This window comes from Enterobacter sp. UPMP2061 (assembly GCF_053709615.1).
In genome coordinates this window covers 112,796-153,813 of the sequence record NZ_JBSKJP010000010.1, presented here as the reverse complement: position 1 = coordinate 153,813, position 41,018 = coordinate 112,796, and the positions used below count along the sequence as shown (strand labels likewise).

General features: G+C 56.1%; 32 protein-coding genes (1 of these 32 cut by a window edge). 21 read left to right on the top strand and 11 right to left on the bottom strand.

Translation table 11 applies throughout. The features are described from left to right. Window positions 1-2: 2 nt before the first annotated feature. The 4 genes from ACWKXX_RS17855 to ACWKXX_RS17840 are packed head-to-tail and all read right to left on the bottom strand — an operon-like array spanning window position 3 to window position 4,228. The gene (locus ACWKXX_RS17855) at window positions 3-1,289 is read right to left on the bottom strand and encodes an ABC transporter substrate-binding protein (RefSeq protein ID WP_017382862.1); all 1,287 of its coding nucleotides are present in this window, start codon (window positions 1,287-1,289) and stop codon (window positions 3-5) included. Window positions 1,290-1,302: 13 nt separating this feature from the next. Continuing rightward, entirely contained in the window at window positions 1,303-2,430 is a 1,128-nt protein-coding gene (locus tag ACWKXX_RS17850) for an ABC transporter ATP-binding protein (protein ID WP_023295369.1), read from the bottom strand. Window positions 2,431-2,442: 12 nt separating this feature from the next. Beyond that, window positions 2,443-3,345 carry a carbohydrate ABC transporter permease gene (locus ACWKXX_RS17845; RefSeq protein WP_017692724.1) on the bottom strand — a complete coding sequence of 301 codons (903 nt, stop codon included), beginning with the start codon at window positions 3,343-3,345 and terminating at the stop codon, window positions 2,443-2,445. Next, window positions 3,338-4,228: a carbohydrate ABC transporter permease gene (locus ACWKXX_RS17840; RefSeq protein ID WP_023304356.1), complete on the bottom strand. Its 891-nt coding sequence runs from the start codon at window positions 4,226-4,228 to the stop codon at window positions 3,338-3,340. The genes ACWKXX_RS17845 and ACWKXX_RS17840 overlap by 8 nt, the downstream gene beginning before the upstream one ends. 544 nt (window positions 4,229-4,772) lie before the next feature. On the opposite strand from ACWKXX_RS17840, the gene wzz(fepE) reads away from it, so the two are divergent. After that, the gene (wzz(fepE), locus tag ACWKXX_RS17835) at window positions 4,773-5,909 is read left to right on the top strand and encodes an LPS O-antigen length regulator Wzz(fepE) (protein WP_017382859.1); all 1,137 of its coding nucleotides are present in this window, start codon (window positions 4,773-4,775) and stop codon (window positions 5,907-5,909) included. Between the two features lie 33 nt (window positions 5,910-5,942). Here the strand turns inward: wzz(fepE) and ACWKXX_RS17830 are convergent, their stop codons facing one another. Beyond that, a complete protein-coding gene (locus ACWKXX_RS17830; RefSeq protein WP_015571763.1) occupies window positions 5,943-6,266 on the bottom strand; it encodes a cupin domain-containing protein in 324 nt (107 codons plus the stop codon). A 135-nt stretch (window positions 6,267-6,401) separates the two neighbouring features. On the opposite strand from ACWKXX_RS17830, the gene ACWKXX_RS17825 reads away from it, so the two are divergent. After that, window positions 6,402-7,094, top strand: a complete 693-nt coding sequence (locus ACWKXX_RS17825) for an aspartate/glutamate racemase (RefSeq protein WP_017382858.1) — start codon at window positions 6,402-6,404, stop codon at window positions 7,092-7,094. On the opposite strand, the gene ACWKXX_RS17820 is transcribed toward ACWKXX_RS17825, so the two are convergent. After that, entirely contained in the window at window positions 7,089-8,015 is a 927-nt protein-coding gene (locus tag ACWKXX_RS17820) for a LysR family transcriptional regulator (RefSeq protein WP_017692726.1), read from the bottom strand. The two genes, ACWKXX_RS17825 and ACWKXX_RS17820, sit on opposite strands and share 6 nt — an antisense overlap. A 120-nt stretch (window positions 8,016-8,135) precedes the next feature. Between ACWKXX_RS17820 and lysA the strand changes: the two genes are divergently transcribed. Further along, a complete protein-coding gene (lysA, locus tag ACWKXX_RS17815) occupies window positions 8,136-9,398 on the top strand; it encodes a diaminopimelate decarboxylase (RefSeq protein ID WP_017692727.1) in 1,263 nt (420 codons plus the stop codon). Here the strand turns inward: lysA and ACWKXX_RS17810 are convergent. Beyond that, window positions 9,368-10,405 (bottom strand): LacI family DNA-binding transcriptional regulator, encoded by a 1,038-nt coding sequence (locus ACWKXX_RS17810; RefSeq protein ID WP_017692728.1) that lies wholly within the window; start codon window positions 10,403-10,405, stop codon window positions 9,368-9,370. The two genes, lysA and ACWKXX_RS17810, sit on opposite strands and share 31 nt — an antisense overlap. 299 nt (window positions 10,406-10,704) lie before the next feature. On the opposite strand from ACWKXX_RS17810, the gene ACWKXX_RS17805 reads away from it, so the two are divergent. The 4 genes from ACWKXX_RS17805 to ACWKXX_RS17790 all read left to right on the top strand — a co-directional run bounded on the left by ACWKXX_RS17805 (window position 10,705) and on the right by ACWKXX_RS17790 (window position 14,790). After that, window positions 10,705-12,030, top strand: coding sequence for a PTS sugar transporter subunit IIC (locus ACWKXX_RS17805; protein WP_023304355.1), 1,326 nt, complete (start codon window positions 10,705-10,707; stop codon window positions 12,028-12,030). A gap of 7 nt (window positions 12,031-12,037) precedes the next feature. Beyond that, complete coding sequence (locus tag ACWKXX_RS17800; RefSeq protein WP_284329617.1) at window positions 12,038-13,465, top strand: glycoside hydrolase family 1 protein; 1,428 nt, start codon at window positions 12,038-12,040, stop codon at window positions 13,463-13,465. Between the two features lie 78 nt (window positions 13,466-13,543). Then, window positions 13,544-14,317 (top strand): GntR family transcriptional regulator, encoded by a 774-nt coding sequence (locus tag ACWKXX_RS17795; protein WP_003862809.1) that lies wholly within the window; start codon window positions 13,544-13,546, stop codon window positions 14,315-14,317. After that, window positions 14,314-14,790 carry a GNAT family N-acetyltransferase gene (locus ACWKXX_RS17790; protein ID WP_017382852.1) on the top strand — a complete coding sequence of 159 codons (477 nt, stop codon included), beginning with the start codon at window positions 14,314-14,316 and terminating at the stop codon, window positions 14,788-14,790. The genes ACWKXX_RS17795 and ACWKXX_RS17790 overlap by 4 nt, the downstream gene beginning before the upstream one ends. Here ACWKXX_RS17790 and galR read toward each other — a convergent pair. Then, window positions 14,745-15,767, bottom strand: a complete 1,023-nt coding sequence (galR, locus tag ACWKXX_RS17785; protein WP_003862806.1) for an HTH-type transcriptional regulator GalR — start codon at window positions 15,765-15,767, stop codon at window positions 14,745-14,747. The two genes, ACWKXX_RS17790 and galR, sit on opposite strands and share 46 nt — an antisense overlap. Before the next feature lie 617 nt (window positions 15,768-16,384). On the opposite strand from galR, the gene aas reads away from it, so the two are divergent. Both aas and lplT read left to right on the top strand, forming a co-directional pair. Then, window positions 16,385-18,544, top strand: coding sequence for a bifunctional acyl-ACP--phospholipid O-acyltransferase/long-chain-fatty-acid--ACP ligase (aas, locus tag ACWKXX_RS17780; RefSeq protein WP_023304352.1), 2,160 nt, complete (start codon window positions 16,385-16,387; stop codon window positions 18,542-18,544). After that, complete coding sequence (lplT, locus tag ACWKXX_RS17775) at window positions 18,537-19,730, top strand: lysophospholipid transporter LplT (RefSeq protein ID WP_261666038.1); 1,194 nt, start codon at window positions 18,537-18,539, stop codon at window positions 19,728-19,730. Before aas ends, lplT begins: the two co-directional genes overlap by 8 nt. Window positions 19,731-19,823: 93 nt before the next feature. Here the strand turns inward: lplT and ACWKXX_RS17770 are convergent, their stop codons facing one another. The 3 genes from ACWKXX_RS17770 to mutH form a co-directional block, all read right to left on the bottom strand. Next, window positions 19,824-20,864, bottom strand: coding sequence for an NADP(H)-dependent aldo-keto reductase (locus ACWKXX_RS17770; protein ID WP_015571754.1), 1,041 nt, complete (start codon window positions 20,862-20,864; stop codon window positions 19,824-19,826). A gap of 132 nt (window positions 20,865-20,996) precedes the next feature. Next, window positions 20,997-21,215 carry a YgdI/YgdR family lipoprotein gene (locus ACWKXX_RS17765; RefSeq protein ID WP_003862794.1) on the bottom strand — a complete coding sequence of 73 codons (219 nt, stop codon included), beginning with the start codon at window positions 21,213-21,215 and terminating at the stop codon, window positions 20,997-20,999. A 128-nt stretch (window positions 21,216-21,343) separates the two neighbouring features. Further along, a complete protein-coding gene (gene mutH / locus ACWKXX_RS17760; protein WP_017692735.1) occupies window positions 21,344-22,036 on the bottom strand; it encodes a DNA mismatch repair endonuclease MutH in 693 nt (230 codons plus the stop codon). 683 nt (window positions 22,037-22,719) lie between these two features. On the opposite strand from mutH, the gene rppH reads away from it, so the two are divergent. The 12 genes from rppH to recD all read left to right on the top strand — a co-directional run. After that, window positions 22,720-23,250 carry an RNA pyrophosphohydrolase gene (gene rppH, locus ACWKXX_RS17755; RefSeq protein WP_003862791.1) on the top strand — a complete coding sequence of 177 codons (531 nt, stop codon included), beginning with the start codon at window positions 22,720-22,722 and terminating at the stop codon, window positions 23,248-23,250. A gap of 12 nt (window positions 23,251-23,262) precedes the next feature. Further along, entirely contained in the window at window positions 23,263-25,509 is a 2,247-nt protein-coding gene (gene ptsP / locus ACWKXX_RS17750) for a phosphoenolpyruvate--protein phosphotransferase (protein WP_015571752.1), read from the top strand. A 228-nt stretch (window positions 25,510-25,737) separates the two neighbouring features. Beyond that, on the top strand, window positions 25,738-26,613 hold the full coding sequence (gene lgt / locus ACWKXX_RS17745; RefSeq protein WP_003862787.1) for a prolipoprotein diacylglyceryl transferase: 876 nt from the start codon (window positions 25,738-25,740) through the stop codon (window positions 26,611-26,613). A gap of 6 nt (window positions 26,614-26,619) precedes the next feature. Next, a complete protein-coding gene (thyA, locus tag ACWKXX_RS17740; RefSeq protein WP_015571751.1) occupies window positions 26,620-27,414 on the top strand; it encodes a thymidylate synthase in 795 nt (264 codons plus the stop codon). Between the two features lie 184 nt (window positions 27,415-27,598). Next, window positions 27,599-28,063: a prepilin peptidase-dependent protein gene (locus ACWKXX_RS17735; protein WP_017382848.1), complete on the top strand. Its 465-nt coding sequence runs from the start codon at window positions 27,599-27,601 to the stop codon at window positions 28,061-28,063. After that, the gene (locus tag ACWKXX_RS17730; protein WP_017382847.1) at window positions 28,054-28,614 is read left to right on the top strand and encodes a prepilin peptidase-dependent protein; all 561 of its coding nucleotides are present in this window, start codon (window positions 28,054-28,056) and stop codon (window positions 28,612-28,614) included. The genes ACWKXX_RS17735 and ACWKXX_RS17730 overlap by 10 nt, the downstream gene beginning before the upstream one ends. Next, window positions 28,611-29,009 carry a DUF2509 family protein gene (locus ACWKXX_RS17725; RefSeq protein ID WP_017382846.1) on the top strand — a complete coding sequence of 133 codons (399 nt, stop codon included), beginning with the start codon at window positions 28,611-28,613 and terminating at the stop codon, window positions 29,007-29,009. Before ACWKXX_RS17730 ends, ACWKXX_RS17725 begins: the two co-directional genes overlap by 4 nt. Next, the gene (locus ACWKXX_RS17720; RefSeq protein ID WP_023295356.1) at window positions 28,994-29,317 is read left to right on the top strand and encodes a prepilin-type N-terminal cleavage/methylation domain-containing protein; all 324 of its coding nucleotides are present in this window, start codon (window positions 28,994-28,996) and stop codon (window positions 29,315-29,317) included. Before ACWKXX_RS17725 ends, ACWKXX_RS17720 begins: the two co-directional genes overlap by 16 nt. A 12-nt stretch (window positions 29,318-29,329) precedes the next feature. Then, a complete protein-coding gene (gene recC, locus ACWKXX_RS17715; protein ID WP_261666039.1) occupies window positions 29,330-32,704 on the top strand; it encodes an exodeoxyribonuclease V subunit gamma in 3,375 nt (1,124 codons plus the stop codon). A 139-nt stretch (window positions 32,705-32,843) separates the two neighbouring features. Then, entirely contained in the window at window positions 32,844-35,726 is a 2,883-nt protein-coding gene (ptrA, locus tag ACWKXX_RS17710; protein WP_261666040.1) for a pitrilysin, read from the top strand. Then, on the top strand, window positions 35,723-39,265 hold the full coding sequence (recB, locus tag ACWKXX_RS17705; RefSeq protein WP_284329616.1) for an exodeoxyribonuclease V subunit beta: 3,543 nt from the start codon (window positions 35,723-35,725) through the stop codon (window positions 39,263-39,265). Before ptrA ends, recB begins: the two co-directional genes overlap by 4 nt. After that, window positions 39,262-41,018, top strand: partial view of an exodeoxyribonuclease V subunit alpha gene (gene recD, locus ACWKXX_RS17700; RefSeq protein WP_261666041.1) — the 5' portion only. 64 nt of this gene lie beyond the right edge of the window; 1,757 of the gene's 1,821 nt are visible here — the first part of the coding sequence; the start codon lies at window positions 39,262-39,264; its stop codon lies off the right edge, out of view. The genes recB and recD overlap by 4 nt, the downstream gene beginning before the upstream one ends.

Below are 41,018 nucleotides of genomic sequence, written 5' to 3'. Positions count from 1 at the left end.
GTTTACCGCATCGCACGTCTCAAAATACGCTCCGCCTGACGCTGGAAGTCAGCGGCCGTCTCTTCCACGGTTTTCTGCCCGTAGTCGATATACTGCAAAGAGGTACCGAACTGCGCCACAATCTGTGGGTCGTCAAAGTATGGCGAGACGGTGAGTTTCGCCGGCAGCGACTGCGCCAGGCGCAGGCCCGCCACGGATGGATCGTCCTCTTTAATGGTGCCGTCTTCGGTCAGATACTGCACCGCCACTTTGCTCAACGGCACGCCGCGCTCAAGACCCAGCGTATCGACCCCTTCTTTGCTGTTGAGCAGGAAGTTAATCAGCTTCGCTGCCGCTTCCGGGTTTTTGGTTGTCTTACCAATCGACAGCATCTGCGCCGGTTTGAAGAACAGACCCGCGTCGGTGGCTCCCGGCAGCATTGGGTAGCTGCCCAGCTCCAGTTTCGCCGGTGGCTTCAGGTTGTCGGAATATTTGTTGATGGTGGAGTTCCACATGTAGGTGCCGCCCCATTCACCCTGGATCCACGGCTTCATCTCATACATGTTGCTCTTACCGAACGAGGCATAGTATTTGGTGTCCGGCATGACGTGGCTGTCGATCAGCTTTTTGTAGGTCTGGAAAAACTCCACCCACTGTTCCTTTGTGTAGCTGAACTTTTTGGTTTTCTCATCCACCGCAGGAATGTTGTACTTCTGGATCATGTACGAATTCAGCAGCGCCAGCGTATCCTGGTGCTCCAGGATCACCGGATAGTATTGCTTGCCGAGCTTGCTCTCGAAGGTTTTACCGGCCGCCATCAGCTCGTCCCAGGTTTTCGGGTACGCAATACCCGCTTTTTTCCAGGTTTCGTCATTGAAGTAGAACACGCGCGCCGTCACCGAGATCGGAATGCCGTTCAGCTTGCCGTCCACGGTGGTGGTTTGCAGCTCTTTGGGATCGAACTGCGACAGGTCGATCACGTCCTTCATCTTGTTCAGATCGTAGAAGCCGTCACCGGTTTTGGAGAAGATCGGCAGCCAGTTCCAGTTGGTCTGCATCACGTCCGGCTCGGTGCCGCCCGCAATCTGGGTGGTCAGACGGGAGAGGTGACCGTCCCAGCCGGTGTATTCCGCTTTTACGTTGATGTCCGGGTTCTGCTTATGGAACTCTTCCAGCGCTTTCAGAGTGACCTGGTGACGGCCATTGCCGCCCCACCAGGACATCCGTAAATCCACATTCTGCGCCATCGATGGCAAAGCGGTAAGGCCCAGGGTCGCGGAGATTGCTGCGCTTAAAAGCACTTTTTTCATTTTTATCACTCCATCAGAGAGAGAGGTTCTGTTCAGTTTTTGCGTCAAAAATATGACACTTGTTCATCTCAAACGTGAAATACACCTTACGATGAAGCCCTTTATCAATCATTGGCTTAGCTTCATCGGACGGGATTCGGGCGGTCAGTTCGTAGTCCGCGACCTTCAGGTACACAAAGAATTCGTGGCCCATGTTCTCCACGCGCACCATCTCCCCGCTACAGCCGCCATTCGGGAAGGGCTCATCAGAGAGCGACACAAATTCCGGGCGCACGCCGTAGAAGATCTCCTGACCCGCGTAAGCCGCGACTTTCTCCTGCTTCTCCGCGTTCAGCGGCATGGTTTCATCGCCAATGGCGATGTGCAGCTGGCCCGCTTTTTCGACCAGCACGCTTTTGCGTATATTCATCTCCGGCGCGCCGATAAAGCCCGCCACGAACATGTTCTTCGGCTTGTGGTAGAGGTTGTCCGGCGTGTCCACCTGCATGATATGGCCGAGCTTCATCACGCAGATGCGGTCGCCCATGGTCATCGCTTCGGTCTGGTCGTGGGTCACGTAAACGGTGGTCGCCGGTTTTCCTGACTTCTTCAACTGCTTGTGCAGGTCAGAAATACGGATACGCATCGAAGCGCGCAGTTTGGCGTCGAGGTTTGAAAGCGGCTCATCGAACAGGAACACATCCGGTTTTTTCACAATCGCACGGCCTACCGCCACGCGCTGCGCCTGGCCGCCGGAAAGCTGGCGCGGCAGGCGGTCGAGCAGCTCTTCCAGCTCAAGAATTTTGGCGGCTTCATTCACCTGAGACTCAATCTGATCTTTCGGCAGTTTGCTCAGCTTGAGACCAAAGGCCAGATTCTCGCGCACCGTCATGTGCGGATAGAGGGCGTAGTTCTGGAACACCATTGCAATACCGCGCTCCTTCGGCGCGAGGTTGTTCACGATCTTGTCGCCGATGCGCACCTCGCCGCCGCTGATGGTTTCCAGCCCCGCCAGCATGCGCAGGGTCGTGGATTTGGCGCAGCCGGATGGGCCGACGATCACCATGAATTCCCCTTCAGCAATTTTAAGATCGATAGCGTGTACCGCTTTAAAGCCGTTGGAGTAGACCTTTTCCAGCTTGTTGAAAATAACTTCAGCCATGGTATTTCCCTCTTAACCTTTAATTCCGCTGCTGGTGACGCCCTGTACGAAGTAGCGCTGTGCCAGGAAGAAGACAATGATGGATGGCAGAATGGAGATGCTCGCCATTGCCAGAATTTCGTTCCACGGCGCGCCTTCGGTGACGTCGATGGACATTTTCAGCGCCAGTGCGATGGGGTATTTATCCACGCTGTAGACGTAAATCAGCGGCCCGATAAAGTCGTTCATGGACCACATGAACTGGAACAGGGCGACGGAGATAATGGCCGGTTTCAGGATCGGTACCACCACGTACCACAGCACCTGGAAGGAGTTACAGCCGTCAATCTGCGCCGCCTCTTCCATGTCACGCGGGACGCCGCGCAGGAACTGGATCAGCATGAAGACGAAGAACCCCTGAGTGGCGAAGGCCAGCGGCAGGTACAGCGGCATATAGCTGTTGAGCATGCCCATTTCACGGAACATGAGGTACTGCGGGATCAGCAGCACGGTGCTGGGCAGCAGCATGGTGGTGATGAGCGTGGCGAACCAGAACTTCTTCCACGGGATCTCGAAGCGGGCAAAGCCGTACGCCACGATGGTGGAGGAGATAATGGTCAGGATCACTTTCGGGATCACATACTTAAAGGTATTCAGCATGTAATGGCCGAAGTTGTACTCGGTCCCGGTTTTCCAGCCGTTCACGAAACCATCCCAGGTGGCGTGGGCTGGCCACAGGCTCAGTGTGGTGAAGATCTCGTGGTTCGGTTTGAACGACGCGGAGAACATCCACACCAGCGGGTAAAGCATCAGCAGGCCGACAACCAGCAGGATCACATAGCGAACGGAGGCGTTGATTTTCTCTCTGCGCAGCGTGCGGGCCACTTCGCGTTCGGCGACGCTTCTTGCCGTGGAGAGTTGTTGAATATCAGCCATTTTTGCCTCCTTTATCGGCGGAGTAGAACACCCAGTATTTCGACGACTTAAAGGCGATACCGGCGAAGACGGCCACCACCAGGAACAGGATCCACGCCAGCGCCGCGCCATAGCCCATATCGAAATACTTGAACGCGGTGTCGTAGATGTAGAGCGAGAACAGATAGGTCGAATAGGTTGGCCCGCCGCCGGTAATGACGTACGGCCCGGTAAATTCCTGGAACGCCTGCGTGGTCTGCATGATGAAGTTGAAGAAGATCACCGGCGTAATCAGCGGCACGGTCACCTTCATGAACATCTGCCATTTCGATGCGCCATCGATCATTGCCGCTTCATACTGGGACTGCGGTACGTTTTGCAGCGCGGCCAGGAAGATGACCATCGCGGAACCGAACTGCCAGACGCGCAGCAGGGTAACGGACATCAGCGCCAGCGACGGCTCGCCCAGCCAGTTCACCGGATCAAAGCCAAATACACCGATAAAGCTGTTCAGCAGACCATCAATGGCAAATAAGGCGCGCCACAGTACGGCAATGGCGACGGAGCTGCCGAGGATCGACGGAATATAGTAGGCCGTTCGGAAAAAGCCGATGCCGCGTAATTTAAAGTTCAGGACAAAGGCAATTCCTAATGCAAAGGCGAGCTTTAACGGGATGGTTAAAAATACATAGGCAAAGGTCACGCCCATGGATTTCCAGAAGAGCGTGTCTTCGGTAAACATGTAGCGATAGTTTTCGATGCCGTTAAACACCGGCGGACTCATCAAATCGTAATCCGTAAAGCTGAGGAAAAACGATGAGACGAAGGGGAATGCCGTAAAGATTATCAGCCCGATGATATAGGGTGATATCCATGCGAGCCCCAGCAGCTTGTTTTCATTCATACATACCTACCTGGCAATCAATGGTTTAATACGAAATCTGCTTTGTTACATTTTCCCGGGCCTGCGATGCGCGGCATGGGAGCTGAAATTCAGGGTGCAACGTCTGGCAACGGCAAAACCTACGTTTGTTTTTTAACGCTTTTTTGTCTTTCTTCATGCTGTAAGCGCTTCTGGTTTCAAAAGAGCTGAACCGGTGTTCTTGGATACTAAAACATCGTTTTATTTTATATTATTGCGATTTATTTCTGCGTCATTCGCTTAATGGTGGAAATGTGATCGGCGTCGAAACGCTGTTTCAATATAGTGAGGGAGGTGGCATTTTTGACTTTCCATGGACGTTCGCCGCGGCCCATGAGGAAGAGATAATGAAGCAAAAGGGGAGCAGGAATAACAATAGTCACGCAGCGTGGCTAACTACCAGATCTGATAGCAGGTCTACAGATGTACCAATTCGTCATTCAGATAATTCTTACATTCTTGTATGATTTGTTACACCGGAACCAGTCAGGCAGAATTTCACTGCATCCTTAAAAGAAGAACAGTTATGTCAGCGATGGATTTCAAAAAACATACGGATCTCAATTTTCCTCACTATGCTCCCCCGGCGGTCAGCGCTAAAGAAATAGATCTTCTGGGTCTGCTGGACGTCCTGCTGGCAGCAAAAAAACGCATCATCACCATTGTCTTTGCATTTGCACTGGTCGGCCTGGCAATCGCTTTTCTGATACCGCAAAAATGGACCAGTAAAGCGGTCATTACGCCCGCGGAACAGACGCAGTGGAGTTCGCTGCGCCAGATGATGGTGGCGCTCCAGGTGCTTGATGTCGACGTGAAAATTACCCGTGCGGATGTGTTTAATCTGTTTATCAAAAAGTTTCAGTCCCAGTCTCTGCTTGAAGAGTACATGAAGAGCTCACCTTACGTGATGGCTCAGCTCGATGGCGCTCAGGTTGACCCGCTGGAGCTGCACCGCGCGGTGGTCAATATTGCCGAAAAGATGAAGGCTGTTGATAACACGCAGGAAAAAAACGCTGATAAAGCACCGTACCTCTCCTGGACGTTAAGCTTCACTGCCCCAACGGCAGAGGACGCGCAGAAAGTGTTGAATGGTTACATTCAGTACATCTCCCGCATCGTCGAGCAGGAGACCATGCAAAACATTCGCGATCAGCTGATCCTGAGAACCAAAACGGTTCAGCAGCAGCTGGAGCTGGATCGGGTCCGTCTGACAAATATCCATAATACCAACCTGCAACGCCTGAACTACTCGCTGGAAGTGGCGAACGCGGCAGGGATCAAAAAGCCGGTCTACAGCAATGGACAGGCGGTGAAAGACGATCCGGATTATTCCGTCGCCCTCGGTGCGGACGGGATTGCGCAGAAATTGCAGATTGAAAAAAATCTGAAGGATGTTTCTGAGCTGAACGCCGATTTCCAGAACCGCGAATACTATCTGGCACAGCTGCAAAAACTTTCCTTCGAAGATGTGAGCCTGGAGCCGTTCAAATACCAGCTTTCACCTTCTATGCCGGTGAAAAAAGATGGCCCGGGCAAAGCCCTGATCGTGCTGCTGGCGTGTATTCTGGGTGGACTGTTCGCCTGTGGCAGCGTGCTGCTGCGCGAGGCAATGAGCACCCGCAACCCGCTGCCGGAACAACTTCCTGAGCCGGTTACGGAATAACTTCAAAAAAGGCGCTCAACTGAGCGCCTTTTTTTATTTCAGGAAATCTTCGCGAACCGGCGTAAAGGTATCCAGCAGGGTGCCGGGTTTCAGGCAAACGCAGCCGTGCATCACGTGCGGCGCTTTATAAAGGGTGTCGCCCGCCATCACCACATGCTTCTCCTCGCCGATGGTGAACTCAAACTCCCCCGAGAGAACGTAGGTGAGCTGCTCATGCGGGTGGTTATGCATCGGGCCAATCGCGCCTTGCTCGAAATTCACTTCCACCGCCATCATCCTGCCGTCGTGCGCCAGAATACGACGCGTCACGCCGTTGCCCAGATCCTCAAGCGTGGTCTCTTTATGGAAAATAAACATATTTTCGCCCTGTTATGTAATGAAACATTGTTTCAATTAATTTATCTCACCCGCGGCGAAAAGGAAACGTTTAGCCAAATAACTGGAAAGGCGATCACAAGTTTGCTTCACTGGGTGAAACGCACAGGAGGAAAGATGAAAACGATCGGTCTGTTAGGGGGCATGAGCTGGGAATCAACGATCCCGTACTACCGCCTGATTAATGAAGGTGTCAAACAGCGTCTGGGCGGTCTGCATTCGGCCAGCCTGCTGCTGCACAGCGTGGATTTCCATGAAATAGAAGCCTGCCAGTCGAGCGGGGAGTGGGACAAAGCCGGGCAGATGCTGGCGGACGCCGCGCTCGGGCTGGAGCGTGCGGGCGCGCAGGGTATTCTGCTGTGTACCAACACCATGCATAAGGTGGCGTCGCACATTGAAGACCGCTGTTCGCTGCCGTTCTTACATATCGCGGATGCCACCGGGCGTGCCATACGTGCCGCCGGCATGACGCGCGTGGCGCTGCTGGGGACGCGCTACACCATGGAGCAGGATTTTTACCGCGGGCGGCTGAACAGCCAGTTCGGGATTGAAAGCCTGATCCCCGAAGAGGCCGACCGGGCGCGCATTAACCAGATTATTTTTGATGAGCTGTGTCTGGGCACCTTCAGCGAAACGTCGCGCGCATGGTATGTCAGCGTGATTGAGAAACTGGCGCAGCAGGGGGCGGAAGGGGTCATCTTCGGCTGTACCGAAATTGGCCTGCTGGTGCCGGCAGACCAAAGCCCGATACCGGTCTTCGATACCGCCGCCATCCATGCCGCCGATGCGGTGGAGTTTATGCTGTCATAGTGGTTTTTGCAGGTCAGGTAAGCGAAGCGCCACCTGACGCGCGTGCGCAATCAGGTGTTCACTAAACGCATCAACCAGCGCTGAGGCGGGCCGATGCAGCGGGCGGATCAGGCTCACGGTAAAGGGAACGGAAACGCTAAAACGGCGCAGAACCACGCCGCTGCTGGCGTAGTCCATGGCCGTGAGCGGGTTCACCACCGAAATACCCACGCCCGCGCGCACCATCGCGCAAATTGACGCCGCACTGTGCGTTTCCATTACCATCCGCCGCTTCACCTGATGTTCGGCAAACAGGCCATCCAGAAGCTGCCGGTAGCTGTCGGTCTGCGACAGGCTGATATAGTTCTCACCGTGAAAATCCGCCGGCGTCAGCTCCGCTTTGTGGGCAAGCGGGTGGCTGGCAGGTAGCACGCAGACCTCATCCAGCGACAGCAGCTCCGTGCGTTCCGTTCCCGCTGGCGTGACGAGGGTTTCGGTCAGACCCAGATCGTGGCGCTGGGCCGAAAGCCACTCCTCCAGCAGCGGCGACTCCTGCGGCACGATGGTCAGGCTGACCTCCGGATAGCGGGCCAGAAACGGCTGTAACAGTACCGGCAGGAATGACTGGGAAAAGACCGGCAGGCAGACGATGGACAGCTCGCCCTGGCGGAACTCCCTCAGGCTCTCTGCCGCGCTCACGATCCTGTCCAGCCCGTACCAGGAGCGCTGAACCTCCTCAAACAGACGTAAACCCTGCACCGTTGGATGCAGCCTGCCGCGGGTGCGTTCAAACAGCTTCAGCCCCAGCACTTTCTCAAAACGCGCCAGCTCGCGGCTGACCGTCGGCTGCGAAGTGTGCAGCATGTGCGCGGCTTCAGTGAGATTGCCGGTGGTCATTACCGCATGAAAAATCTCGATATGGCGTAGGTTAACGGCGGGCATAGGGCACCTGATGGCTGAGCGTAGTCCATATCATTTTTGCATAGACTCAAGATAAAACGATATTTTTTATTCTCTTCAGGCTATGGCGTAATGATAAAAAACAGATTTCCGGAGACGACCATGCCACGCCCACTCAACCAGACTGAGACCGATTTAAACGCCGATAACCTGCTGCGCCTGCCTGCCGAATTCGGCTGCCCGGTGTGGGTCTACGATGCGCAGATTGTCCGCGAGAAGATCGCCGCGCTGCATCAGTTTGATGTGGTGCGTTTTGCGCAGAAGGCCTGCTCCAATATTCATATTCTGCGCCTGATGCGCGAGCAGGGCGTGAAGGTTGACTCCGTATCGCTGGGTGAAATCGAACGTGCGCTGGCGGCCGGGTTTGATCCGAAAGCCGACAGCGACGCGATCGTCTTCACCGCTGACCTGATTGACGACGCCACGCTGGCGCGCGTGCACGAGCTGCAAATCCCGGTCAATGCCGGTTCGGTGGATATGCTGGAACAGCTTGGGCAGGTCTCTCCTGGCCATCGCGTCTGGCTGCGCATCAACCCGGGCTTTGGTCACGGTCACAGTCAGAAAACCAACACCGGGGGCGAAAACAGCAAGCACGGGATCTGGTATGCCGATATGCCTGCGGCGCTGGAGGTTTTACAACGCTACAACCTCAAGCTGGTGGGCATTCACATGCATATCGGGTCCGGCGTGGATTACGGCCATCTTGAGCAGGTCTGTGGCGCCATGGTGCGTCAGGTTATCGATTTTGGTCAGGATCTGGAGGCGATCTCCGCCGGGGGAGGGCTTTCGATTCCTTACCGCGAAGGGGAAGAGGCGATCGACACGGATCACTATTACGGCCTGTGGAGCGCCGCGCGTGACAGCATCGCCGCCCATCTGGGCCATGCGGTGAAGCTGGAGATTGAGCCGGGTCGTTTCCTGGTCGCCGAAGCTGGCGTGCTGGTGGCGCAGGTGCGGAGCGTGAAGGAGATGGGAAGCCGTCACTTTGTGCTGATTGATGCTGGCTTCAACGACCTGATGCGCCCGTCCATGTACGGCAGTTATCATCACATCACCGCGCTTGCCGCCGATGGCCGCGATCTGGTCAACGCCCCGCGCATCGAGACCGTTGTTGCCGGCCCGCTGTGTGAATCCGGTGACGTCTTTACTCAGCAGGAAGGCGGGAAAGTCGAAACCCGTTCGCTGCCAGAGGTAAAACCGGGAGATTATCTGGTGCTGCATGATACTGGCGCGTACGGGGCGTCTATGTCGTCCAACTACAATAGCCGCCCGCTGCTGCCGGAAGTGCTGTTTGATAACGGCGTGGCGCGGCTGATTCGCCGTCGCCAGACCATTCAGGAGCTGCTGGCGTTAGAGCTGGTCTGATTAAACCAGGGCCCTGTTGTCACCGAATCGCGTAACACCAGGGTGCCGGTGAACGGCGGGATCGCTTCAACCGGCTGGTTTTTTGCCAGCCGGATCGCCTGATCGATCGCCGTGATGATCATGTTGTCGATCGGCAGATACACCGACGACAGGGCAGGCTCCAGCCACTTTGCGCTGGGGGCATCGTCAAAACCAAACAGCGAAATATCCTGCGGGATCTTCAGCCCGGCCTGGTGTAATGCTTTGGAGGCACCCAGGGCCATATCATCGTTACAGGCAAACAGGGCGCTGAACGATGTCTTTTCCGCAATCAGCTCCTTGCACAGCTCGTAACCCCGCGTCATGCCTGCATCGCCGTATTTAATCCGCCGCTCGTCGAGACGAATACCGTGCTTCTCCAGCGCCTTACGGTAGCCCATCAGTCGCGCTTTACCCGTTGGCGTGTGGATCGGGACGGTGATACAGGCGATCTCCCGGTGGCCCTGGCTTATCAGGTAATCCACCGCTTTGAAGGCCGCGTCCTGCTGTTCAAAGAAGACGCAGCGATCCGCCGCCTGGCTCACTTCACGGTTAATGATCACCAGCGGCGTCTGCACGCTGTTGATCAGCTTCAGGATCGTCTTTTCGCTCATGTAACGCGTATACAGCACGATGGCGTCGCACTTGCGGTCGGCGAGCATCTGCACCGCCTGTTCTTCCTGTTCAGGGGCGTCGTGACCGTCGGTAACAATCAGCTGTTTTCCGTGCTTTTCGGTCTGCCGTGACGCCTGCTGTAGCAAACGACCAAAGTAAAAACCGTCGAACGTCGAGACGACCAGACCAATGCTGTTGCTGGTCTGGTTAGCCAGCGAACGCGCGAGAAAGTTCGGACGATAGCCCAGCTCCTCCATCGCGCGAAATACCTGCTGACGCGTGCTCTCTTTAACCTGACCTGTGCCGTTCAGCACGCGCGAAACGGTGGCCTTCGACACGCCCGCACGCAGTGAGACATCCAGCATTGTTGCCATTCGAAATTCCTGTTTCCACGTAATGGTTTGCAGTTTAACACAGACCATCCGGCGCATAAGCGACGTGGGAAGGGCAAAACCCCATAACGATCACGCTTTTCGGTAACGATCCTCGCCCGCGGGATAAATGCCTGTCATTGGCATGCCAAAATGGTGATAAATCGCAATCTGGAATACCTCTTACCTCATTGAGAGCTTAATCACAGAACAAAGCGCCTGTGGACGCTATTTTTGGCATACCAATAGTATCCGGCTGTCCATCTTATTCAATAAAAGCCCTTTTACTGAGGTATTACCCTATGGCATTTCAGGAAAAACTGATCGACGCTCTGGGCAGTTTTGCCACCACCTTCAACAGCTATCGCTATATCCAGGCGATTAAGTCTGCGTTTATTACCTTAATGCCGGTCATCATTGTGGGGGCGTTCTCGGTACTGATCTCCAATATGGTGCTGGATCCGAAAAACGGCCTGGCGAGCTTTCAGTCGCTGTCGTTTCTGGCGGCGTTAAAGCCGATCACCAGCGCGCTGAACTATGCCACGCTCAACTTTCTTAACATCGGCGCGGTGTTTTTAATCGGCATTGAACTGGGGCGTATTAACGGCATTAAGTCTCTGTTCCCCGGCCTGCTGGCGGTGATCTGCTTTATCTGCGTAACGCCGACGACGGTGGAAATGCTGGTGGACGGCGAGATGCACGTGGTGAAAGACGTGCTGCTGCGCCAGTTCTCGGATACCCGCAGCCTGTTCCTCGGCATGTTTATCGCCATCCTGTCAGTGGAGATTTACTGCTGGCTGGAAAACCGTAAGGGGCTGAAAATCAGGATGCCGGACACGGTGCCGCCGAACGTCGCCGCGTCGTTCTCTGCGCTGATCCCGGCCATTATCACCACCACCGCCATCGCCACCTTTGGCTTCGTGTTTCATCAGATTACCGGTATGTATCTCTACGACGCGGTTTACCAGGTGGTGCAACAGCCGCTGGAGCGGGTGGTGCAAAGCCTGCCGGGGATCCTGCTGCTGATGTTTGTCGCCCAGCTGTTCTGGGTGATTGGTATCCACGGCAACCAGATGATCAAGCCGATCCGCGAGCCGCTGCTGCTGGGGGCAATCACCGTTAACATGAGCGCGTTCGAGCAGGGCAAAGAGGTGCCAAACATCATCACCATGCCGTTCTGGGACGTCTATATGAGCATCGGCGGCTCCGGCCTGACCATCGGCCTGCTGATAGCCGTCATGATTGCCACCAAACGTAAAGAGATGAAGGAGATCGCCAAGCTCTCCATCGGCCCGGGTATTTTTAACATCAACGAGCCGGTGATCTTCGGGATGCCAGTCATGCTCAACCCGATCCTGGCTATCCCGTTCATCATCACGCCGCTGGTGACGGGCTCGATTGGCTACTTTGCCACCGTGACCGGATTTGCCGGGAAAGCCGTGGTGATGGTGCCCTGGACCACGCCGCCGCTGATCAACGCCTGGCTGTCAACCGCGGGCTCCATGGGGGCGGTGATCACCCAGTTTATCTGCATCGTGACCGCGGTGATTATCTATCTGCCGTTTGTGAAAATTGCCTCACGCCGCGCAGATCAGGCCGCACTGCAACAAGCCACCGATAACGCATGAGGACAGGATGAGCATAAAACAGATAACCATACCGCCAGATTTTATGCTGGGCGCGGCGGCATCGGCCTGGCAGACCGAGGGCTGGAGCGGCAAAAAGCCGGGGCAGGATTCGTGGATCGATCTCTGGTACAAGAACGATCGTCACGTCTGGCACAACGGCTACGGCCCGGCGGTGGCAACCGACTTTATCAATCGCTTTCGCGAAGACGTGGCGCTGATGAAGCTGGCGGGACTGACGCACTATCGCACCTCGATCAACTGGTCGCGCTTTTTGACCGACTATGAAAACGCCACCGTAGATGAAGAGTACGCCGCCTATTACGACGCGCTGTTCGATGAAATGCACCGTCAGGGCATTGAGCCGATGATCTGCCTGGAACACTACGAATTGCCGGGCGTGCTGCTGGAGACCTACGGCGGCTGGGCGTCGAAGCACGTCGTCGAGCTGTTCGTTCGCTATGCGGAAAAGGTGTTTGAGCGCTTTCACGGCAAAGTCACCCGCTGGTTTACCTTCAACGAGCCGATTGTGGTCCAGACGCGCGTCTACCTCGACGCGCTGCGCTGGCCCTATGAGCAGAACACCAGCACCTGGATGCAGTGGAACCACCATAAGGTGCTGGCGACGGCGAAAGTGGTGAAGCTGTTTCGCGAGAAAGGGTATGACGGCTCGGTGGGCTGTATTCTTAACCCGGAAGTGACCTATCCGCGCTCGCGCGCGCCGCATGACGTGCGGGCGGCAGAGATGTACGATCTGTTCTATAACCGCGTCTTTCTCGACCCGCTGGTGCACGGGCGCTATCCGCAGGCGCTTTTTACCCTGCTGGCGCAGCATCAGGTGCAGTGGGAATACACGGCTGACGAGCTGGCGCTGATTGCCGACAACACCGTCGACGAGCTGGGCATTAACCTCTATTACCCGCATCGCGTCAAAGCCCCGTCCCGCGCCTGGCACCTGGAGACGCCGTTCCACCCGGCGTACTACTACGAGCCGTTCGAGCTGCCGGGGCGGAGGATGAACACCTCCCGCGGCTGGGAGATCTTCCCGCGCATTATTTACGATATGGCGATGCGGATTAAAAACGAGTATCGCAACATTGACTGGTTTGTGGCGGAAAGCGGGATGGGCGTGGAGAACGAAGCGGAGTTTCGCAATCGCGACGGCATTATCGATGACGCATACCGCATCGCGTTTATCAGCGAACATCTTTATTACACGCTGCTGGCGCGGGAGGCGGGGGCTAACTGCCACGGCTATATGCTGTGGGCCTTCACCGACAACGTCTCCCCGATGAACGCGTTTAAAAACCGCTACGGGCTTATTGAGATCGACCTTGAAAACCATCGCGCACGGCGGGCAAAGAAATCGGCATCCTGGTTTCGCCAGCTGCGCGATGAGCGTGTGATGACGCTCAGGGTTGACGATGAATGGAAGTAAGCCTTCTGGTAAAATAGCGCACAAACTGGCCGGGAGGACGTCCGGCCCGCGCATTAACTGAAAAACACAGGTGAAAACGTGGATAAGGCTGTCATCCTGCCGGAAAAAAAACAGTACCAGGAGATTGGCGAGGATTTACGGGCGCAGATTATCCAGGGGCATTATCCCGTGGGATCGCGTCTGCCGCCGGAGCGCAACATCGCCGAGACGTATGGCGTGAGCCGCACTATCGTGCGCGAGGCGCTGCTGATGCTTGAGCTACAGGGGACGGTGGATATTCGCCAGGGGTCTGGCGTGTACGTGATGCGCATTCCGGAGGAGCATGAAAACGAGGAAGAACGTTTTCTGAACAGTGACGTGGGTCCGTTTGAAATTCTCCAGGCGCGTCAGCTGCTTGAAAGCAACATTGCCGCCTTTGCCGCAAAAATGGCGACGCGGGCGGATATCGACAACCTGCGCCGCATCATCGAGCAGGAGCAACGGGCTATTGCCGCCGACGATCGCAGCCAGGACAACAACAAAATGTTCCACCTGGTACTGGCGGGGGCCACACAAAACCAGATGCTGCTGGCGACCGTTGAAAGCGTCTGGCATCACATGGACAGCAGCCCACTGTGGCAGCAATTCAACGGCCACATCGCCAGCCGCGCATGGCGGCTGAAATGGCTCGGCGACAGGCAAACCATTCTCGCTGCGCTCCGCCGCCGCGACGTGATGGGGGCGTGGCAGGCGATGTTCCAGCATCTTGAAAACGTCAAAAAGAGCCTGCTTGAGCTGTCAGACGAAGACGCGCCCGATTTTGACGGCTATCTCTTTGAATCGGTCCCCCTTTTCCAGGGGAAACTGGTGTGAATATACTGCCGCTTCACGCTGCGCCGCAGTTTACACAGCGGGTGATCGACTGGATCTGGAACGCGTTTGGTGAAGGTATGCCGCGTGCCTTTTTCCAGAGCATTGTTGAGCACAGCCTGACGCCGGGCGAGTTACCGCTCACCTTTATTGCCGTTGAGGATGACCAGCTGCTGGGCACCGTTGGGTTGTGGCGTTGCGATTTAATTTCCCGGCAGGATCTCCACCCCTGGCTGGCTGCGCTGTATGTCGATGAAGCCGCCCGGGGAAACGGGCTGGCGGGAAAACTTCAGCAGCATGTTATCGGCTACGCGCGACGCGCCGGGTATCACGAGCTTCATCTCTGGTCTGCCTGCCGCGACTTCTACGAACGTTACGGCTGGCACTACATCGGCGATGCGCTGGAATACCCGGATAAAACCGTCCATCTCTATCGCTGTTCGCTCACGGCTTCCGCGGGCGATACCACCGAGTGACGGCGCACTAAGGTTGGGCTGAACAGGTGGGTAATTTCCGGTGGCGGGCGATGCTCGGCCAGCGCTAACGCCAGTTCTGCCGCCTGCGTTGCCATGGTCACAATCGGGTAGCGCACGGTGGTCAGGCGAGGGCGCACGTAGCGCGACACCAGCACATCATCAAAGCCAATCAGCGAAATTTCTGCCGGGACGTCAATCCCGTTATCATTCAGCACGCCCATTGCGCCGGCGGCCATGGAGTCGTTATAGCTGGCCACGGCGGTGAAATTCCGCCCGCGGCCCAGCAGCTCCGTCATCGCCTGCTCGCCGCCACTCTCATCCGGTTCTCCGTACGCCACAAGACGATCGTTGCACGGCAGACCGGCTTCGCGCAGCGCGTCGTAATAGCCCTGAAGGCGATCTTCCGCATCGGAAATTGGGTGGTTGGAGCACAGATAACCAATTCGGGTATGGCCCTGCTGGATCAGATGACGGGTTGCGAGCCATGCGCCGTAACGGTCGTCGAGCGCCACGCAGCGGGTTTCAAAACCGGGAATAATGCGGTTGATAATCACCATCCCCGGCATCTGTTTCATCAGATGGATCAGCTCGGCGTCGGGGATCATTTTTGCATGGACCACCAGCGCCGCACAGCGATGACGGATCAGCTGCTCAATGGCCTGGCGCTCTTTCTGTTCATTGTGGTAGCCATTACCAATCAGCAGGAAATTTCCGGTGTGATAAGAAACTTGTTCTACGGCTTTGACCATTGCACCGAAAAACGGATCGGATACATCCCCGACCACCAGCCCGATGGTTTCTGTCGACTGCTGGGCAAGGGCGCGCGCGTTGGCGTTAGGGTGATAATTCAGGTTTTCCATGGCGTCCTGCACGGCCTGGCGCGATGCATCACTCGCTTTAGGGGAGTTGTTGATCACGCGGGAGACGGTCGCGACGGAAACACCGGCCAGACGAGCCACATCCTTAATTGTCGCCATTCAATACCTTCTTATAGGGGTAAGCGTTTACACACTAACTAGTGTTGCGGAAAAGCGGCGCGCATTCAAGGGGAGCGGGTAAGCGTCCTCTGCAAACGTGAAGCAGAACATCCCTCGCGGTGTAATCGTTACACGGCCAGTCATGTCTGAATAATGTCAATCTGAACCTTTAGTTACACTTTGCCTCAGGCTGTTGCGATTGTCCGTTAGCAACGATGCGTAGTGAATTGCTAGAGTCGAGATCCCAGAGGTATTGATAGGTGGAATCAACTTCGGTTGATTAACACGATTTACACCAACCTGCGTTTTACGCAGGTTTTTTTTTGCCTGTAAGTTCAACCTGTAACAGCAAAAGAGAATATTCACACCTGGTTGCACTTCGGCTCATTCCCTTGCGTTTTCCCGCTGGCGAAGCCTGTCGCCGGAGGCCACAATCAAGATCCCAGAGGTATTGATTGGTGAGAATTCCTGGTACGTTTTCGTACTCTTCTCTTGCACCAACCTGCGCGGATGCGCAGGTTTTTTTTCGCCTCTGTTTTTGCTATCGCTCCCTCACTACTTCTCGTGTAATCTGCCACCATTTATACCTTTCACACTGGCTGGCAAAGGGAGTTGAAATGCTTTTTGGGTTCTTCCGCACACTGTTTCGTGTCCTGTTTCGCATCCGCGTGACTGGCGATACGCAGGCACTCTATGGCGAGCGTGTGCTTATCACACCGAATCACGTCTCTTTTCTTGATGGCGTATTGCTGGCGCTGTTTTTGCCCGTGCGGCCCGTCTTCGCGGTTTACAGCTCCATCAGTGAAAAATGGTACATGCGCTGGCTCAAACCGCTGATTGATTTTGTCCCGCTCGACCCAACTAAACCGATGATGATTAAACATCTGGTGCGTCTGGTTGGGCAGGGGCGCCCGGTGGTTATCTTCCCGGAAGGGCGTATTTCAGTGACGGGCTCCCTGATGAAAATTTACGACGGGGCCGGTTTTGTCGCGGCGAAGTCTCAGGCCACCGTCGTGCCGCTACGCATCGACGGGGCTGAGCTGACCTTTTTCAGCCGTCTGAAAGGGCTGGTGAAGCAGCGTCTGTTCCCGAAAATTACGCTGCATATATTACCGCCGACGTCACTGCCGATGCCCGAGGCGCCGCGCGCGCGCGACCGCCGTAAAATCGCCGGGGAAATGCTGCACCAGATTATGATGGAAGCGCGCATGGCCGTTCGCCCGCGCGAAACGCTGTATGAATCGTTGCTGTCGGCGCAGTATCGCTACGGTGCGAAGAAAAACTGCATCGAAGACATCAACTTTACGCCGGATACCTACCGTAAACTGTTGACCAAAACGCTGTTTGTCGGGCGTATCCTGGAGAAGTACAGCAAACAGGGCGAAAAGATCGGCCTGATGCTGCCAAATGCGGGTATCAGCGCGGCGGTGATCTTTGGTGCCGTCTCCCGGGGCCGCATTCCGGCGATGATGAACTACACGGCGGGCGTGAAAGGGCTCTCCAGCGCGATTACCGCGGCGCAAATCAACACCGTCTTTACCTCCCGCCAGTTCCTGGATAAAGGCAAGCTGTGGCACCTGCCGGAACAGCTGACGCAGGTGCGCTGGGTGTTCCTGGAAGATCTGAAAGCAGACGTCACGACCGCCGACAAGCTGTGGATTTTCGCACACCTGCTGATGCCGCGTCTGGCGCAGGTTAAGCAGCAGCCGGAAGATGATGCCATTATCCTCTTTACCTCTGGCTCTGAAGGTAACCCGAAAGGTGTGGTTCACAGTCACAAAAGCATTCTGGCGAACGTCGAACAGATTAAAACCATCGCTGACTTTACCGCCAACGATCGCTTTATGTCGGCGCTGCCGCTATTCCACTCCTTTGGCCTGACCGTGGGGCTCTTTACGCCGCTGCTGACCGGTGCCGAGGTGTTCCTCTACCCAAGCCCGCTGCACTACCGCATTGTGCCGGAGCTGGTCTATGACCGTAACTGCACGGTGCTGTTCGGGACGTCCACCTTCCTCGGAAACTACGCGCGCTTCGCTAACCCGTATGATTTCTTCCGCGTGCGCTACGTGGTGGCGGGGGCGGAAAAACTCCAGGACAGCACGCGCCAGATCTGGCAGGACAAGTTTGGCCTGCGCATTCTGGAAGGCTATGGCGTGACGGAGTGCGCGCCGGTGGTCTCCATCAACGTTCCGATGGCGGCAAAACCGGGAACGGTTGGCCGCATTCTGCCGGGGCTGGACGCACGTCTGCTGGCGGTGCCGGGTATTGAAGACGGCGGACGTCTTCAGTTGAAAGGGCCGAACGTCATGAACGGCTATCTGCGTGTGGAAAACCCGGGCGTGCTTGAGGCGCCGACGGCCGAGAACGTCAATGGCGAGGTTGAAACGGGCTGGTACGACACGGGCGATATCGTGCGCTTCGACGATCAGGGCTTCGTGCAGATCCAGGGACGTGCAAAACGCTTCGCCAAGATCGCCGGGGAAATGGTCTCTCTTGAAATGGTCGAGACGCTGGCGACCGCAGTCTCGGCGGAGAAAATGCATGCGACCGTGGTGAAAAGTGATGCCAGTAAAGGCGAGGCGCTGGTGCTCTTCACGACAGACGGTGAACTGAAACGTGACGCGCTGCTCAGGTATGCACGCGAACACGGTATCCCCGAGCTGGCGGTTCCCCGCGATATTCGTTACCTCAAACAGTTACCGGTGCTGGGCAGCGGTAAACCCGATTTCGTGACCCTGAAGGGCATGGTTGAAGAGGCGGAACAGCAAAATGCGTGAGTCAGTGCACACTAACACTTCAATCTGGTCGAAAGGCATGATGGCGGTTATCGCCGCCCAGTTTCTTTCCGCGTTCGGCGATAACGCGTTGCTGTTTGCCACGCTGGCGTTGCTGAAAGCTGAGTTTTATCCCGACTGGAGCCAGCCGATCCTTCAGATGGTGTTTGTGGGTGCTTACATCGTATTTGCGCCGTTTGTCGGCCAGGTGGCGGACAGCTTCCCGAAAGGTCGGGTCATGATGTTTGCCAACAGCCTTAAGCTTCTGGGCGCGGCAAGTATCTGCTTTGGTATCAATCCGTTCGTCGGCTACACGCTGGTGGGCATTGGCGCGGCAGCCTACTCTCCGGCGAAGTACGGCATTCTGGGTGAACTCACCACCGGTGATAAGCTGGTGAAGGCCAACGGCCTGATGGAGTCCTCCACCATTGCGGCTATTTTGCTGGGCTCAGTGGCGGGCGGCGTACTGGCAGACTGGCATGTGCTCGCCGCGCTTGGCATCTGCGCCCTGATGTACGGTGGCGCGGTGATCGCCAACCTGTTTATCCCCAAACTGGCCGTGGCGCGTCCGGGGCAATCCTGGCGCTTCGGGCCAATGACCGGCAGCTTCTTCAACGCCTGCCGCGTACTGTGGCGTAACGGTGAAACACGCTTCTCGCTGATGGGCACCAGCATGTTCTGGGGGGCCGGCGTTACGCTGCGTTTCCTGCTGGTGCTGTGGGTGCCGGTGGCGCTGGGCATTACTGACAACGCCACGCCGACTTACCTGAATGCCATGGTCGCCGTCGGGATTGTTGTCGGGGCCGGGGCTGCGGCAAAACTGGTGACGCTGGAAACCGTCGGGCGCTGCATGCCTGCGGGGATCCTGATCGGCGTCGGCGTTCTGTTCTTCGCCCTGCAACATGCCCTATTGCCTGCCTATGCCCTGCTGTTGCTGATCGGCATGTTAGGCGGTTTCTTTGTGGTGCCGCTAAACGCGCTGTTGCAGGAGCGCGGCAAGCAGACCGTTGGGGCGGGTAACGCCATTGCGGTGCAAAACCTTGGTGAAAACATGGCGATGTTACTGATGCTGGGGATTTACTCGCTGGCGGTAAAAGCAGGTGCGCCGGTCGTGGCAATCGGGGTAGGATTCGGCGCGCTGTTCGCGCTGGCGATTAGCGGTCTGTGGGTCTGGCAGCGTCGTCGTTGAATTGTGCGGCCTGATGCCCTCACCCCGGCCCTCTCCCACAGGGAGAGGGTGAAAACCCTAAAAACGGCAACGTGCGTTGCCGTTTTGCTTTTATTACGGTGCCGGGTAGGTGTATACCTGATGCACCGCTTCAATCTCCGCTAATACCTCTTCACTCAGGTTCAGATGGAAACTCTCAATATTGGTTTTCAACTGATCCATCGTCGTGGCGCCGAGCAGGGTACTCGCCACAAACGGCTGGCGACGCACGAAGGCCAGCGCCATCTGCGCCGGATCGAGTCCGTGACGTTTCGCGATATCCACATAGGCCGCAACGGCTTTTTGCGTCTGCTCGCCGCTGTAGCGGGTGAAGCGGCTGAAAAGCGTGTTACGCGCGCCAGCCGGTTTCGCGCCGTTCAGGTATTTGCCCGTCAGGGTGCCGAAGCCCAGGCAAGAGTAGGCGAGCAGCTCCACCTCTTCGTACTGCGTCACCTCCGCCAGACCCACTTCATAACTGCGGTTCAGCAGGCTGTACGGGTTCTGAATGGTCACTATGCGCGGCAGATCGTGTTTATCGGCCAAATGCAGATAGCGCATCACGCCAAACGCCGTCTCGTTGGAAACGCCAATGTAGCGGATCTTACCCGCCCGCTGGCACTCCGTGAGCGCTTCCAGCGTTTCCAGCAGGGTAACTGCCGGAGCACTTTCGTTCCAGGTGTAGCCAAGCTTACCGAAGCAGTTCGTCGGACGCTGCGGCCAGTGCACCTGATAAAGATCGAGATAGTCGGTTTGCAGGCGCTTGAGGCTGGCATCCAGCGCGGCACGGATATTCTTGCGATCGAGGATCTGGTTAGGGCGGATCCCGGCATCGTTATTACGGGAAGGGCCGCTGACTTTGGAGGCGATGACCAGCTTTTCGCGATTGCCGCGTTTCGCCAGCCAGTTGCCGACATACGTTTCAGTAAGACCTTGTGTTTCCGGGCGGGGAGGAACGGGGTACATCTCCGCCACGTCAATCAGGTTAATGCCCTGGCTGACGGCGTAATCGAGTTGTGCATGGGCATCGGCTTCGCTGTTTTGTTCACCAAATGTCATGGTGCCCAACCCCAGTTGGCTGATCTCCAGAGCGCTGTGGGGGATACGGTGATAATGCATAGCCGGTTTCCTTTTTTTGACATACAGACTGCGTCAGGAACCTCCCGACAAAGGAATATAAACATGGCAGAGGGAAGGCAAAAGGGGAAGGAAAAAATCAAAAAGGCCAGCAAGCTACTGACCTTTATCTGTTTAACGCTCGATGATCTGGGAGACTTCGTCGCGATTAATCTGCATTTGATTGCCTTCGCGATCGCGGTAACTCACCAGACCGGTATCGTCGTCGACTTCGGGTTTGCCATCGGTCAGGATCATACGACCATCTTTCGTTGACATGACATAGTCGCTGCTGCAACCCGATACCGCAAACGCTAAACCGACTGCTGAGATAATTACTGCCCATTTTTTCATCGTTCTCATCCTCACCTGGCTCGTATCAAATCATAGTGTAGTAATAACCTGATATTACGACAGGTGAAAGGGGGGAAATCTTAAAAAGGAGGAGATTATGTTAGCCGGAGCGCAAAATTGGTAAAAAACTATGTTTTCAACAGGAAGTGGCGTGCCAGCAGCGCCCCGGTGAAATTCTTTTTAAGATAGAAACCGCGCGGCAGCGTCAGGATCGGTTCGCCCTGTGCGCCTACCGCTTCAGTGAGCGCTTTGCTGTTGGCGGCTTTGGGACGAAGTTGCAGCACTTCGCCATGCCGGGCGGTGATACGCTCAACCTGTCCCAGCACAATCATGTCCATCAGCTCTTCCCAGTCCTGGGAAAGCTGTCTCTCCTCTTCTTCATTCGGGCTCCAGAGCAGCGGGGCGCCAACGCGACGCTCAGCCAGCGGGATCTGCCTGTCGCCCTCAACGGGTACCCACAACACCCGCTTCAGCTTATGCCTGACGTGGCTGGTTTCCCATGTCACTCCGCTGTTACCCGTGAGCGGCGCAACGCAGACAAAGGTGGTTTCCAGCGGCCGTCCCTGGCTATCGATGGGGATCGTCTTCAGTTCCACCCCCAGCGCCGCAAAATCTTGCTCGGGTTTACTGCCCGCGCTTGCGCCCAGCCAGCGTTCCAGCAACACGCCGATCCAGCCCTTATCACGCTTTAGATCGTTAGGTATCGTCAACCCCGCCATCACGGCCAGCTCGCCCAGTGAATAGCCTGCCAGGCGTTGTGCCTGCTGGAGCAACTGGGCTTCACTGACGGGAGGAGAGAGCAGTGGGGCGAGAGAATGCATGCTAACGACCTTTTGATTAAAAAATGAGCTGATATTTTATCCCTTGTGGACAGAGTTTACCTTTTTCTGTGCACCTATTCCATGTGGATGATTTATATCATCTTTTTTAGAATATAATCCGTCCCGCGGCGGCTAAAAAACAGGTTGTGCAATTCTGGTCACTGACAATAAACAGGATCTTACACCATGTTATCCACAGAAAAATGGGATAACTGGGAATAACTGCCACTACTGTTTCAATTTACAGCCTTGACGTGCGATGAAAATCGAATTTTCACACAAATTGTGCCTAACTTATTGGCACAAACTGTGGATAAAACCGACGCTGTTCGATCTTTCATCAGCAGGAGGATCTTTGATGTGATGATCGTCACGTTTATCGCCCTGGATACCCTTAATTTCAATATAATCATATGAATTTAAATGATTTATTATAAGCGGGGTAAATTGGCGGCTCGTCGGGCTACAAGGTTGTTCATCGGTAATTCCGCACTTCTTCACAACTATATCCACAGAAAAGGTGAATAAAAATGGTCTCTGTCGCCCGCATCTGTTTATAACTCCGCACTAAATTGTGAGTTATTCAAATGTTATTAGGTTGCAGGCCTGTAAGAGAGTGGTTTACCGCCTCCCTGTAGTGTGAAACAATCATTCATATATCAGATTTAGTTTGGGGTAGTCCGGTGATTGATGACGATGGCTACCGCCCAAACGTAGGAATAGTAATTTGTAATCGTCAGGGCCAGGTGATGTGGGCCCGGCGATATGGTCAGCACTCCTGGCAGTTCCCGCAAGGCGGGATCAATCCCGGAGAGTCCCCAGAACAAGCGATGTACCGGGAGCTGTTTGAAGAGGTTGGTTTAAGCCGAAAAGATGTTCGCATCCTGGCTTCGACCCGCAACTGGTTGCGTTACAAGTTACCGAAACGTTTGGTGCGTTGGGACACAAAGCCGGTTTGTATCGGCCAGAAACAGAAGTGGTTTCTTTTGCAGTTGGTGGGCAACGATTCAGATATCAATATGCAAACCAGCAGCACGCCAGAGTTTGATGGCTGGCGCTGGGTAAGCTACTGGTATCCGGTTCGTCAGGTCGTGTCATTTAAGCGCGATGTATATCGTAGGGTGATGAAAGAGTTCGCAAGTGTCGTGATGCAGCTTCAGGAGACGCCTCCGAAGCCACAGAGCGCACCTGCCTGGCGACGTAAAAGAGGTTAAGCTACGCAAATCATGCTCACCCGCTTGCGAGAAATAGTTGAAAAGGTTGCCAGTGCGCCTCGCCTCAACGAGGCGCTGAATATTCTGGTGACGGACATCTGTCTTGCGATGGAAACCGAGGTCTGTTCGGTCTACCTGGCCGACCATGACCGACGTTGCTACTACCTGATGGCAACCCGCGGTTTAAAAAAACCACGGGGACGCACCGTCACGCTCGCGTTTGATGAAGGTATTGTTGGCCTGGTCGGGCGACTGGCGGAGCCAATCAACCTTGCCGATGCGCAAAAACATCCCAGCTTCAAATATATCCCTTCCGTCAAAGAGGAGCGGTTCCGCGCTTTCCTTGGCGTGCCGATTATTCAGCGCCGTCAACTGCTTGGCGTGCTTGTTGTCCAGCAACGAGAGTTGCGGCAGTACGACGAAAGCGAGGAGTCTTTCCTCGTCACGCTGGCAACGCAGATGGCTGCGATCCTCTCCCAGTCTCAGCTGGCAGCCCTTTTTGGGCAGTATCGTCATACCCGCATCCGCGCGCTTCCGGCCTCGCCGGGCGTCGCGATTGCCGAAGGCTGGATGGATGCCACGCTCCCCCTGATGGAGCAGGTCTATGAAGCCTCGACGCTGGATGAAGCGCTTGAGCGCGAACGGCTTACCGCTGCGCTGGAAGAGGCGGCGAATGAGTTTCGTCGCTACAGCAAACGCTTTGCCGCTGGCGCGCAAAAAGAGACGGCGGCCATTTTCGACCTCTACTCACACCTGCTTTCCGATGCGCGTTTGCGTCGTGAGTTATTTGCCGAGGTCGATAAAGGTTCGGTGGCAGAGTGGGCGGTTAAAAAGGTCATTGAAAAATTTGCCGAGCAGTTTGCGGTGCTGACTGACGGTTATCTGAAAGAGCGCGCCGGCGATTTACGCGCGCTTGGGCAACGTCTGCTGTTCCACCTTGATGATACTATTCAGGGGGCGAATGCCTGGCCGAGCCGGTTTGTACTGGTGGCCGATGAACTCTCGGCGACGACGCTGGCGGAATTACCGCAGGACAGGCTGGCGGGCGTAGTGGTGCGCGATGGCGCAGCTAACTCCCATGCCGCCATTATGGTGCGCGCGCTCGGTATTCCGACCGTGATGGGGGCGGATATTCAGCCCTCCGTACTGCACCGCCGTACGCTGGTGGTGGACGGATACCGCGGTGAGTTGCTGGTGGATCCTGAGCCGGTTCTCCTTCAGGAGTACCAGCGTCTTATCAGCGAAGAGAATGAATTAAGCAAGCTGGCGGAAGATGACGTCAACCTGCCCGCGCAGCTCAAGAGCGGTGAGCGGGTGAAGGTGATGCTCAATGCTGGCTTAAGCCCCGAGCATGAAGAGAAGCTCGGCAGCCGCATCGATGGCATCGGCCTCTACCGCACCGAAATACCGTTTATGCTGCAAAGCGGCTTCCCGTCAGAAGAGGAGCAGGTGGCGCAGTATCAGGGCATGTTGCAGATGTTTAACGACAAACCCGTCACGTTGCGCACCCTGGACGTCGGCGCGGATAAGCAACTGCCCTATATGCCTATCAGTGAAGAGAATCCCTGCCTCGGCTGGCGTGGGATCCGCATAACCCTCGATCAGCCGGAAATCTTCCTTATCCAGGTTCGTGCGATGCTGCGTGCCAACGCGGCCACGGGGAATCTCAGCATTTTGCTGCCGATGGTCACCAGTATTGACGAGATCGACGAAGCGCGGCGGTTAATAGAACGTGCAGGGCGCGAAGTGGAAGAGATGATCGGCTATGCGATCCCTAAACCCCGTATTGGCGTGATGCTTGAAGTGCCTTCGATGGTCTTTATGTTGCCGCAGCTGGCGACCCGCGTTGATTTTATCTCCGTTGGCACCAACGACTTAACGCAATACATTCTGGCGGTCGATCGCAACAATACGCGCGTTGCCAGCATCTACGACAGCCTGCATCCGGCGATGCTTCGTGCCCTGGCGATGATCGCCCGCGAAGCCGAGCAGCATAATATCGACCTGCGCCTGTGCGGTGAAATGGCCGGCGATCCGATGTGCGTGGCGATCCTGATTGGTCTCGGTTTCCGTCACCTGTCAATGAACGGACGTTCCGTTGCGCGTGTGAAATACCTGTTACGTCACATCGAACAAGATGAGGCGCGCGAACTGGCCGCGCGTAGCCTGGAAGCACAGCTGGCAGCCGAAGTGCGCCATCAGGTGGCTGCGTTTATGGAGCGACGCGGCATGGGCGGTTTGATCCGGGGCGGCCGCTGATCCCCACAAAATAATGACGGCTCCGACGACCCCCTCTCCCTTGAGGGAGAGGGATGGGGTGAGGGGGAACAGCGCGCATGAAACCCTATACACATCTTTTACATCTCAGGCGCATCCTCCACGCCTGCCTTATGCTATGATTCGCAACTTTGGAGCACCTGCCAACGGCGGGAATGCAATTCACCCGCTGTCCACTTTCAGCGGAATAACAACATCTTGTGGTGACAGATGAACAGTGGTTATCTGCATTTTCCGGAATTCGATCCGGTTATTTTCTCAATAGGACCTGTAGCGCTGCACTGGTACGGTCTGATGTACCTGGTGGGCTTCGTCTTTGCCATGTGGCTTGCTGGCCGTCGCGCCAGTCGTCCAGGCAGCGGCTGGACGAAGAACGAAGTGGAAAACCTGCTTTATGCCGGCTTCCTCGGCGTGTTCCTGGGCGGTCGCATCGGTTATGTCCTGTTCTATAATTTCCCGGTATTCCTGAACGACCCGCTCTATCTGTTCCGCGTCTGGGACGGTGGCATGTCTTTCCACGGCGGGCTGATTGGTGTGATCCTGGTCATGGTGATCTTCGCCAGACGCACCAAACGCAACTTCTTCCAGGTGGCTGATTTTATTGCGCCGTTAATCCCGTTTGGGCTGGGCGCAGGGCGTTTGGGCAACTTCATCAACGGTGAACTGTGGGGGCGTGTCGATCCGAGCGTGCCGTTTACCATGCTGTTCCCGGGCTCCCGCGCGGAGGATATCGCGCTGCTGCCTTCGCATCCTGAGTGGCAGTCCATTTTCGATACCTACGGCGTTCTGCCGCGCCATATGTCACAGCTCTATGAGCTGGCGCTGGAAGGCGTGGTGCTGTTCATCATCCTGAATCTGTATATCCGCAAACCGCGTCCAATGGGGGCTGTCTCTGGTCTGTTCCTGATTGGCTACGGCGCGTTTCGTATCATCGTCGAGTTCTTCCGCCAGCCGGATGCGCAGTTTACCGGTGAATGGGTACAGTACATCAGCATGGGGCAGATCCTCTCCATCCCGATGATTGTCGCGGGTGCCATTATGATGATTTGGGCGTATCGTCGTCGTCCACAGCAACAACTTTCCTGAGGAATCATGAAACAGTATCTTGAATTGATGAAAAAAGTGCTCGACGAGGGCACGCCGAAAAACGACCGTACCGGCACCGGTACGCTCTCCATTTTTGGCCACCAGATGCGCTTCAATCTGCAAGAAGGCTTTCCTCTGGTGACAACGAAGCGCTGCCATCTGCGCTCGATCATTCATGAACTGCTCTGGTTCCTGCAAGGCGATACCAACGTTGCTTATCTACATGAAAACAATGTCTCCATCTGGGACGAATGGGCAGATGAGAACGGCGACCTGGGGCCGGTCTACGGCAAGCAATGGCGTGCGTGGCCTACCCCGGACGGCCGCCATATTGACCAGATCACGACCGTCATGAACCAGCTGAAAAATGATCCGGACTCGCGCCGTATCATTGTTTCTGCCTGGAACGTGGGTGAACTGGATAAAATGGCGCTGGCGCCTTGCCACGCGTTTTTCCAGTTCTACGTGGCGGACGGCAAGCTCTCCTGCCAGCTCTATCAACGCTCATGCGACGTGTTCCTCGGCCTGCCGTTTAACATCGCCAGCTACGCGCTATTGGTGCACATGATGGCGCAGCAGTGCGATCTTGAAGTGGGCGATTTTGTCTGGACGGGCGGTGATACCCACCTCTACAGCAATCATATGGAACAGACGCACCTCCAGCTGACCCGCGAACCGCGTGCATTGCCGAAGCTGGTGATCAAACGTAAACCGGAGTCGATCTTCGATTACCGTTTTGATGATTTCGAGATTGAGGGTTACGACCCGCATCCCGGCATTAAAGCTCCTGTCGCCATCTGATACGGCAAATCCTGACACAACCGGTGCTCTTTAGCGCCGGTTTTTTTTCACGCCCGTTTTGTTTTTCGAGCCTGTTTCCAGAGATGATGCAACGCGTTGCAACGGGTGAAAATCTCCGGAAAGCGGCTCGTAAAGTTCTGGTTTGACGCTCGTACCGTTTCTGCTATTCCGCCACACTCCCGCCATGAAAAACGAACAAGGCTTTACGCTTATCGAAACCCTTATCGCCGTTTCGCTGGCAGTGATCCTCAGCGCCACAGGGCTCTATGGCTGGGACAGTTGGCAGCAGCGGCAGCGGCTTTGGCAAACTGCCTGCCAGGTGCGGGATTACCTGGTGTTTTTGCGCAATGACGCCAACCGTCACAACAGCGAGCACAGGATCGCGCTGTATAACGACGGTGAAAAGAACTGTCTGGCCAGTTCAGCGGTGACCGGTTGTGACAGCGGCGGACCGTTCGTGATGAAGCCGATGTGGCCCGAGGTCACGATAAGCGACATAACCCCTGCGCTGGGATTTTACGGTTTAAGGGATACCGCATGGGCCGGACATATCCGCGTGCAGAGCCGCGCTGGTGGGTGGTGGATTATTGTCTCAAATGGCGGACGTATCAGGCTGTGTAATGCCGCAGGAGAAGGTGCATGCCAGTAAATCGAAAAGGGTTTTCCCTGCTGGAAGTGCTTATTGCGATGACGATAAGCAGCATTCTGTTACTCAGCACGTCACGTTTTTTACCGGGGCTACAGCGGGGTGTTTTAGTGCAATCCGGACAGCAGGAGCTGGAGGATGAGGTCTGGCAACGTCTGTTCGCGATCGGTAAACAGTTTCAGAGGGCAGGATATTGTGCAGGGCATTGCCAGGGGCAGGGGATGATCATCGGCAGGCAAGGACGATGTGCGATTGTGCTATGGGATGCGAACAGCAACGGCCAGTGGGATAGCACCGCGTCAGAAAACGACAGTACGGGATTCCGGCTTGAGTCCGGATCGCTTGAAACGCTGCGGGGCGCCACATCCTGTGACGGTAAGGGATGGGATAAGCTCACCGACCCGGAACGGGTCCTGATAGAACAATTTATGGTCACTAAAACCGATCATGATGGCTTTGCGCCGGTCATTAGTATCGAGCTGCGTGCCCGCCGTAAAGGTGAACTGGCCGCACCCTTTTCGGCCCGCCACACCGTAACAGGGTTTAATCTGTGAATCGTCAGCGGGGCATGTCATCGCTGGCGCTGGTCCTGCTATTACTGGTGCTCGGCACGCTGATCCTCACCGGATTAAATCAGCAGCTGCAAACCTTTAGCACGCTGGTAAGTGGCGAGAGTTTGTCTGTTCGCCAGCAGGCTGCCGTGCAATCTGCACTGGAGTGGGGGCGCGTTCAGGAATGGGCTTTACAGCCAGAGGTTCAGTGCAAACAGACACAACGTTTGCGGGTCTGTATAAGGCTGTTTGGGGCGCGTGTGTTGCTTATTGCCGGCAATGACAATCTATTGCTATGGCGAGGCGGGGACATCTCGGAGGGGCAGATACGCTTTTCCGCCCACGGCTGGAGTGATTTCTGCCCCCTTAAGGAAAGTACGCTATGTCAGTTACCCTGAGCAGACAAAAAGGATTTAGCATGGTTGAGGTTTTGCTGGCAATGATGTTGCTGGTTGTGGTTGTGATGGCGTTATCCGGCTATCATCGCGCGCTGGCAGCCCGGTATGCGGCGCTTAGCCAGTATCGTCAGCTATGGCATCATGCGTGGAATCAGTCGCAGATCTCAACATTAACGCTCCCGCCGGGCTGGCAGGTCAGTCGGGGGCAGACAACACAGTCCGGATGTGTCAGCATCACGGTCACACTTATTTCTCCTATGGGGCGGCAGGGCGCGTTGACGCGTCTGCATTGCCCGGTTAGCCGCTAGTCGGGAGCGTTTATGCTAAGGGTTTACCACTCAAATCGTCTGGATGTGCTGGAAGCACTGATGGAGTATATCGTTGAGCAAGAGCGTCTTGACGATCCGTTTGAGCCAGAAATGGTGCTGGTGCAGAGCACCGGTATGGCGCAGTGGCTGCAAATGTCCCTTTCACAGAAATTTGGCATTGCGGCGAACATCGATTTTCCGCTGCCCGCGAGCTTTATCTGGGAGATGTTTGTTCGCGTCCTGCCGGATATCCCTGAGCAGAGCGCCTTCAACAAACAAAGCATGGCCTGGAAACTGATGACGCTGCTGCCGGACATGCTGGCGCATGATGAGTTTGCCATGCTGCGGCACTATCTGAATGACGACACCGACAAGCGTAAACTTTTCCAGCTGGCCTCACGTACTGCCGACCTTTATGACCAGTATCTGGTTTACCGTGCAGACTGGCTGATTCGCTGGGAAGCGGGAGAATTAGTCGATGGGTTACCGGAAGCGCAAATCTGGCAGGCGCCGCTCTGGAAAGCGCTGGTCGAGCATACCGGGAAACTCGGTCAGCCTAAGTGGCACCGTGCTAACCTGTACGATCGCTTTATCTCAATACTTGAGAACAGCGCAGAACGGCCAGCCCGTTTGCCGTCACGCGTGTTCATTTGCGGTATCTCCGCGCTGCCGCCTGTCTACCTGAACGCGCTAAAAGCGCTCGGTAAGCACACTGATATCCATATCCTCTTTACCAACCCGTGTCGACACTATTGGGGGGATATTCAGGATCCGCGCTGGCTTTCACGGCTGGTCACCCGCCAGAGAAAGCGCCTCTTTGAAGAGCGCGCCGTGCCGCTGTTTAAAGACAGTGAAAACGCGGCGCAGCTTTTTGATGAAGAAGGGATTCAGAACCTGCCGAACCCGCTGCTTGCCTCGTGGGGCAAGCTCGGACGCGACTATATTTATCTGCTTTCTGAAATCACCTCCTCGGGAGAAGGGGATGTGGATGCGTTTGCGGATATTACGCCGGACAGCCTGCTGCACAATATTCAGCTTGATATTCTGGATTTGGAAAACCGTGCCGTTGCCGGGATCACTGCCGAAGAGTTTGCGCGAAGCGACAAGAAGCGAAAACTGGATCCTGACGATCGCAGTATCGCGATCCACGTTTGCCACAGCCCACAGCGTGAAGTTGAAATTCTTCATGACCGCCTGCTGGCCATGTTACAGGACGATCCAACCCTGACACCGCGCGATATCGTGGTGATGGTGGCGGATATCGACAGCTACAGCCCGTTTATTCAGGCGGTATTTGGCAGCGCAACGGGCGACCGCTATCTGCCCTACGCAATCTCTGACCGTCGCGCTCGTCAGTCACACCCGGCGCTACAGGCCTTTATCAGCCTGCTTTCGCTGCCTGATAGCCGGTTTATCTCTGAGGATGTGCTGGCACTGCTGGATGTGCCAGTTCTGGCCGCACGTTTCAACATTAACGAAGAGGGGTTGCGCTATCTGCGCCAGTGGGTCAACGAATCCGGTGTCCGCTGGGGTATCGACGATGATAACGTCCAGGAGTTCGAACTCCCTGCGACCGGCCAGCATACCTGGCAGTTTGGCCTGACGCGCATGCTGCTGGGGTATGCGATGGAGAGCATCCACGGCGAATGGAATGACGTGCTGCCGTACGATGAATCCAGTGGGTTGATCGCGGAACTGGTTGGTCACTTAGCCTCGCTGCTTATGCAGCTCAACCGCTGGCGCCGTGCGTTGATGCAGCCCCGCCCGCTCGAAGAGTGGCTGCCAGTTTGCCGTGAAATGCTGAATGATTTCTTCCTGCCGGACAGCGAAACTGAAGCCGCCATGGCGCTTATCGAGAAGCAGTGGCAGGCCATCGTTGATGAGGGGGTTAATTCGCACTATCACGAGGCGGTTCCTCTTTCGCTTCTGCGTGATGAGCTGACGCAACGTCTCGATCAGGAGCGCATCAGCCAGCGCTTCCTTGCGGGGCCGGTGAATATTTGTACCCTGATGCCAATGCGTTCAATCCCGTTCAAAGTGGTCTGTCTGCTTGGCATGAACGACGGTATTTATCCGCGTGCGCTTCCACCTCTGGGTTTTGATCTCATGAGCGCACAACCGAAGCGGGGCGACCGCAGCCGCCGCGATGATGACCGTTATCTCTTTCTTGAGGCGCTGATGTCTGCGCAAAGCAGGCTGTATATCAGCTATATCGGTCGTTCAATTCAGGACAACAGCGAGCGTTTCCCGTCTGTGCTGGTGCAGGAGCTGGTGGATTACATCGGACAGAGTCACTATCTGCCGGGCGATGAAGCCTGCAACTGCGACGAAAGCGAACGTCGGGTGATAGCGCATATCACCTGTCACCATAGCCGTATGCCGTTTGATCCTGTCAATTACGTTCCTGATGAACTGCAAAGCTACGCCCGCGAGTGGCTTCCCGCCGCGAAGAAAGCGGGGACGCCGCAAACCGATTTTATTCAGACGCTCGAGCCGCGCGTCATAGATACCCTCTCGTTTGAGCAGCTACAGCGTTTTTGGGCGCACCCGGTCCGGGCTTTTTTCCAGCAACGCTTGCAGGTGAATTTCCGCTCTGAAGAGAGCGAAATCCCCGATGCGGAACCGTTTATTCTTGATGGGCTGGAGCGTTTTAAGCTTAATTCCCAGCTTCTGAATGCGCTGGTTGACGAAGAAGACGCCAGTAAACTGTTCCGACGTTACAGGGCGTCGGGATTACTTCCGTATGGTGCATTCGGCGAAATCGTCTGGGATGCCCAGTGCGAGGAGATGCGAGCGCTTGCTGACCGCGTTATCGCGTGTCGGCAGCCGGCGAGCAGCATTGAAATCGATCTCGATTGTAACGGTATGCACCTCAGCGGCTGGCTCACGCACGTGCAGTCTGACGGGCTGCTGCGCTGGCGGCCATCCATGCTCAGCGTTTCACATGGCCTGCAACTCTGGCTCGAACATCTTGTCTACAGTGCGAGTGGTCACGAAGGTGAAAGCCGGTTGTTTGTACGTAAGGACGGCGAATGGCGTTTCCCGCCGATGGAGCCTGAGCAGGCGTTGACGTATCTGTCGCTTTATATTGAAGGTTACCGTCAGGGCATGAACAAACCTCTGCTTTTGCTGCCTGAAAGTGGGGGGGCGTGGATAAAAGCCTGTTACGACGCGCAGAATGATGCCATGTTAACGGATGAGGCTTCGCTCCAGAAAGCGCGCAGCAAGTTTTTGCAGGCCTACGAAGGGAACATGATGGTACGTGGCGAAGGTGATGATGTCTGGTATCAACGTTTATGGCGAACGCTGGAGCCAGAATATTTCGACATTATCACCCAGGAGGCGCAACGCTACCTGTTACCGTTGTTCAAATTTAATCAGTCCTGAGTGCTGTATAAAAATTGCGCAGTATGAGGTGTTCATTTATGATGCACCACTTATCACGGACTGATGTACCCAAAGAAAGAGATGCTGGCGTGTCCAGCACGCACGTTGTTAATGATGTAGCCGTGATAAAGAGGTCGTAATGCCAGGCAGCACCTTGTTCAAAGCGTTTGTTTTGTTTATCGCCCTTTGGGCTCCCGTCACTCAGGCCGATTCCGGTTGGCAACCTGTCAAGGAAACAATCCGTAAGAGCGATAAGGACACCCGTGAGTATCAGGCGATTCGTCTTGATAACGGGATGACCGTGCTGCTGGTTTCCGATCCTCAGGCGGTGAAATCGCTCTCCGCGCTGGTTGTGCCGGTGGGTTCGCTGGAAGATCCTGACGCCCATCCTGGACTGGCGCACTACCTTGAGCACATGACGCTGATGGGCTCTAAAAAATACCCACAGCCTGACAGCCTGTCCGAATTTCTGAAAATGCATGGCGGCAGCCACAACGCCAGTACCGCGCCGTATCGCACCGCGTTTTACCTGGAAGTGGAAAATGATGCGCTTGATGGGGCGGTGGACCGTCTGGCGGATGCCATCGCCGCACCGCTGCTGGATAAAAAATACGCTGACCGTGAACGTAATGCCGTGAACGCCGAACTGACGATGGCGCGCACGCGAGACGGTATGCGCATGGCGCAGGTTAGCGCTGAAACCATCAATCCGGCGCACCCGGGTTCGCGCTTCTCAGGCGGCAACCTTGAAACGCTGAGCGACAAGCCAGGTAGCCCGGTGCTCGATGCGCTGCATGCGTTTCGTGAAAAATACTATTCCGCCAATCTGATGAAAGCGGTTATCTACAGCAATAAACCGTTGCCGACGCTGGCAAACATGGCCGCGCAGACCTACGGCAGGGTGCCAAATAAAAATATCGATCTGCCGCAGATTAACGTGCCGGTTGTCACGGACGCGCAAAAAGGCATTGTTATTCACTATGTGCCGGCCTTGCCGCGCAAGGTGTTACGCGTTGAATTCCGTATTGATAACAACACGGCGCAGTTCCGCAGCAAAACCGACGAGCTGGTGACGTATCTTATCGGCAACCGCAGCCCGGGTACGCTCTCCGACTGGCTGCAAAAGCAGGGGCTGGTGGAAGGTATTCGCGCTGACTCCGATCCCGTTGTAAATGGGAATAGCGGCGTGCTGGCCATCTCCGCGACGCTGACCGATAAAGGGCTGGCTCACCGGGACGACGTCGTTGCGGCCATTTTCAGTTACCTCTCTCTGCTGCGCGATAAAGGCGTCGATAAACGCTACTTTGACGAGCTGGCGCACGTGCTGGATCTCGATTTCCGCTATCCCTCTATCACGCGTGATATGGACTACGTTGAGTGGCTGGCAGATACCATGATCCGCGTGCCGGTGGAACATACGCTGGATGCGGTAAATATTGCCGACCAGTATGACGCCGGAGCGCTCAAAGCGCGTCTGGCGATGATGACTCCGCAGAATGCCCGCGTCTGGTATATCAGCCCGAACGAACCGCATAACAAAATGGCCTACTTCGTTGATGCCCCGTATCAGGTTGAAAAAATCAGCGAACAGACCTTCGCGGGCTGGCAGAAAAAGGCGGGGGAAATTGCGCTGACGTTACCGGAACTTAACCCCTACATCCCGGACGATTTCTCGCTGATCAAACCCGCAAAGGCGTATCCGCACCCGGAGCTGATTGTTGATGAGCCGACGCTGCGCGTGGTCTACACCCCAAGCCGCTATTTCGCCGACGAGCCAAAAGCGGATGTTAGCGTGGTGCTGCGTAACCCCAAAGCAATGGACAGCGCCAGAAACCAGGTGCTGTTTGCGCTTAACGATTATCTGGCCGGTATTGCTCTCGATCAGCTCAGCAACCAGGCTGCCGTTGGTGGTATCAGTTTCTCCACCAACGCCAATAACGGCCTGATGGTGAATGCCAACGGCTTCACCCAGCGTTTGCCGCAGCTGTTCCAGGCGCTGCTGGACGGTTATTTCAGCTATACGCCTACGGAAGAACAGCTCGAGCAGGCTAAGTCCTGGTATGCCCAGATGATGGATTCTGCCGAGAAGGGTAAAGCCTACGATCAGGCGATTATGCCAGCACAGATGCTGTCGCAAATTCCGTACTTCCAGCGCGAAGATCGCCGCGCGTTATTGCCCTCAGTCACCTTAAAAGAGGTGCTGGCTTACCGTGATGCGCTGAAAACCAATACCCGTCCTGAGTTCCTGATTGTAGGGAATATGAGCGAAGATCAGGCTAAAACGCTGGCGCAAAACGTCCGTGAGCAACTGGGTTCAAAAGGCGATGAGTGGTGCCGTAACCAGGATGTGCTGGTAGAGAAAAAACAGAACGTGATCTTCGAAAAAGCGGGAAGCAGCACGGATTCCGCGCTGGCCGCGGTGTTTGTCCCTGTCGGTTATGACGAATTTACAAGCTCAGCCCAGAGTGCGGTGCTTGGTCAAATTATTCAGCCGTGGTTTTACAACCAGCTGCGCACCGAAGAGCAGCTGGGCTATGCGGTGTTCGCTTTCTCCATGAATGTGGGCCGTCAGTGGGGGCTGGGCTTCCTTCTGCAAAGCAGCGACAAGCAACCCGCTTACCTGTGGCAACGTTATCAGGCGTTCTTCCCGCAGGCGGAAGCAAAACTGCGCGCCATGAAGCCGGAAGAGTTTGCCCAGATCCAGCAGGCGGTTATCGCCCAGGTGATGCAGCCGCCGCAGACGCTGGGTGAAGAGGCCTCGCAGCTGAGCAAAGATTTTGATCGCGGTAATATGAAATTTGATTCGCGTGATAAAATAGTGGCCGAAATAAAACAGCTGACGCCACAAAAGGTTGCCGATTTCTTCCATCAGGCGGTAGTAAAACCGCAGGGTATGGCCATCCTGTCTCAGGTTTCTGGCAGCCAGAACGGGAAAACGGACTACGTAAAATCAAAAGAGTGGACCGTCTGGAAGAGCGTCAGCGCGCTGCAACAAACTATGCCCTGGAGTAAGAAAGAATGACCCATACCGCTGAGCCGCTTGATCCCCTAAGTTTACCTCTACAGGGTGAGCGACTGATTGAAGCCTCAGCGGGAACGGGAAAAACCTATACCATCGCCGCGCTCTATCTGCGTCTGCTGTTGGGGCTCGGCGGCAACGCCGCTTTTTCGCGCCCGTTAAGCGTGGAAGAGCTGCTGGTGGTAACCTTCACCGAAGCGGCCACTGCCGAGCTGCGTGGCCGTATTCGCAGCAACATTCATGAGCTGCGCATCGCCTGTCTGCGTCAGACGACGGATAACCCCCTCTATGCCAGCCTGCTGGACGAGATTGCGGATAAGCAACAGGCTGCGCAATGGCTGCTGCTGGCCGAGCGGCAAATGGATGAAGCGTCCGTTTTCACCATTCACGGTTTTTGTCAGCGCATGCTGAGCCTGAATGCGTTTGAATCCGGCATGCTCTTTGAGCAGCAGCTTATTGAAGATGAATCCGAGCTTCGCTATCAGGCCTGTGCGGATTTCTGGCGTCGTCACTGTTATCCGTTGCAGCGCGACATTGCCGAAGCTGTTCACGCCCTGTGGAAAGGTCCGGAAGAGCTTCTTCGCGCTATCGACCGTTACCTGCAAGGCGAAGCGCCGGTCATTAAATCTCCGCCGCCTGCCGATGAAACGCTGGCCTCGCGCCATGAAAAGATCGTCGCTAAAATTGCCGCGCTTAAGCAGAAGTGGAATGAGTCGGTTGGTGAAATCGATACAATCATCGAAAACTCAGGCATCGACAGACGCAAGTTCAACCGTGGGAACCAGGGGAAGTGGATCGAAAAGATCAGCGCCTGGGCCCAGGAGGAGACGCGGGGCTACCAGCTTCCGGACGCGCTGGAAAAATTTTCGCAGCGCTTTTTGACTGAGCGAACCAAAGCCGACGGCATTGTGCCTGAGCATTCCCTGTTTGTGGCGATTGATGCGCTGCTTGCGGAGCCATTAACGCTCAATGACCTGATGATCACACGCGCCATGACGGAGATCCGCCAGGCCGTCGCGCGCGAAAAACGTCGCCGGGGCGAGCTGGGGTTTGATGACATGCTGAGCCGCCTGGACGAGGCGCTGTCCAGCGAGAATGGTGAAGCGCTCGCCAGCGCGATCCGTACCCGTTTTCCGGTGGCGATGATTGACGAATTTCAGGACACCGACCCTCAGCAGTACCGCATTTTTCGCCGCATCTGGCGACAGCAGCCCGACACTGCCCTGTTGTTGATAGGCGACCCTAAACAGGCGATTTACGCCTTCCGTGGGGCAGATATCTTCACTTATATGAAAGCCCGTAGTGAGGTTGTCGCGCATTACACGTTAGACACTAACTGGCGTTCCGCGCCGGGGATGGTTAAGAGCGTCAATGCGCTGTTCAGCCGTATGGAGACGGCGTTCATGTTCAATGAAATCCCTTTCCTGCCGGTGAAATCCGCCCCAAAAAACGCATCCCTGCGCTTCGAAGTCAGTAGCGCGGTGCAACCCGCCATGACCTTCTGGCTGCTGGAAGGGGAAGGCTATGGGGTTGCCGACTATCAGGCGGCGATGGCCCAGCACTGCGCCGCGCAAATCCGTGACTGGCTGAGCGCAGGCGCGCGCGGCGAGGCGCTGCTGTGGAAGGGGGAACAGGCGAATCCTGTTAAAGCCTCTGATATTACCGTGCTGGTGCGCAGTCGTCAGGAAGCGGCGCTAATCCGCGATGCGCTAACGCTGCTGGATATTCCGTCAGTGTATCTTTCTAACCGCGACAGCGTGTTCGACACGCTGGAAGCCCAGGAAATGCTCTGGCTGCTTCAGGCGGTGCTGGCCCCGGAGCGCGAAAATACGCTTCGAAGCGCGCTGGCCAGCTCTATGCTGGGGTTGAACGCGCGCGATATAGATGAGCTCAACCATGACGAAAACGCATGGGATGCGGTGGTGGAAGAGTTTGTCCATTACCGTGAACGCTGGCAAAAACGCGGCGTCATGGCGATGCTGCGCGAATTGATGACGCGGCGTCAGATTGCCGAAAATATGCTGGCGTCATCCGGCGGTGAAAGGCGTCTTACCGATATTTTACACATCAGCGAACTGTTGCAGGAAGCCGGCACCCAGCTTGAAAGTGAACATGCCCTCGTGCGCTGGCTGGCGCAGCAAATCGCGGATCCAAACAGTAACGCCTCAAGCCAGCAGATGCGTCTTGAGAGCGATAAGCATCTGGTGCAAATCGTCACCATTCACAAATCGAAAGGTCTCGAGTATCCGCTGGTCTGGCTGCCCTTTATCGCCAACTACCGCGTTCAGGATCAGGCCTATTATCATGATCGCGAGACTTTCGATGCGGTGCTCGATCTCAGCAAGGCGGAAACCAGCGTTGAGCTGGCGGAAGCGGAGCGTCTGGCGGAGGATTTGCGCCTGCTTTACGTGGCGCTGACCCGTTCTGTCTGGCATTGCAGCCTGGGCGTCGCGCCGGTTTTCCGCCGTCGCGGGGAGAAAACAGGGGAGAGCGATTTCCATTTAAGCGCGTTAGGGCGGCTTATTCAGCGTGGTGAGCCGAAAGATGCGGCGGGGTTGCGCCTCTGTATTGAGTCGCTTTGCGGAGACGATATCGCCCTGCATATCCCTTCTCTGCCAGACAACAGCCGCTGGGAAATGGCGCAAGAGCCCGCGACCGATCTTAACGCGCGCCAGATCACACGGGTGCTTGCCGACGACTGGCGCGTCACCAGCTATTCTGGCCTGCAACAGCACGGGCAAAGTATTGCGCAGGATCTCATGCCGAAGCTGGACGTGGATGCCGCAGGGGTGGGCGATGTTCCGGTTGAACCGACGTTAACTCCGCATCAGTTCCCACGCGGCGCGTCGCCGGGCACCTTTTTGCACAGCCTTTTTGAAGAGCTTGATTTCACCCAGCCTGTCAGTGAGGAGTGGGTGCTGAAGATGTTGCAGAGCGGAGGCTATGACGCGCACTGGCAGCCCGTTCTCACTGACTGGATCAACGCCATTTTGCAGGCGCCGCTGACGGCGCAGGGCTTCTCTCTTCGCCAGTTAACGGCCAAAAATAAGCAGGTTGAGATGGAGTTTTATCTGCCCGTCGCAGGCCCGCTTAAGGCCGACGCGCTCGATGCGCTTATCCGTCAGTACGATCCGCTCTCAGCCGGTTGCCCGCCGCTGAACTTCCGTCAGGTGCAGGGCATGCTGAAAGGGTTTATCGACCTGGTCTTCCGTCACGAAGGACGGTACTACCTGCTGGATTACAAATCAAACTGGCTGGGCGAGAACAGCGAAGCCTATACCCAGCAGGCGATGGCGGCCGCCATGCAAATGCATCGCTACGATCTGCAATATCAGCTCTATACCCTGGCGCTGCACCGCTATTTGCGCCACCGTATTGCGGATTACCGCTACGACGATCATTTTGGCGGCGTCATCTACCTGTTCCTGCGCGGGGTCGACGCTGCCGATCCGCGCTCCGGGATCTTCAGTACTCGTCCGGATGCGGAATTGATTAATAAAATGGATAACCTGTTTGCAGCAAACACGGAGGAGATGGCATGACGATGCAGGACTTATTGCTGGATGCGGTAGAGCAACGCGTGCTGCGTCAGCTGGACGTGCAGTTTGCCATGATGATTGCCGCTGACCAGCCCGCCGTGATGCTTGCCGCTGCCCTGTTGAGTAAAGACGCCGGAGAGGGGCATGTGTGTCTGCCGCTCTCGCGTCTGGTGGTTGACGAGAAAATGCCGCCTGTCCTCCAGTCCTGCTTTGCGCTGCTGGGGGAAAGGGTGGACTGGCAGAAAATCTTGCGTGAATCGTCAGCCGTCGGGCCGGGAGACAACCAGGCACCGCTGATCCTGACGGGGGAGCGCTTATACCTGAACCGCCTGTGGCGAAACGAACTGACGGTAGCGCGTTTCTTTAGTGAGACCAATGCGCCGCTTCCCTGCGACGAAGCACAGCTTCGCCAGACGCTGGACAGGCTGTTTGACTCCGGTGAGGCCACAGACTGGCAGAAAGTGGCGGCAGCCGTCGCCCTGACGCGGCGGATCTCGGTGATATCCGGCGGCCCGGGAACGGGGAAAACAACGACCGTCGCAAAGCTGCTGGCAGCCCTGATACAGCTTTCAGGCGAGCAGCGATGCCGTATTCGTCTGGCGGCGCCCACCGGGAAGGCCGCGGCGCGTCTGACCGAATCACTGGGCGGTGCGATGCAACGGCTGCCGCTCACCGAGGAGCAGCTTGCGCTTTTCCCGGGTGAAGCAAGTACTCTGCACCGTCTGCTCGGCGCGCAGCCGGGTAGCCAGCGGCTGCGCTACCATGCGGGCAATCCGCTGCATCTGGACGTGCTGGTGGTGGATGAAGCCTCCATGATCGACCTGACCATGATGTCGCGCCTGATCGATGCGCTACCACCCCATGCGCGCGTGGTTTTCCTGGGCGATCGCGACCAGCTCGCCTCTGTAGAAGCCGGGGCGGTGCTGGGAGATATCTGTACCTACGCCAGTTACGGTTATACCGCCGCGCGGGCGCAGGAGCTCGCCCGTCTGACCGGTTGCTCGCTTGAACCCGATCACACGCCGATCGCGGGCGCACTGCGTGACAGCCTGTGCCTGCTGCAAAAAAGCTACCGTTTCGGTAGCGACTCCGGCATCGGCCAACTGGCTGCGGCGGTCAACCGTGGCGACAGGCACGCCACGCGCACGGTGTTTGACGGTTCCTTCACTGACATTGAAAAGAAATCGCTGCAAAGCGGGGAAGAGTATCAGGCTATGCTTGCGGAGGCTCTCCAGGGATACCAGCATTTTCTGAGCTGCGTGCAGCAGCGCAGTCAGCCCGGGCAGGTCATCGCCGCATTTGGCGAATACCAGCTTCTGTGCGCATTGCGGGAAGGGCCGTTTGGCGTCGCGGGCCTGAATGACAGGCTGGAGCAGCTGCTGGTGCAGAAACGCAAAATTAACCGTCAGCTGCATTCGCGATGGTATGAGGGCCGGCCAGTGATGATCTCCCGCAACGACAGTGCGCTGGGGCTGTTCAACGGGGATATCGGCATTGCGCTCGATCGCGGTAACGGTCTGCGCGTCTGGTTCCAGCTACCGGACGGTAGCGTGAAGTCCGTCCAGCCCAGCCGCCTGCCAGAGCATGAAACGGCATGGGCGATGACGGTACATAAATCTCAGGGCTCCGAGTTCAACCATGCGGCGCTGATCCTGCCGACACAGCTGTCGCCGGTTGTGACCCGCGAGCTGGTCTACACCGCCATTACCCGTGCGCGCCAGCGTCTTTCACTGTATGCGGATGAGCGCGTGTTGTG

Bases quoted from the DNA above. Each gene is read 5' to 3' on its own strand.
- ACWKXX_RS17770 (WP_015571754.1), bottom strand. From the start codon at position 20,864: ATGCATTATCACCGTATCCCCCACAGCGCTCTGGAGATCAGCCAACTG.
- ACWKXX_RS17805 (WP_023304355.1), top strand. From the start codon at position 10,705: ATGGCATTTCAGGAAAAACTGATCGACGCTCTGGGCAGTTTTGCCACC.
- ACWKXX_RS17730 (WP_017382847.1), top strand. From the start codon at position 28,054: ATGCCAGTAAATCGAAAAGGGTTTTCCCTGCTGGAAGTGCTTATTGCG.
- ptsP (WP_015571752.1), top strand. From the start codon at position 23,263: ATGCTCACCCGCTTGCGAGAAATAGTTGAAAAGGTTGCCAGTGCGCCT.
- ACWKXX_RS17800 (WP_284329617.1), top strand. From the start codon at position 12,038: ATGAGCATAAAACAGATAACCATACCGCCAGATTTTATGCTGGGCGCG.
- ACWKXX_RS17830 (WP_015571763.1), bottom strand. From the start codon at position 6,266: ATGTTTATTTTCCATAAAGAGACCACGCTTGAGGATCTGGGCAACGGC.
- ptrA (WP_261666040.1), top strand. From the start codon at position 32,844: ATGCCAGGCAGCACCTTGTTCAAAGCGTTTGTTTTGTTTATCGCCCTT.
- ACWKXX_RS17840 (WP_023304356.1), bottom strand. From the start codon at position 4,228: ATGAATGAAAACAAGCTGCTGGGGCTCGCATGGATATCACCCTATATC.
- ACWKXX_RS17810 (WP_017692728.1), bottom strand. From the start codon at position 10,405: ATGGCAACAATGCTGGATGTCTCACTGCGTGCGGGCGTGTCGAAGGCC.
- ACWKXX_RS17845 (WP_017692724.1), bottom strand. From the start codon at position 3,345: ATGGCTGATATTCAACAACTCTCCACGGCAAGAAGCGTCGCCGAACGC.
- ACWKXX_RS17850 (WP_023295369.1), bottom strand. From the start codon at position 2,430: ATGGCTGAAGTTATTTTCAACAAGCTGGAAAAGGTCTACTCCAACGGC.
- ACWKXX_RS17765 (WP_003862794.1), bottom strand. From the start codon at position 21,215: ATGAAAAAATGGGCAGTAATTATCTCAGCAGTCGGTTTAGCGTTTGCG.
- ACWKXX_RS17855 (WP_017382862.1), bottom strand. From the start codon at position 1,289: ATGAAAAAAGTGCTTTTAAGCGCAGCAATCTCCGCGACCCTGGGCCTT.
- aas (WP_023304352.1), top strand. From the start codon at position 16,385: ATGCTTTTTGGGTTCTTCCGCACACTGTTTCGTGTCCTGTTTCGCATC.
- ACWKXX_RS17735 (WP_017382848.1), top strand. From the start codon at position 27,599: ATGAAAAACGAACAAGGCTTTACGCTTATCGAAACCCTTATCGCCGTT.
- recC (WP_261666039.1), top strand. From the start codon at position 29,330: ATGCTAAGGGTTTACCACTCAAATCGTCTGGATGTGCTGGAAGCACTG.
- galR (WP_003862806.1), bottom strand. From the start codon at position 15,767: ATGGCGACAATTAAGGATGTGGCTCGTCTGGCCGGTGTTTCCGTCGCG.
- ACWKXX_RS17820 (WP_017692726.1), bottom strand. From the start codon at position 8,015: ATGCCCGCCGTTAACCTACGCCATATCGAGATTTTTCATGCGGTAATG.
- lysA (WP_017692727.1), top strand. From the start codon at position 8,136: ATGCCACGCCCACTCAACCAGACTGAGACCGATTTAAACGCCGATAAC.
- recB (WP_284329616.1), top strand. From the start codon at position 35,723: ATGACCCATACCGCTGAGCCGCTTGATCCCCTAAGTTTACCTCTACAG.
- mutH (WP_017692735.1), bottom strand. From the start codon at position 22,036: ATGCATTCTCTCGCCCCACTGCTCTCTCCTCCCGTCAGTGAAGCCCAG.
- lplT (WP_261666038.1), top strand. From the start codon at position 18,537: ATGCGTGAGTCAGTGCACACTAACACTTCAATCTGGTCGAAAGGCATG.
- ACWKXX_RS17720 (WP_023295356.1), top strand. From the start codon at position 28,994: ATGTCAGTTACCCTGAGCAGACAAAAAGGATTTAGCATGGTTGAGGTT.
- lgt (WP_003862787.1), top strand. From the start codon at position 25,738: ATGAACAGTGGTTATCTGCATTTTCCGGAATTCGATCCGGTTATTTTC.
- ACWKXX_RS17825 (WP_017382858.1), top strand. From the start codon at position 6,402: ATGAAAACGATCGGTCTGTTAGGGGGCATGAGCTGGGAATCAACGATC.
- thyA (WP_015571751.1), top strand. From the start codon at position 26,620: ATGAAACAGTATCTTGAATTGATGAAAAAAGTGCTCGACGAGGGCACG.